Source organism: Aureimonas pseudogalii, from assembly GCF_014196835.1.
In the GTDB taxonomy this organism is placed as follows: Bacteria; Pseudomonadota; Alphaproteobacteria; order Rhizobiales; family Rhizobiaceae; genus Aureimonas; species Aureimonas pseudogalii.
Genome location: NZ_JACIEK010000001.1, coordinates 219,759 through 275,030 on the forward strand (window position 1 = coordinate 219,759; position 55,272 = coordinate 275,030).

General features: G+C 68.7%; 57 protein-coding genes (1 of these 57 cut by a window edge). 15 read left to right on the forward strand and 42 right to left on the reverse strand.

Going from position 1 to position 55,272, the window contains the following annotated elements:
* The 21 genes from GGR04_RS01100 to motA all read right to left on the reverse strand — a co-directional run.
* On the reverse strand, window positions 1-417 hold the 5' end (the start) of the coding sequence (locus GGR04_RS01100; RefSeq protein WP_183197013.1) for a hypothetical protein. The gene continues 474 nt to the left of window position 1, outside the view; 417 of the gene's 891 nt are visible here — the first part of the coding sequence; its start codon is at window positions 415-417; the stop codon falls past the left edge of the window.
* 3 nt (window positions 418-420) lie between these two features.
* Window positions 421-2,124 (reverse strand): flagellar basal-body MS-ring/collar protein FliF, encoded by a 1,704-nt coding sequence (gene fliF / locus GGR04_RS01105; protein WP_183197015.1) that lies wholly within the window; start codon window positions 2,122-2,124, stop codon window positions 421-423.
* Between the two features lie 250 nt (window positions 2,125-2,374).
* Window positions 2,375-4,903, reverse strand: a complete 2,529-nt coding sequence (locus GGR04_RS24515; protein WP_376769812.1) for a flagellin N-terminal helical domain-containing protein — start codon at window positions 4,901-4,903, stop codon at window positions 2,375-2,377.
* Between the two features lie 285 nt (window positions 4,904-5,188).
* The gene (locus GGR04_RS01120) at window positions 5,189-7,000 is read right to left on the reverse strand and encodes a flagellin N-terminal helical domain-containing protein (protein ID WP_183197017.1); all 1,812 of its coding nucleotides are present in this window, start codon (window positions 6,998-7,000) and stop codon (window positions 5,189-5,191) included.
* A gap of 247 nt (window positions 7,001-7,247) precedes the next feature.
* The gene (fliP, locus tag GGR04_RS01125) at window positions 7,248-8,039 is read right to left on the reverse strand and encodes a flagellar type III secretion system pore protein FliP (protein ID WP_376769817.1); all 792 of its coding nucleotides are present in this window, start codon (window positions 8,037-8,039) and stop codon (window positions 7,248-7,250) included.
* A gap of 11 nt (window positions 8,040-8,050) precedes the next feature.
* Window positions 8,051-8,584, reverse strand: coding sequence for a flagellar basal body-associated FliL family protein (locus tag GGR04_RS01130; RefSeq protein ID WP_183197019.1), 534 nt, complete (start codon window positions 8,582-8,584; stop codon window positions 8,051-8,053).
* A 239-nt stretch (window positions 8,585-8,823) separates the two neighbouring features.
* Window positions 8,824-9,528 (reverse strand): flagellar basal body L-ring protein FlgH, encoded by a 705-nt coding sequence (gene flgH, locus GGR04_RS01135; protein WP_183197021.1) that lies wholly within the window; start codon window positions 9,526-9,528, stop codon window positions 8,824-8,826.
* The gene (locus GGR04_RS01140) at window positions 9,525-10,124 is read right to left on the reverse strand and encodes a MotE family protein (RefSeq protein WP_183197022.1); all 600 of its coding nucleotides are present in this window, start codon (window positions 10,122-10,124) and stop codon (window positions 9,525-9,527) included. The genes flgH and GGR04_RS01140 overlap by 4 nt, the downstream gene beginning before the upstream one ends.
* Window positions 10,125-10,132: 8 nt before the next feature.
* A complete protein-coding gene (flgI, locus tag GGR04_RS01145) occupies window positions 10,133-11,338 on the reverse strand; it encodes a flagellar basal body P-ring protein FlgI (RefSeq protein WP_210291597.1) in 1,206 nt (401 codons plus the stop codon).
* Window positions 11,335-11,829 carry a flagellar basal body P-ring formation chaperone FlgA gene (flgA, locus tag GGR04_RS01150; protein ID WP_183197024.1) on the reverse strand — a complete coding sequence of 165 codons (495 nt, stop codon included), beginning with the start codon at window positions 11,827-11,829 and terminating at the stop codon, window positions 11,335-11,337. The genes flgI and flgA overlap by 4 nt, the downstream gene beginning before the upstream one ends.
* Before the next feature lie 3 nt (window positions 11,830-11,832).
* Window positions 11,833-12,615: a flagellar basal-body rod protein FlgG gene (gene flgG / locus GGR04_RS01155; protein WP_183197026.1), complete on the reverse strand. Its 783-nt coding sequence runs from the start codon at window positions 12,613-12,615 to the stop codon at window positions 11,833-11,835.
* A gap of 13 nt (window positions 12,616-12,628) precedes the next feature.
* Entirely contained in the window at window positions 12,629-12,958 is a 330-nt protein-coding gene (gene fliE / locus GGR04_RS01160; protein WP_183197028.1) for a flagellar hook-basal body complex protein FliE, read from the reverse strand.
* Window positions 12,959-12,963: 5 nt separating this feature from the next.
* Window positions 12,964-13,380, reverse strand: a complete 417-nt coding sequence (gene flgC, locus GGR04_RS01165; protein ID WP_183197030.1) for a flagellar basal body rod protein FlgC — start codon at window positions 13,378-13,380, stop codon at window positions 12,964-12,966.
* Between the two features lie 4 nt (window positions 13,381-13,384).
* On the reverse strand, window positions 13,385-13,765 hold the full coding sequence (gene flgB / locus GGR04_RS01170) for a flagellar basal body rod protein FlgB (RefSeq protein WP_183197031.1): 381 nt from the start codon (window positions 13,763-13,765) through the stop codon (window positions 13,385-13,387).
* A 199-nt stretch (window positions 13,766-13,964) separates the two neighbouring features.
* Complete coding sequence (locus GGR04_RS01175) at window positions 13,965-14,414, reverse strand: BspJ family T4SS effector nucleomodulin (protein ID WP_183197033.1); 450 nt, start codon at window positions 14,412-14,414, stop codon at window positions 13,965-13,967.
* A gap of 75 nt (window positions 14,415-14,489) precedes the next feature.
* The gene (flhB, locus tag GGR04_RS01180; protein ID WP_183197035.1) at window positions 14,490-15,578 is read right to left on the reverse strand and encodes a flagellar biosynthesis protein FlhB; all 1,089 of its coding nucleotides are present in this window, start codon (window positions 15,576-15,578) and stop codon (window positions 14,490-14,492) included.
* A 131-nt stretch (window positions 15,579-15,709) separates the two neighbouring features.
* Window positions 15,710-16,738, reverse strand: a complete 1,029-nt coding sequence (locus GGR04_RS01185) for a FliG C-terminal domain-containing protein (RefSeq protein ID WP_183197037.1) — start codon at window positions 16,736-16,738, stop codon at window positions 15,710-15,712.
* 7 nt (window positions 16,739-16,745) lie between these two features.
* Window positions 16,746-17,072, reverse strand: a complete 327-nt coding sequence (gene fliN, locus GGR04_RS01190) for a flagellar motor switch protein FliN (RefSeq protein ID WP_246392703.1) — start codon at window positions 17,070-17,072, stop codon at window positions 16,746-16,748.
* A 162-nt stretch (window positions 17,073-17,234) separates the two neighbouring features.
* Window positions 17,235-17,585: a hypothetical protein gene (locus tag GGR04_RS01195; protein WP_183197039.1), complete on the reverse strand. Its 351-nt coding sequence runs from the start codon at window positions 17,583-17,585 to the stop codon at window positions 17,235-17,237.
* Entirely contained in the window at window positions 17,566-18,501 is a 936-nt protein-coding gene (locus GGR04_RS01200) for a FliM/FliN family flagellar motor switch protein (RefSeq protein ID WP_210291598.1), read from the reverse strand. Before GGR04_RS01200 ends, GGR04_RS01195 begins: the two co-directional genes overlap by 20 nt.
* A 19-nt stretch (window positions 18,502-18,520) precedes the next feature.
* Window positions 18,521-19,390 (reverse strand): flagellar motor stator protein MotA, encoded by an 870-nt coding sequence (gene motA, locus GGR04_RS01205; RefSeq protein WP_183197044.1) that lies wholly within the window; start codon window positions 19,388-19,390, stop codon window positions 18,521-18,523.
* Between the two features lie 276 nt (window positions 19,391-19,666).
* Between motA and flgF the strand changes: the two genes are divergently transcribed.
* Both flgF and fliI read left to right on the forward strand, forming a co-directional pair.
* Complete coding sequence (flgF, locus tag GGR04_RS01210; RefSeq protein ID WP_183197046.1) at window positions 19,667-20,392, forward strand: flagellar basal-body rod protein FlgF; 726 nt, start codon at window positions 19,667-19,669, stop codon at window positions 20,390-20,392.
* On the forward strand, window positions 20,389-21,720 hold the full coding sequence (gene fliI, locus GGR04_RS01215; protein ID WP_183197048.1) for a flagellar protein export ATPase FliI: 1,332 nt from the start codon (window positions 20,389-20,391) through the stop codon (window positions 21,718-21,720). The genes flgF and fliI overlap by 4 nt, the downstream gene beginning before the upstream one ends.
* A gap of 143 nt (window positions 21,721-21,863) precedes the next feature.
* Here fliI and GGR04_RS01220 read toward each other — a convergent pair whose 3' ends face one another.
* The 10 genes from GGR04_RS01220 to aptA form a co-directional block, all read right to left on the reverse strand.
* Window positions 21,864-22,859 carry an ABC transporter substrate-binding protein gene (locus GGR04_RS01220; RefSeq protein WP_183197050.1) on the reverse strand — a complete coding sequence of 332 codons (996 nt, stop codon included), beginning with the start codon at window positions 22,857-22,859 and terminating at the stop codon, window positions 21,864-21,866.
* A 36-nt stretch (window positions 22,860-22,895) separates the two neighbouring features.
* Window positions 22,896-23,873 (reverse strand): ABC transporter permease, encoded by a 978-nt coding sequence (locus GGR04_RS01225; RefSeq protein ID WP_183197052.1) that lies wholly within the window; start codon window positions 23,871-23,873, stop codon window positions 22,896-22,898.
* Window positions 23,870-24,775: an ABC transporter permease gene (locus tag GGR04_RS01230; protein WP_312857408.1), complete on the reverse strand. Its 906-nt coding sequence runs from the start codon at window positions 24,773-24,775 to the stop codon at window positions 23,870-23,872. The genes GGR04_RS01225 and GGR04_RS01230 overlap by 4 nt, the downstream gene beginning before the upstream one ends.
* Window positions 24,776-24,988: 213 nt before the next feature.
* A complete protein-coding gene (locus tag GGR04_RS01235) occupies window positions 24,989-25,771 on the reverse strand; it encodes an ABC transporter ATP-binding protein (protein WP_183197054.1) in 783 nt (260 codons plus the stop codon).
* On the reverse strand, window positions 25,768-26,130 hold the full coding sequence (locus GGR04_RS01240) for a hypothetical protein (RefSeq protein ID WP_183197057.1): 363 nt from the start codon (window positions 26,128-26,130) through the stop codon (window positions 25,768-25,770). Before GGR04_RS01240 ends, GGR04_RS01235 begins: the two co-directional genes overlap by 4 nt.
* Before the next feature lie 5 nt (window positions 26,131-26,135).
* Complete coding sequence (gene hydA / locus GGR04_RS01245; protein ID WP_183197058.1) at window positions 26,136-27,584, reverse strand: dihydropyrimidinase; 1,449 nt, start codon at window positions 27,582-27,584, stop codon at window positions 26,136-26,138.
* A gap of 13 nt (window positions 27,585-27,597) precedes the next feature.
* Window positions 27,598-27,990 carry a type II toxin-antitoxin system PemK/MazF family toxin gene (locus tag GGR04_RS01250; RefSeq protein WP_281383017.1) on the reverse strand — a complete coding sequence of 131 codons (393 nt, stop codon included), beginning with the start codon at window positions 27,988-27,990 and terminating at the stop codon, window positions 27,598-27,600.
* Window positions 27,942-28,163 (reverse strand): antitoxin MazE-like protein, encoded by a 222-nt coding sequence (locus GGR04_RS01255; protein WP_183197062.1) that lies wholly within the window; start codon window positions 28,161-28,163, stop codon window positions 27,942-27,944. The genes GGR04_RS01250 and GGR04_RS01255 overlap by 49 nt, the downstream gene beginning before the upstream one ends.
* A 31-nt stretch (window positions 28,164-28,194) precedes the next feature.
* Window positions 28,195-29,442 carry a Zn-dependent hydrolase gene (locus GGR04_RS01260; protein ID WP_183197064.1) on the reverse strand — a complete coding sequence of 416 codons (1,248 nt, stop codon included), beginning with the start codon at window positions 29,440-29,442 and terminating at the stop codon, window positions 28,195-28,197.
* Window positions 29,443-29,491: 49 nt separating this feature from the next.
* Window positions 29,492-30,820 (reverse strand): omega-aminotransferase AptA, encoded by a 1,329-nt coding sequence (gene aptA / locus GGR04_RS01265; protein WP_183197066.1) that lies wholly within the window; start codon window positions 30,818-30,820, stop codon window positions 29,492-29,494.
* A 171-nt stretch (window positions 30,821-30,991) separates the two neighbouring features.
* On the opposite strand from aptA, the gene GGR04_RS01270 reads away from it, so the two are divergent.
* Window positions 30,992-31,642 (forward strand): TetR family transcriptional regulator C-terminal domain-containing protein, encoded by a 651-nt coding sequence (locus GGR04_RS01270; protein WP_183197069.1) that lies wholly within the window; start codon window positions 30,992-30,994, stop codon window positions 31,640-31,642.
* A gap of 30 nt (window positions 31,643-31,672) precedes the next feature.
* On the opposite strand, the gene GGR04_RS01275 is transcribed toward GGR04_RS01270, so the two are convergent.
* The 3 genes from GGR04_RS01275 to GGR04_RS01285 form a co-directional block, all read right to left on the reverse strand.
* A complete protein-coding gene (locus tag GGR04_RS01275; protein WP_183197071.1) occupies window positions 31,673-34,141 on the reverse strand; it encodes a putative bifunctional diguanylate cyclase/phosphodiesterase in 2,469 nt (822 codons plus the stop codon).
* 141 nt (window positions 34,142-34,282) lie between these two features.
* Window positions 34,283-35,626 (reverse strand): NAD-dependent dihydropyrimidine dehydrogenase subunit PreA, encoded by a 1,344-nt coding sequence (preA, locus tag GGR04_RS01280; protein WP_183197073.1) that lies wholly within the window; start codon window positions 35,624-35,626, stop codon window positions 34,283-34,285.
* A gap of 14 nt (window positions 35,627-35,640) precedes the next feature.
* On the reverse strand, window positions 35,641-37,068 hold the full coding sequence (locus GGR04_RS01285; RefSeq protein ID WP_183197075.1) for an NAD(P)-dependent oxidoreductase: 1,428 nt from the start codon (window positions 37,066-37,068) through the stop codon (window positions 35,641-35,643).
* 327 nt (window positions 37,069-37,395) lie between these two features.
* Between GGR04_RS01285 and GGR04_RS01290 the strand changes: the two genes are divergently transcribed.
* The 5 genes from GGR04_RS01290 (at window position 37,396) to GGR04_RS01310 (ending at window position 41,610) form a co-directional block, all read left to right on the forward strand.
* Entirely contained in the window at window positions 37,396-37,989 is a 594-nt protein-coding gene (locus GGR04_RS01290) for a hypothetical protein (RefSeq protein ID WP_183197077.1), read from the forward strand.
* Complete coding sequence (locus GGR04_RS01295) at window positions 37,989-38,357, forward strand: winged helix-turn-helix domain-containing protein (RefSeq protein WP_183197079.1); 369 nt, start codon at window positions 37,989-37,991, stop codon at window positions 38,355-38,357. Before GGR04_RS01290 ends, GGR04_RS01295 begins: the two co-directional genes overlap by 1 nt.
* 28 nt (window positions 38,358-38,385) lie before the next feature.
* The gene (locus tag GGR04_RS01300; RefSeq protein WP_183197081.1) at window positions 38,386-39,087 is read left to right on the forward strand and encodes a di-trans,poly-cis-decaprenylcistransferase; all 702 of its coding nucleotides are present in this window, start codon (window positions 38,386-38,388) and stop codon (window positions 39,085-39,087) included.
* A 47-nt stretch (window positions 39,088-39,134) separates the two neighbouring features.
* Window positions 39,135-41,087 carry a linalool dehydratase/isomerase domain-containing protein gene (locus tag GGR04_RS01305; RefSeq protein ID WP_183197083.1) on the forward strand — a complete coding sequence of 651 codons (1,953 nt, stop codon included), beginning with the start codon at window positions 39,135-39,137 and terminating at the stop codon, window positions 41,085-41,087.
* A gap of 124 nt (window positions 41,088-41,211) precedes the next feature.
* Window positions 41,212-41,610 (forward strand): diacylglycerol kinase family protein, encoded by a 399-nt coding sequence (locus GGR04_RS01310; protein WP_183197085.1) that lies wholly within the window; start codon window positions 41,212-41,214, stop codon window positions 41,608-41,610.
* Window positions 41,611-41,680: 70 nt separating this feature from the next.
* Here GGR04_RS01310 and GGR04_RS01315 read toward each other — a convergent pair whose 3' ends face one another.
* From GGR04_RS01315 to GGR04_RS01335, 5 genes are all read right to left on the reverse strand, one after another.
* Window positions 41,681-42,631: a glycine--tRNA ligase subunit alpha gene (locus GGR04_RS01315; RefSeq protein ID WP_183197087.1), complete on the reverse strand. Its 951-nt coding sequence runs from the start codon at window positions 42,629-42,631 to the stop codon at window positions 41,681-41,683.
* 117 nt (window positions 42,632-42,748) lie between these two features.
* A complete protein-coding gene (locus tag GGR04_RS01320) occupies window positions 42,749-42,940 on the reverse strand; it encodes a hypothetical protein (protein WP_183197089.1) in 192 nt (63 codons plus the stop codon).
* Window positions 42,941-43,012: 72 nt separating this feature from the next.
* A complete protein-coding gene (locus GGR04_RS01325; protein WP_183197091.1) occupies window positions 43,013-43,879 on the reverse strand; it encodes a S49 family peptidase in 867 nt (288 codons plus the stop codon).
* Between the two features lie 91 nt (window positions 43,880-43,970).
* Window positions 43,971-44,774, reverse strand: a complete 804-nt coding sequence (locus GGR04_RS01330) for a tRNA1(Val) (adenine(37)-N6)-methyltransferase (protein WP_183197093.1) — start codon at window positions 44,772-44,774, stop codon at window positions 43,971-43,973.
* Complete coding sequence (locus tag GGR04_RS01335) at window positions 44,752-44,979, reverse strand: putative signal transducing protein (RefSeq protein ID WP_183197095.1); 228 nt, start codon at window positions 44,977-44,979, stop codon at window positions 44,752-44,754. The genes GGR04_RS01330 and GGR04_RS01335 overlap by 23 nt, the downstream gene beginning before the upstream one ends.
* Window positions 44,980-45,132: 153 nt before the next feature.
* Between GGR04_RS01335 and GGR04_RS01340 the strand changes: the two genes are divergently transcribed.
* From GGR04_RS01340 to moaB, 4 genes are all read left to right on the forward strand, one after another.
* The gene (locus GGR04_RS01340; protein ID WP_312857378.1) at window positions 45,133-46,146 is read left to right on the forward strand and encodes a polyprenyl synthetase family protein; all 1,014 of its coding nucleotides are present in this window, start codon (window positions 45,133-45,135) and stop codon (window positions 46,144-46,146) included.
* Window positions 46,147-46,309: 163 nt separating this feature from the next.
* Window positions 46,310-48,169, forward strand: a complete 1,860-nt coding sequence (locus tag GGR04_RS01345) for a tetratricopeptide repeat protein (protein ID WP_183197097.1) — start codon at window positions 46,310-46,312, stop codon at window positions 48,167-48,169.
* Window positions 48,170-48,174: 5 nt separating this feature from the next.
* A complete protein-coding gene (locus GGR04_RS01350) occupies window positions 48,175-49,095 on the forward strand; it encodes a 4-(cytidine 5'-diphospho)-2-C-methyl-D-erythritol kinase (RefSeq protein WP_183197099.1) in 921 nt (306 codons plus the stop codon).
* Complete coding sequence (gene moaB / locus GGR04_RS01355; protein ID WP_183197101.1) at window positions 49,092-49,634, forward strand: molybdenum cofactor biosynthesis protein B; 543 nt, start codon at window positions 49,092-49,094, stop codon at window positions 49,632-49,634. The genes GGR04_RS01350 and moaB overlap by 4 nt, the downstream gene beginning before the upstream one ends.
* Before the next feature lie 4 nt (window positions 49,635-49,638).
* Here the strand turns inward: moaB and GGR04_RS01360 are convergent, their stop codons facing one another.
* A complete protein-coding gene (locus GGR04_RS01360; RefSeq protein ID WP_183197103.1) occupies window positions 49,639-50,166 on the reverse strand; it encodes a hypothetical protein in 528 nt (175 codons plus the stop codon).
* 76 nt (window positions 50,167-50,242) lie between these two features.
* Between GGR04_RS01360 and GGR04_RS01365 the strand changes: the two genes are divergently transcribed.
* Entirely contained in the window at window positions 50,243-51,400 is a 1,158-nt protein-coding gene (locus tag GGR04_RS01365) for a PA0069 family radical SAM protein (protein WP_183197105.1), read from the forward strand.
* 93 nt (window positions 51,401-51,493) lie between these two features.
* On the forward strand, window positions 51,494-52,231 hold the full coding sequence (gene rnhB, locus GGR04_RS01370; RefSeq protein ID WP_246392594.1) for a ribonuclease HII: 738 nt from the start codon (window positions 51,494-51,496) through the stop codon (window positions 52,229-52,231).
* Between the two features lie 38 nt (window positions 52,232-52,269).
* Here the strand turns inward: rnhB and GGR04_RS01375 are convergent, their stop codons facing one another.
* Window positions 52,270-53,160 (reverse strand): alpha/beta fold hydrolase, encoded by an 891-nt coding sequence (locus GGR04_RS01375; RefSeq protein WP_312857379.1) that lies wholly within the window; start codon window positions 53,158-53,160, stop codon window positions 52,270-52,272.
* Between the two features lie 220 nt (window positions 53,161-53,380).
* Between GGR04_RS01375 and GGR04_RS01380 the strand changes: the two genes are divergently transcribed.
* A complete protein-coding gene (locus GGR04_RS01380) occupies window positions 53,381-54,556 on the forward strand; it encodes a fumarylacetoacetate hydrolase family protein (protein WP_183197109.1) in 1,176 nt (391 codons plus the stop codon).
* Window positions 54,557-54,559: 3 nt separating this feature from the next.
* Here the strand turns inward: GGR04_RS01380 and GGR04_RS01385 are convergent, their stop codons facing one another.
* Window positions 54,560-55,132 carry a TetR/AcrR family transcriptional regulator gene (locus GGR04_RS01385; protein WP_183198968.1) on the reverse strand — a complete coding sequence of 191 codons (573 nt, stop codon included), beginning with the start codon at window positions 55,130-55,132 and terminating at the stop codon, window positions 54,560-54,562.
* Window positions 55,133-55,272 lie beyond the last annotated feature (140 nt).

Below are 55,272 nucleotides of genomic sequence, written 5' to 3' on the forward strand. Positions count from 1 at the left end.
GGCCTCGACCTCGGCCTCGGCCTCGCGGCGGGCTTCGCCGACGGCGGCGTCGAGCTGTTCCTGGAAGGCTTCACGGTCTTCTGCCCGCGCCTGACGCTCGGCCTCGAGTTCGCGCAAGGGCACGCGGGGCTCGGTGACGGGCCGCAGCGGTGCAGGGGCCGCGCGCACCGGCAAGGCGGCCGACGCCAGCGGCCGGGACGGAACGGTAAGCGGAGCGGCGGGTCGGGGCTGGCCGGAGAAGGCGGAGGCCGGCGAGGTGATCGCCTTGCGCGGCATCGCGGTTTCCGCGGGAACGCGCGGCAGCCCGGTCTCGAAGGCGCGGATGGGGGCGCTCGCGGGCCGGCGCGCGCCTTGCGGGCGCAGCGGCACGAATTCGTCGTCGGAGGGGTCGGCGAGAAGCTGGGACAGGGGGATCATGGCTTAGGCCGCCTCTTTCTGGTGAATCCACTGCTTGAGGATGGCCGCCGCTTGGGCTTCGTCGAAATCGACGAGCTTTTCGAGGCGGACCTTCGGCGAGTTGGCTCGGTTGCGGGTCAGTTCGTCGAGGAGGTCGTCGGAATTGGCGGGATCGCCGTATCCGAGCGAGGCTGCGAGATCCTCGGAGAAGTTCATGGCGCCGGGGATGCCGGTGAACTCCGGCGTATCGAGCATCGGGTTGCGCAGCTCGATCGGGTCGCCGCCGGCCAGCTCCATCTGGCTGTCTCCACCGGCGGGGCCGGCGATGGCGCGGATGGCGGGCTTCAGGCCGAACCAGATGACGAGCACGGCGACGACGAGGATCGTCAGCGCGTTCACCATCGTGCCGGACTGCTTCATGACCATTTCCATGTAGCTCGGCGCGGGCACCGGCTCGAGCTGCTGGCCGTTCGAGACGAAGTCGACGGCGGTGACCTCGAGCTGGTCGCCGCGGGTCTCGCTGATGCCGGCGGCCGACGAGACGAGCGTCTTCACCTCGGCCAGCGCCGTGGCGATCTGCTCGGGCGTCGGGTTCTCGCCGAGCGTCGCGGCGAGGCGCGTGCGGTTCACCACCACGGCCACCGAGAGCTTCTTGACGTCGTAGCCGTCGGAGACGGTCTGCGTCGTCGTCTCGTTGATCTCGTAGTTCGTCAGCTCCTCGCGCCGGTCCTTGGCCTCGGAGGAGGAGTTGCCCGGCGTCTGCGTGGCGGGCTGGGCCTGCGGTACGTTCTGGGCGGCGGTGGTGGCGTCGGCGTTGTTGGCGCTGTCGTTGGACTGGCCGGTCTCGCGGATCGTGCGGGTGGAGCGCTCGACGCGGCCTTCGGGGTCGAAGGTGCGCGCGCTCGTCTGCTTGCGGTCGGTGTCGAGCCGGGCGATGACGCTAGACTGGAAGTTGCCGACGCCGAGATAGGGCGAGAGCGTGCGGCGGATCGAATCCTCGATCGAGTTGGAGACGATGCCCTCCATGCCGAGTTGCTTGGTGGTGGCGCCGGAGGCCGCGTCGTCGCCGGAGGCGAGCAGCGTGCCGTCGGTGTTGAGCACCGTCACCTGATCCACCTTCATGCCGGGAATGGCGGCGGCGACGAGATGGCGAATGGCCTGCGCGTTGGCGAAGTCCTCGGTGCGCTCGGTGCGGATGACCACCGAGGCGGAGGGCGGCTGCTGCTCGCGGCGGAACGAGCCCTGCTCGGGCAGCACGATGTGGACGCGGGCGGCGCGCACGTCCTTCAGGGTCTGGATGGTGCGGGCGAGCTCGCCTTCGAGGGCGCGCACCCGCGTCACCTCCTGCATGAAGGTGGTGAGGCCCATCGAGCCCATCGTGTCGAAGAGCTCGTAGCCGGCATTGTCGGAGCGCGGCAGGCCCTTCTCGGCGAGCAGCATGCGCGCGGGCGCGGTCTGCGAGAAGGCGGTGGAGACGGTGTCGCCGGCGGCGTTCACGTCGAAGGGAATGCCGGCCTCGGTCAGCGCCGCGCCGATGCGCGTCACGTCCTGCCGGTCGAGCCCGGAATAGAGCACGTCCATCGTGGGCTTCGACAGCGTGTAGGCGGCGAGGCCGATCAGCGCGGCGACGACGACGCCGACCAGCGCCAGCGCGCCGAGCTTGCGACCGCCGAGCGCCTGGAGGTTGGAGAAGAGTTTTTGGGCCTCGGCCCTTGCGACCATCGCCATGCTTAAAGCTGCCTTCATGGAGCGGGATGAGCGCACCATGGGGGCACAAGCTTGTGCGGACGTGATGGGGTTACCAAAGCATGAAGGTTGGAGGAGCGGCGGGCCGCCGATGCGCCACGCGTGCCGCCTCCCCCGGTCCGGAGGGTCTCCCCGAACGACGACACCCTCCGGACCGCGAGGTCCGAAGGGTGCCGATCGAAGTGGGGGTTCCGCCGGCCGGAGCCGGCAGAGTGTCGCCTCGCCGGTCCGATTAACGGAAGAGCGACAGGATGTTCTGCGACGACTGGTTGGCGATCGAGAGCGCCTGCACGCCGAGCTGCTGCTTCGTCTGCAGAGCCTGAAGGCGGGTCGACTCTTCCGACATGTCGGCGTCGATGAGGTTGCCGACGCCCTTGTCGATCGTGTCCATCAGCGTGTTCACGAAGGACTTCTGCATGTCGATACGCGAGGCAACGGCACCGAGGTTCGACGCGGCCGTGGTGACGGAGTTGATCGCGTTGTTGACGACCGTAATGTAGGCCGACAGCACCTTCGAGATGTCGGCGCCCGACGTCGCGCGCGCTGCCGTCAGGCCGGCGTCGGAGATATCAATCTTATCGACCGAGATCTGGTTCGCACCCTGCGACGCCTGCACGCTAGTGATCGCGACGGAGGAACCCGCTCCGATCTTCGTGCTGGTCAGCACCAGCTTGTTGAGATCGACGCCCGTACCGACCTTCGCCGTAACGCCCGTCACCTTGGCTGCAGTCAGCGCTTCCGACATCACGCTCGCGAACTGCGTCGCATTCGTGATCTTGCCGTCCGTCACAGGCACGGTCGGCGTGGAAAGCACCTTATTCACGAGCGCCTGATCGATCGTCACGAGCTTCGAAGTCGTGGCACCATCCACCGCGATGTTGAAGTAAAGGTTGTCGTTGGCGTCAAGGGTGATGCCGGCAACCGGGAACACGGCTCCGGTGGTTGCCGTGCCGACCGTCGCCACGTTCCGGAAGTTCGTCCCGGTCTTGTTGAGAACGGCACCCGTCGAGTCTTTGAACAGAACTGAGTCGACGGTAACGGCGGAGGTAGCACCGCTGGTCTTGGACGTGATGAGCAGGTTGTTCGATGAGTCGACCGAGGCGAAAGCCTTCGCAGTGAAGGCGACATCGCCATTAAGGACGCCCACGAACGCCGAAAGCGAACCGCCTGCTGCAAGGGCACCGGTCTTGATGACCGTGCCGTCCACCGTCAGACCCATCGTGATCGTGTCGGTGGCGGTGAAGTTCGTCGTCCAGGCCGTCTGCACGTCACCCGTCAACGCCGTTCCGGCGTGAGACTCAGTAAACCCACTGACGATATCGGAGTTCTTGATGCGACCCGCTGCATCGTTGACGACGACATCCGAGAGCTCGAAGCTACCACCAGTGGCAGAAGATGCGAACGAGAGCTTAGTTCCGCCTGTGCCACCAACCTGTGTAACCGTTCCGCTCGTAAGGGTGGCCGTCGCGAGCTTTTCTGCAAGCTTGGCATCGCTGACGAGGTCGGCACCGCTCAAGGTCAGAGTCACTGGGGTACGGATCGTGCCGGCCGTCTTGTAGGAGAACGTCACCGTATCGCCCGCGACGAGACCCGTGCGAGATACGGCACCGGTCACGACGCGGCCTTCAGTGGCGATGGTACCGGTCAAGGCCGAACCGTTAACGATGTCACCGGTGCGTGCGACTGCAGTCGAGTTCGTCCAAGCGCTCAGAGCGATACTAGACGTCGCGCCCGTGTTGCCGGTGGTCGACAGGAACTTGATGGTCGTGCCGGACGAAACATCGACCTTCACCTTGCCGGCCAGAGCACTTGCGTCGATCGTGGTCTGGAGCAGCGCTCCCATGTCCGCGAGCGAGGCGCTGGCCAAGCCGGCCGGAACGACCGCGTTCGTGTCGAGAGCAACGCCAACGCCATCGACCGTGAGGGTGAACGTGAAGTCGTTACCCGTCTGAACCTGCGTAGCGCCGGACGTCGCGAAGGTCGCCGTCTCGAACTGGGCACGGTTACCACCGGTGTTCGCAGCCGCGACAGCGGCATTGGCTGCGCCGACCGAGCCCGCAGTCGTCTCGATGGTATTGCCGTCGAGCTTGCCCGTGGTGCCCGCCGCGGTTAGACCAGCATCGAGATTGTTGCCCGAGGCGCTCGGAGTGCCGCCGATCGTCAGATCCTTGCCAGTGACCGATTCCTTGAGGTTCTGCAAGTTGTCGAGGATGCCGTTCTTGCCGACGACCGTCGAACTGTCGAACAGCGCGACGCCGCCGATGGCGACGTCCACCGTGCCGATGGCGACGGAGTTGTTGGCGTCACGGGCGAAGGAGGCGACGATCTTCTTCGTGGCGTCGTAGTCGACCGCTTCGGAATTGACCGAGAGCCAGTTTTCGCCGGAGAACACCGACGAGCCGGCGATCGAGAGGAGCTGCTTCTGGAGTTCGCCGATCTCAGACTGGATGACGTTCTTATCGACGCCCGGCTGCGTGGCGGCGGTGAGCTTGGCCTTGATCTCGTCGAGAACGTCCTTGGCCTTGTTGAGGCCCTGGTAGGCGACGTCGACGGTGGCCGAGCCGAGGCCCAGCGCGTCCTTGACGGTGCCGAGCGACTTGTTGTCGGACTTCAGGGTCGTGGAGATCGCCCAGTAGGCCGCGTTGTCCTTGGCTTCGCCGATCTTGAGACCGGTCGAGATGCGGCCCTGCGTCGCGTCGAGCTGGTTGTTGGTCTGCTGGAGAGTGCGGAGCGCCGTGATGGCTGCGACGTTGGTGTTCACGCTAGTCATTGGATGGGTGTCCCATAAACTGTCCGAAAAGGGACATTCTGGATCGAGCCAGCATAACGGCGCGGCATCATGCCTTCGATCGGCTCCGTCTCTTGGAAGAGGATCGATCCGCTATGACCTCAATCTAGAGGACACCCTTTAACGGGCCGTGAAAGCGTCAGTCTCGGAACAGATTTCGTCGCGTTCGGCTTAGCATTTCGTCGCGAGGCCCGGACATGCGAAAGCCCCGGCGCCTGTCGGCACCGGGGCTTGGGATGTCTCCGACAGCCTGTCGTCTTACTGCTGGAAGAGCTGCAGGATGTTCTGCGAGGACTGGTTGGCGATGGAGAGCGCCTGCACGCCGAGCTGCTGCTTGACCTGCAGGGCCTGGAGCTTGGTCGATTCCTCCGACATGTCGGCGTCGATCAGGCCGCCGACACCCTTCTCGATCGTGTCCATCAGCGTGTTGACGAAGGACTTCTGCATGTCGATGCGGGCCGCCACGGCGCCGAGGTTGGAGGCCGCCGTCGTCACCTTGTTGATCGCGGCGTTGACGATCGCCGTGTAGGCCTTGAGCACCGTCAGGATCTTGTCGCCGGTGTCGGCGCCCGAGGCGGTCATCGCGCTCGTCGAGATGTCGATGTCGATCACGGAGACCTGCCGCCCGCCACCGCTGGCGCTCATGTTGGAGATCGCCAGCGCCGCTTTGGCGCCTGCGACGTTGGAGGTGGAGATGACGAGGTTGGGGCCGACCATCTTGACGTCGGCATTCGTGATGTTCGCCGCCTTCACCGCGGCGGCCAGCACCTTCTGGTAGTCGTTGATCGTTGCGATCGAACCGTTGGTGACGGGCGTCGTCGGGGTCGACAGCGTCTTGTTGACGAGCGCCTGATCGATGCGGACGGTCTTGGCGCCGGTCTCGTCGTTGATCTGGAGGTCGAAGACGATCGTGTCGTCCTTGTCGAGGACGAGCGGCTGGAAGGCGCCCGACGCGACGGTGATCTCGGCGGGTTCGCTGGTCACGAAGTCCGCGCCCGCAGCCGCGGTGCCCGACCCGGCGAACAGACCGACCGTCGTCTTGGCGGCGCCGGAGGACGTGGCGAGCGAAACGGCCATGATGCGCACGGTCGAAGGCGTCGTCGAACTGCCTGTCACGGCACTTGTGAAGATCAGCGTTGCGCCGCTATCGCTTACGGCGACGGCCGGGTTGGCGTTGTCGAGCGCCGCGGCCAGCGTCGGCATATCCTTGAACTCGTTGACGGAGGGGGTGCCGCCTGCGACGCGCGTCATCGTTCGCGTGTAGCTCGTTCCCTGAACCTCGTAGCGGATCGTCAGCTTGTCGCCATCGGCGATCTTCGAAAGATCCACGTTGGTGGTCGTCACCGCGGCCTGCGCAGCATTGCTGGACACGAGCGTTCCCGCGCTGCCCGCCACCGTCGCAGCCGTCGCCGGCAAACCACCCGTCAGCGTGTTGCCGGACGCCGTGGACGTACCGCCATAGGCGATGTCGCGGCCCGTGGCGTCCTTGAGGCTGGCGTGGGAGTCGAGAATGGCGTCCTTGCCCGCGACCGTGGAACTGTCGAACAGCGCGAGATTGCCGATCGAGACGTCCACGGTGCCGATGGCGACCGCATTGTTGCCGTCGCGCGAGAACGAGGCGACGATCTTCTTCGTGCCGTTGTAATCCGTGGCGTTGCTGTCGACGGAGAGCCAGTTTTCGCCGGAGAACACCGAGGAGCCGGCGATCGAGACGAGCTGCTTCTGAAGTTCGGCGATTTCCGACTGGATCACGTCGCGATCGACGCCGGGCTGCGTCGCCGCGGTGAGCTTGGCCTTGATCTCGTCGAGCACGTCCTTGGTCTTGTTCAGACCCTGGTAGGCGACGTCGACGGTGGCGGTGCCGAGGCCGAGCGCGTCCTTCACGGTGGCGAGCGACTTGTTGTCGGACTTCAAGGTCACCGAGATCGCCCAATAGGCGGCGTTGTCCTTGGCCTCGCCGATCCTCAGGCCCGTCGAGATGCGGGCCTGGGTCTGGTCGAGGGCGGTGTTCGTCTGCTGCAGGGTGCGCAGAGCGGTGATCGCGGCTGCATTGGTGTTGACGCTTGCCATAGGGGCTGTCCCGGAAAGAAACGAATGGGGACATTCTGGGTCGAACCAGCACAGCGGCGCGGCGTCATGCCTTTGATCACCATTCAGATGATCAACCCGCTATGCACACATATTTACTTGATCGTCTTTAAGAGAAAGTAAATGCCGCTGCCGTCGCCGGATCAGTCCTTAATCTCTGCTTACCGTCCGTGGTTTTTCCCCGCTCCTGTGCGGTCGGCCCCATGCAAATCGTCGAGCCTGGGCATCGCTAGAGGAACGAGCGCACCAGGCTCCCGGTCAGCATGTTCCAGCCATCGATCAGCACGAAGAAGAGGATCTTGAACGGCAGCGAGATGATCGTCGGGGGCAGCATCATCATGCCCATCGACATGGTCAGCGTCGCCACGATGAGGTCGATCACGAGGAAGGGCAGAACGATGAGGAAGCCGATCTCGAAGCCACGGCGCAGTTCCGAGATCATGAAGGCCGGCACGAGGATGCGGAAGTCGACGACCTGCCCCTCGCCCGATCCCTGCTCGACCTCCGGCAGGCGGTCGCGGATCGAGGCTTCGTTGATGTTGTTGAACAGCGCCAGATCCTGCTCGCGCACCTGATCGAGCATGAAGCCGCGGAACGGCTCGGCGATGCGCGGCAGCGCCTCGGCCTCGGTGATCTCGGCCCGCATCAGCGGCTGCAGCCCGTCGCGCCAGGCCTGGTCGAAGGTCGGCATCATCACGAAGAAGGTGATGAAGAGCGAGAGCGAGATGAGGATGAGGTTGGCCGGCGTCGACTGGAGACCGAGGCCGGTGCGCAGGATCGAGAGCGCGATGACGACGCGGGTGAAGGCGGTGACCATCACCAGAAGTCCCGGCGCGATCGAGAGCACGGTGACGATGCCGAAGAGCTGGACGATGCGGCCCGACACGGCGCCGTCGCCGGCCGGAATGAGCGAGGCGAGATCGCCCGCCGCGCTCGACAGCGCGTCGGGGGCGCCGGGCGCCTGCGCGAAGGCCGGCAGCGCGAGCGACACCAGCGCCAGCGCGCCGGCCGCGAAAGCCAAGGCGGAGCGCTTCACTTGACGACCAGCGAACGGACCATCAGGTCGATCACTGCCGGCGAGCGCAGCCTGGCGCGCTCGAGGAGATCCTCCTTCAGGTGGAGAAGGCCCCGCGCGCCCTCGATCTGGGCGAGTTCCAAGGTGCGCACGAAGACGATCATGTCGGCCTGGACCTGCGCGGCGAGAACGGCCTGGTCGGCGACGCCTTCGGGCGAGACGATGAGGCTGGCTTGCATGCGCAGCTGCGTTCCCGGCGGCGACGCGATGTCGGTGAGCACCGGCTCGAGAGCGAGCACGACGTCGGCGGGGGCCGCCGGATCGGCCTTGGCGGCGAGCGGCGCATCCGCGGCCGGCGTCGAGGACTCGGGCGCGGCGGCGACGGGCGCCGGCTGCGGCTTGCCGAGGAGGAAGCCGAGCGCCGTGCCGCCGCCGGCGGCGACGAGCGTCAGGCCGAGCACGATCGCGATGGTCTGCAGCTTGCCGCCCTTCTTCGGACCGGCGTCGCCGCCGGCCAGGATGGCAAGGGCCTCGGGGGTGAGCTCGGTCATGGGGCGGCGCTCCGGGCGGCTTTCGGGACAGCGGACGGTCCCAGTGCACGGCGCGACGAAGGCGCCGGATGGGGCCGGACGCCGAAGTGTTAAGAAATCGTGCTGTCGCGAGCCTTGCGCTGCGGCAGACCCATGCCCCGGAGGGCCCCAGCCCTCCCCCTATCAGCCAGGACGGCCGACCACCGCGGCGCCCGTCGTCCCGGGCTCTGCGGCGGTCCGCCGTCCTCGCGCCGTCGCCTCTAGTAAGGCAGCGCGCTGTCGAGCACCTGCTGGCCCCAGCCGGGCTGCTGCACCTCCGAGAGCCGGCCGCGTCCGCCGTAGGAGATGCGCGCCTCGGCGATCTTCTCGTAGGAGATCGTGTTGTTGGGCAGGATGTCGCCGGGCCGGATGATGCCGGCGATGGAGAGGACGCGAACCTCGAAGTTGACGCGGATCTCCTGCTGTCCGGCGATGTAGAGATTGCCGTTCGGCAGCACCTGCGTCACCACGCCGGCGACCGAAACGTCGATCTCCTCCTGGCGATCGACCGTGCCCTTCCCGCTGGTCTTCGAGCCGTTCTTCAGGCCGAGCGTCACGCCGAGCGTTCCCAGCGAGAAGTCGCTGACGGCACCCTTGAAGTCCGCGCCGACATCGACGCCGGCATCGCGCGAGCGCTTGGTGTTGTTGTCGAGCTTGGCCTTGTCGTCGATCTTGATCTTGACGGTGACGATGTCGCCGACGTTCAGAGCGCGCGTGTCGCGGAAGAAGTCGGCGTTGCGCCCGGTCCACAGCGAGTTGACGTGGCGCACCGGCTCCTCGGCGTAGGTCGCCGGCTGCACGATCGGCGCGTTCTGCGTCAGGCCGGTGCCGACCGGGCTGAGGATCGGCTCCTTCATGAGCTCCTGGCGCGTGGTGGAGCAGCCCGCCAGAAGGGCCACCGAGAGCAGCGAGACGGCGATCTTCACAACGATTGTCCCTTCGGGGCGGCGCCCGCGAGCGACGCGCGGTCCGTCTTCTCGATGATGACGCGGCTGATCTCGGCGGCGATGGGCGCCGGCATCTCGGCGAGGATGGCGCTGGCCTGGCGCGACTTCAGCCGGGCGAGGAGCGCCGCGGCCACCGGCCGGTCGAGACCGGCGAGCTGCGAGGCGGCCGCATCGGGCTTCATGCCGGAATAGATGGCGATCATGATGTCGGAGGTCGAATCCATGAAGGCCTTGCGGTCGGCGAGCCAGGATTGCACCTCCTGCCGCTTGGCCTCGAGCTCGTCGATCTTGGCGGAGACCTGGCCCTCGGCGTCCTTCAGCTTGGCGAGCTGCAGCGCGTTGCGCTGGTCGAGCGCGGGGTCGGCGATGTTCGAGCAGTAGTTCTGCACGTCGCTGCGCGGCGCGACCTCGGCGGAGGATTGCTTGCCGTCCGGCCCGACGACGCGCAGCTTGGCGGGTCCGGCCGGCACGCCCGCGGCGATCTCGGCCGAGCTCTCCTCGGCCTGCGAGGGAGAGGCGCCGAGCATCAGCGCGAGCGCGGCACCGGCGAGGATGAGGGAACGCTTCGTCGTCATGATCGGTCTCACTGCACCACGAGGTCGGCCTGGAGGGCGCCGGCGGTCTTGATGGCCTGAAGGATGGCGATGATGCCGGTGGGCTTGAGGCCGAGGCGGTTGAGGCCGCGCACCACCGAGTCGAGATTGGCGCCCTGCACGATGGCGAGATTGCCGCCGCCCTGCTCGGCGCTGACCGTCGTGTCCTTCGTCACCACGGTCTGGCCCTCGCTGAACGGGGCGGGCTGCGAGACGTTCGGAATGTCGGTGATGCGCACCGTCAGCGAGCCGTGCGTCACCGCCACCGTCGAGATCTGCACGTCCTGGCCGATCACCACCGTGCCGGTGCGCTCGTCGATCACCACCTTCGCCGCCTGGTCGGGCGTGATCTGGAGGTCGCCGACATCGGCGAGGAAGCGGGTGGAGGAGATCTTCGTCGGTCGCGTCAGCGTGATGTTGCGGAAGTCCTGCTCGCGGGCCACGGGCTTGCCCCAGGTCTGCACCGCGAAGGAGTTGATGGCGTCGACGACGCGGATCGCCGTGCGGTAGTCGGGATTGCGCAGCTCCATCGTGATCGTCGGCGTGTCCACGGTGGCGCGCGGCACCTCGCGCTCGATCAGTGCGCCGCTGGCGATGCGGCCGGTGGTGGGGGTGCCCTGCGTCAGGCTTTCGTTCGTGCCCTCGGAGGAGAAGCCGGAGACCGCGAGAGCCCCCTGCCCCACCGCGTAGATCTCGCCGTCCGGCCCGTAGAGCGGCGTCATCACCAGCGTGCCGCCCATCAGCGAGGAGGCGTCGCCGAGCGAGGAGACCGAGATGTCGATGCGCGAGCCGATGCCGGCGAAGGCCGGCAGGTCGGCGGTGACGACGACCGCCGCGACGTTGCGGGTGCGCGGGTTGGCCGAGCGCACGTTGACGCCCATGCGGTCGAGCATCGACTGCAGCGACTGCTCGGTGAAGGGCGAGTTGCGCAAAGAGTCGCCCGTGCCCTGCAGGCCGATCACCAGACCGTAGCCGACGAGTTGGTTGTCGCGCACGCCCTTCACGGTGGTGACGTCCTTGATGCGCACTCCGCCGGAGGGCCGCACGCGCGGCACCACGGTGTTGAAGCTCTCGCGGGCGCCGATGCCGGCCTGCCCGTAGGAGGCACCGCCATAGCCGAGGTCGGCGGCGCCGGCGGGCACGAGCGAGCCGGTGAGGACGGCGGCGGAGAGAACGAGGGCAAGGAGGCGGTTCATCGCGACGAGACCTCGATCGTTCCGTCCTCGGAGGCGACGCCGCTGATGGTGACGCCGCTATCGACGTTGCGCACGCGCACCGCCTCGCCCGCGCCCGCGGACTGAAGCGGCGTACCGAGACCGGTGATGAGCAGCCCGTCCTCGCGATAGATAAGCGTCGTCGGCACGCCGACGGTGACCGCGTTCGGCGACTTCAGGTCGGACAGGAGGATCGGCTGGTTGGGCAGGAGCGTGCGGCGGGCGAGCCGGTCCTTCAGCATGCCCTCCTCCACGACATAGGCCGAGAGGCGGTCGCCCGGCACGGTGAAGCGCATGGGCATGACGCCGCGGTCGAGAACGACCTGGCCGGGATAGACGACCGAGGTCGGCACCGGCAGATCGAGATCGGCCGCCGCGGCGGCGACCGGGAGAAGACCGCCGGCAAGCGCCAGGGCGAGACCCGCCGCGCGCGATGACACGCGGGTCGTGGAGCGACGGGAAAGGCGGTTCATGGCTTAGCGGATGCCCTTGGAGACGACGCCCGACATCTCGTCGGCGGCCTGGATGACCTTCGAGTTCATCTCGTAGGCGCGCTGCGCGGAGATGAGCTCCGAGATTTCCTTCACCGGATCGACGTTGGAATTCTCGAGATAGGCCTGCTTGATGACGCCGTAGCCGGCATCGCCCGGAACGCCGGCGATCGGCGCGCCGGAGGCGAGCGTCTCGCGGAAGAGGTTGTTGCCCTCGGCGTGGAGGCCGGGCTCGTTGGCGAAGTTGACGAGCGTCAGCTGGCCGACGAGCTGGTCGGCGCCGTCCACGGTGGCGTAGACCTCGCCGGTCTCGTTCACGGTCACCTGCGTGGCGTTCTGCGGGATGGTGAGGCCGGGATCGACGGTGAACCCGTCGAGCGTCACGATCTGCCCGGTGTCGTTCTTGTTGAAGGCGCCGTCGCGGGTATAGAGCGTCTCGCCGCCGGGACCGGTGATCTGGAAGTAGCCCTGGCCGTTCACGGCGAGGTCGAGATCGTTGCCGGTCTGCTCGAGCGCGCCCTGCAGGTGCACCGAGCGGATCGCGGCGGTGCGCACGCCGAGGCCGATCTGCGCGCCTTCGGGAACCACGTTCTCGCCGCCGCGCGCCGGCACGCCGCCGGCCCGCTCGACCTGGTAGAGAAGGTCGGTGAACTCGGCGCGCGAGCGCTTGAAGCCGGTGGTGTTGATGTTGGCGATGTTGTTGGCGATGACCTCGACGTTGGTCTGCTGGGCGTTCATGCCGGTCGCGGCGATCGCAAGGGCGCGCATGGGTTCAGTTCCTTCAGATCGACATGCGGGAAAGTTCGAGATAGGCGGAGACGACCTTGTCGCGCACGGCGATGGCGGTCTGCAGCGTGCGCTCGGCGCCCATCACGGCGTCGACCACGGTCTGCGTCGAGGCCTGGCCGTTGATGCCCTGGATCGAGGCGGTCTCGGCGCCCTTCAGGGACTGCGCGGCGTCGCGGGCCACGTCCGCCATGGCGGCGGCGAAGCTCTGGCCACCGCCGGCCGCGGCCGAGGACGAGGTGGCGAGCGAGCCGCCGAGAGGAGAGGCGCCGTCGAGGCGGAGCGTGTCGAGGCGCGGGAGGGCGCTGCCGAGAGCGGGGATCATGGGCGTCAGCCTCTCATGAGATCGATGGTGAGATTGATCAGTTCGCGCGCCTGCTTGATGACCTGCAGGTTGGCCTCGTAGGAGCGGTTGGCCTCGCGCATGTCGGCCATCTCGACGAGCGAGTTGACGTTCGGCATCTTCACGTAGCCGTCGGCGTCGGCCGCCGGATTGCCGGGATCGTGCTCGATCTTGAAGGCGGCGCGATCGACGCCGACATTCTTCACGCTCACCATCTCGGCGCCGGTCAGCCGGTCGATCTCGCTGGTGAAGGACACCGTCTTGCGTCGGTAGGGATCGGCGCCCGGCGTGTCGCCCGTGGAGCGCGCGTTGGCGACGTTCTCGGAGACGACCCGCAGGCGCGTGGACTGCGCTTCGAGGCCGCTGGCGGCGATCTTGAGGGCGGAGGAGATCGGATCGAGCAACGGATCAGCCCTTCAGCGTCGAGAGATACATGCGGTGGAAGGCCTTGGCGATCGAGGTGTCGAGGGAGAAGTCGCGCGACACCTCGCCGGCCTTCAGCATTTCCTGCTCGAGGCTGACCGAGTTGCCGGAATGGGTGACGTCCCAGGGCGTCTGGCGCCCCTCCTCGACCCCGAAATCGCGGCCGGCGGAGGCGACGAGATGCTGGGCGCTGGTGCCGCTCATCTGCAGGCTGGTGGTGTCGAGAACGCTTTCGAAGGGCGAGACGTCCTTGGCGAGGTAGCCGGGGGTGTTGGCGTTGGCGACGTTCTCGGCGACGATCGCCTGACGCTGCGACAGCCATTCGGCGCGCTGGGAGCTGAGACCGAAGAGATAGAGCTGGCTCACGGGTGGGGGTCCTCGAGAGGTATTCCTCGTTGACCAACTCTTAAGGGGAGGCACTTGTCCGAAACTGACTGAAAGATGAATATCAAAGTATTAACAGGTCGTTAATACTGATTAACGAAGTGTTAATCGATGCGAGCAAACGAAAAAGGGCCCCGCCATGCGGAGCCCTTGGTCGATCGTCGGAGTGTGCGAACCGCGCTCAGGCGCGGGGTGCGTGCCGCAGCCGGGCGCCTTCGATCGCGGCGAGGAGGCGCGCCGTGTTCACGTCGGGGTCGGTGTCGGGTTCGGCGAAGGCGATGTAGTTGATGTGGACGGCCGCCGTGGTGGCCGAGAGGCCGAGGCGGAAATGCACGGTGACCTCGGGAACGCGGAACTCCATGTCGAGATCGATCGTCGGCGTGGTGCCCCAGCCCAGATGCACGTCGCCCCCGTCGGCAAAGCGCAGCGTGCCGGCGCGCAGGTAGAGCTGCGCCGAGGATTCCACGAGATCGGCGATGTTGCCGAGCGCATCCATGCGCAGGAACGCCACGTAGTCGGCGACCTCGACGAGGCGCAGTTCCGCGACGACCTCCTTGATGCCGTTCGCCAGGGCCTTCTCCCGGTCTGCTGCGTGGCCGTTGCGAACGTTGAGCATGACGTGGGAGCCCATGGAGAACCTTTACGCAGGAATGAGCCGAGCGAACCCGGACATGGAATGCACGACGCCGAGCCCGAGGCGTCGGGATCAGGCCGCCCCGATCTCCGCCCGCGAACCGTTGCGGGAGTGGAGATAGTAGATGAGTTCCGCCACGGCCTTGAAGAATTGCGGCGGGATCATCTGGTCGACGTCGACATGATCGTACATCGACCTTGCCAAGAGCTTGTCTTCCACGATGGGGATGTCGTGGGCCTCTCCAATTTCGCGAATCTTGAGCGCGATGAGATCGACGCCCTTGGCGACCACGAGCGGCGCGCCGCCCTCCTCGCGCACGTAACGCAGCGCGATGGCGTAGTGGGTGGGGTTGGCGATGATGACGGTGGCTTTCGGCACGGCGGCCATCATGCGCTTGCGGTTGCGCTCGCGCGCGATCTGGCGCTGGCGCGCCTTGATCGCGGGATCGCCCTCGCTCTGCTTCATCTCGTCCTTGATCTCCTGCTTCGACATGCGCAGATCCCGGCGCCACAGAATGCGCGAGAACAGCAGGTCGGCCGCCACGAGCACGATCGTCGCGATCGAGACCGCCGCGAGCAGTCGCATCGACAGGTCGAGAATGGTTTCCGGCAGGAGCAGCGGATCGGAGAACATCGTCTTCAACAAAAGAGGCAGGTCGCTGGAAAGGATCCAGCCGACGATGATCGTAACAGCAGAGAACTTGAACAAGGATTTACCGAACTCGGTCCAGCCTCGTTTGCCGAACATTCGGCCCCACCCCTGCGTCGGCGAGACGTTCGAGAATTTCGGGCGGATGCGCTCGAGATTGATCTGCGGCGGGTTCTGCAGCAGCGAGGCCAGAACGCCGGCGATGAGGAAGAGGCCGGTGGCGGGCAGCACGAACCGGGCGCTCTGCACCGTGACGACGTGGAGAAACTGGAGGGCGTCGATCGAATTGCCGATCGACCACTGGGTCGGATTCTCGAAGGTGACCTTGAGATTGCCCGCGAGTTCGGCGGCGTTCTCTCGCGCCTGGAAGGCGACGACGCCCATCGCGGCGAGAAGCGAGGCGAGGATCGGCGCTTCACGAGAGGTGGGGAGATTTCCCTTCTCGATCGTGTCGGCGATCTTCTTCTCTGTCGGTTCCTCGGTTTGGGACTCCTTGTCCGCACCTTCCGACATCCACCCGTTCCCCGCTGATTCCGCACCCGCTCCGCGGGCGAGCTCCGATCCGGGCCACGAAGGCGGCCGGGCCGGCGTCCATCATGGACCTTTCGCACGCCGGCGCCGCAGGGACGCCGACGCTTCGTGCCTCAGGCCTCGTCGCGCTCGCTGAGATCGAGCCGGCCCTCGGCCGAGAGGCGGAGCGCGGCGGCCGCGATCGACCGGCGGGCCGTCGTCACCGCGTCGGCGGCGATGGCGTCGCCCCGTGCCAGCTCGGCTTCGACCATGCGCCGCGAGCGGGCGCCGAGTGCGGCCAGGACCGCTTCCTTCAGCTCGTCCGATGCCCCGGACAGCGACTGCGTCACCGTCTCCGTCGGGATCGCGTCGAAGAGCAGCAGGCGCGACTTGCGCGGCAGCGCGGTGATGTCGTCGAAGGCGAAGAGCAACTTGCGAAGCGCCTCGGCCTCCTCGGGCTCGCTCTGCTCGATCGACTGGAGGAGGTCGTCCGTCTGGCGCTTCTCCATCCGGTTGACGATCTCGGCGAGCGTGGCGTGGCGCGCCTTGCGCTCGGCCCCGTTGGAGCCGGCCACGAAGGTCTCGCGCAGGCGCCCCTCGATCATCCGCGCCATCTGGTCGCTCGGCGGCTTGGCCGAGAGCATGCGGCGCACGACGTCGTTGCGCAGCGGCCCCTCGAAGCTGGCGACCACGGCGGCCGCGACCTCGGCCTTCAGCCGCTGCAGCGTGTAGGCGATGACCTGTGGATGCTCCTTGAGGAGGAGCGCCGTCAGCGGCTGGGCGCCGAGCTGCTCGATCTCGTACCACACCGGCAGGGCGTCGGCGTCTTCGGGCGCGTCCTCGCCCTCGAAAACCCTCGCGATCTCTTCCGACGACAGCGAGATGCGCAGGAGCTTGTTGAGTTCGCCGTCGAGGCCCGCGAGCCCCGGACCGGCCCGGAACGCCTCCTGAAACTCGGCGACGATCTCGTCGAGTTCGAGCGCGGTGACCGGCTGCTGGAGCGCCGCCCCCTGGCGGAGCGTCTTGATCTCCTCGGCGCTGAAATGTTTGAGGAGCTTGGCCGCTCCGTCCCCGCCCATGGCGAGGAGCAGGATCGCCGCGCGGGCAGCGCCCGACTTCGGCGGCCCTTCGAGCTCCAGCGTCGTGTAGGATCCCAGCATCATCGGGGGATCAGTTGGCCGAGGTCTTCGAACGAGGCTGGCGGGCCGTCGGCGAGACGATCTCGGTGAGCGTGATGCCGAAGCGCTGCTCCTCGTTCTCGAGCACGACCACTTCGCCGCGCGCCACGATACGGCCGTTGACGATGAGATCGACGGGGTCGGTGATGTTGGTGTCGAGCTTCACCACGGCGCCGCGTCCGAGCTTCATCAGGTTGGCCACCGGCATCACCGTCGAGCCCAGCACGACCTGCATGGTCACGGGGATGTTCATGATGACGTCGAGATTGGGCGTTACTTCGGCGGCGGGCACCATCGGCTCGTCGGCGAAGGTGGGCATCGCCTCCTCGGCGAAATCGGTTTCCATCGTGCCGAAGTCGGTCGCGAAGGTCTCCGTCTCGAGTTCCATCGTTTCGTTTTCCATGCGAGCAGTCCTCAAGAAGTCCGTGAGATCCGGGGAGAGCCGGCCGCTCCGGGGAGCGAGGGCGGCCGATCCTGTTCGTTAACGAATAGCGACCGAGACTGACGCGAGGCGGGAGTTCTCGTTGTCGACGGCGATCGGCAGGGTGCGCCGGCGCTCGTAGCTGTCGAGCAGGATCTCCAGCCGCTCGCCGAGCTCGCGTGCCTCGCCGGTGCGCTCTTCGAGAGCCTGCAGCGTGCGCACGCCCTCGCTCTTCAGAAGGATCACCGCATGGGCGGCACGGTTGATCGAGGCGTCGGCCTCCTGCAACACCGCACGAAGCGAGGATTCGTCGGAGCGCAGCTTGCGAAGCTCGCGGTACATCGCTCCGGTGCGCCAGCTGGTGAAGGCGAGCGCGCCGACGAGAACGGCGTCAATCAGCCAGGATGTCATCGATGAACTCCTCGGTCGGGTCGACGTTTTCTTCGATGCGGATCATGTAGCTGTCGCGCGAGCGGCCCATGTGGCCGCGGAACAGGCGCTGGCCCTCGCACTCGATGAGGACGAGGCTTTCCATCGTCGCGTCGAGCGCGATGGTCTGCCCGATCTGCAGCGTCGCCAGGGCGCCGAGCGTCATCGGTTGTTCGGCGAGGATCGCGCTCACCCTCATGTCGGCCTTCTGGAAGCCGGCCTCGAGGTCGCGCGCCCAGCCCTCGTCGACGATCGAGGGCGCCTCGTCCGGCACGACGCTGAACACGCGCTTGTGTGGCGCCAGCACCGCCTCGGGAATGGCGATCCGCAAGGCGGCCTCGCAACGCCCGATCGCGACGCGGAAGCGGAACTCAACGAAGTTGCGCGCCTCGTCGGGCAGCATCGCATCGAGCACCGCGCCGACGTTCTCGGCCACCAGCCGGTCGGTCGTCATCATTAGCGGCAGGATGTCGGCGAAGGCGGCGTTGCCGGTCTCGACGAAGGCACGCATGGCGTTGTCGGCGAAGAACTTGGAGACGCTGGTCAGCGCCCGGTTCGCCTCGATCCGGTCGCGCCCGTCGCCGCCGAAGGCCGCTTCGGACACGGTGTCGGCGAAGCGCGCGTCGGTGGTCACGAGAACGGTCTCGCGGAACTTCGGCGAGCGCACCGTCAGCGCGAGCTGGGTCTCGGAGGCCTCCAACGCGGCGACCGAGAAAGCGAAGGACGACAAGGCGGTGAATTCGACGCGCACCGGCGAGGCGTAGGTCGCGTTCAGCTTGGCGGTGGCCGCCTCCGCCCAGCGCGCGGCGATGAGGCCGAGGCGGGGGAACCGGTGCGGGTCCATCCGGGCGACGGCGCGAAGGCGCTCGCCGACATTGCCGAGTTTGGGATCGCTCAACGTATCCATCCCGTCCTCCTTATGCCGCTGCCGGGGCCGGGCCGCCGATGGTCTCGGCCTCGACCTGGTCGATCGTCGGGCGGTCGTAGGCGGAGATCGCCTTGCGGCCGTATTCGAGCGCCACCTGCGGCAGGGCGCCGTTCATGTAGGCGATGAGCGTCTGCTTCATGATGATGTACATGCGCATCTTCTTCTCGCGCACCGTCTTCACCTTGGCTGCCAGCGGCGCGAAGATGCCGTAGGAGAAGAAGATGCCGGCGAAGGTGCCCACGAGCGCGGCGCCGATGAGATGGCCCAGCACTTCCGGCGACTGGTCGAGCGCGCCCATGGCGTGGACGATGCCGAGCACCGCCGCGATGATGCCGAGAGCGGGCAGGCCGTCGGCGACCTCCTGGAGCGCGTGCTTGGGCTTCAACTGGTCGCGAGCCACCGTTTGGATCTCTTCTTCCATCAGCGCCTCGATCTCGTGCGGACGGGCGTTGCCGATGATGATGAGGCGGCAGTAGTCGCAGATGAAGTTGGTCATCGGCTGGTTCTTCAGGATGCTCGGGAAGGCGCTGAAGATCGGCGATTCGGCGGGGTTGTCGACATGCGCCTCGACCTCGGAGCGCGACTTGGAACGCATCTCGCGCATCAGCGAATGCAGGAGGCTGAGCAGGTCGAGATAGTCGCGCTGCTTGGGAACGGCGTTGGTGAAGGCCTCCTTGAGCGCCTTTCCGGTGTCCTTCACGACCTTCATGTTGTTGGCCATGAGGAAGGCGCCGAGCGCGGCACCGAGAATGATCACCAGCTCGTAGGGCTGCCACAGCACGTACATGTGGCCGCCCGAGGCGACGTAGCCGCCGAGCACGCAGCCGATGGTCACCACGAGGCCGAGAAGAATACCCATCGGAAGTCCCTATCAGTTCGGAAGTCGGGTCGATGATTAGGAGGGCCGACTTGCGCGAGACTGTGCGCTGCACGAAGGCTCGGGAACCATTCCGCCTCGTCAGCTTCGGTCCATTTGCGTCCGGCAGAATGGCCGGGAACGAAGCCCCTTCGCGGGCGGCTCGTCCTTGGTGGGGCGCTCCCGCCGGGCGTCGCCCGCCTGCCCCCCTCCGCCCCCGCTTCCCTGCCCCGCCCATCCCTGCCCCCGCCCCTCTGCGACGACCGAGAGCCGCATCCCATGCAGACATCCCTTCCCGTCGCCCTCTCCGCGCAGCTCGCGATGGAGAAGCGGCTCGACACGATCGCCAACAATCTCGCCAACACGCGCACCGCCGGCTTTCGCTCCGAGGAGGTGAAGTTCGACACCTATCTCTCGAAAGCCGCGGCGCGCCCGGTCGCCTTCGTGTCGGAAGGGCAGTCCTACATCTCGACCCGTGCCGGCGAGCTCACGCAGACCGGCAACGGCATGGACATCGCGGTGGCCGGCGAGGCCTTCTTCGCCATCCAGGGCAAGGGCGGCACCGTCTACACCCGCGACGGGCGCCTGCAGATGCGCGACACCGGCGAGTTGCAGACCCTCAACGGCGAGGCCGTGCTCGACGTCGGCGGCGCGCCCATCCAGCTCGATCCCAACGGCGGACCGATCTCGGTCGCCCATGACGGCATGATCACCCAGAACGGCGGTCAGCTCGGCGCCATCGGCCTCTTCGCCATGGCGCCCGGCAGCAACCTGACGCGGGCGGGCACCTCGGGCGTGGTGCCCGACAAACCGGCGGTGCCCGTGGTCGAGTTCGGCAGCACCCATATCGCGCAGGGCTACGTCGAGGGCTCCAACGTCAACCCGATCCTCGAGATGACGCGGCTCATCTCGGTGCAGCGCGCCTTCGAACAGGCCGCCAACCTGACGCAGACCACAGAATCCTCGCTCTCCTCCGCCATCAGCATGCTGGGTGGCCAGAAATGATCGCACCGGCCCGGAAGGCCGTCGATCTCGCAGCCCTGTCGCAGCCGCGCATCCGCGTCAGCGGCCATGTCGTCGACGTCTCGCCGCAGTCCTTCCGCGTGGCGGGCCTCAGTCCCTTCGTGCGCCTCGGCGACTGCATCGTCTGCGACGGGCCCGACGGCGAGGAGCTCGGCGAGGTCGTGCGCGTCGAGGAGCAGGCCGCGACCGTGAAGCCGTTCGCCGTACGCTTCCAGAGTGGCGTTCGCACGCTCGCCTGGAAGACCGGGCCGATCACCGTCTCGCCGGCGCAGAGTTGGAAGGGCCGCACGATCGACGCGTTCGGGCGCCCCTGCGACGATCTCGGCCCGGTCGAGCCCGGCCCCGTCGCCTACCTCACCGACACGCTTCCCGATGCCGCGATGCGCCGCGGGCGCATCAAGGACGCGGTCGCCACGCAGGTGAAGGCGATCGACATCTTCACCCCCCTCGTGCGCGGCCAGCGCATGGGCATCTTCGCGGGATCGGGCGTCGGCAAGTCGACGCTGATGGGCATGCTGGCGCGCGCGCCCGGCTTCGACACCGTGGTGGTGGCGCTCGTCGGCGAGCGCGGACGCGAGGTGCGCGAGTTCCTCGAAGAGACGATGCGCGGCGAGCTCGGCCGCGTCGTCACGGTGGTCGCCACCGGCGACGAGAGCGCCATGATGCGGCGCCTCGCGCCCAAGACCGCGATGACCGTCGCCGAATATTTCCGCGACCAGGGCGAGCACGTGCTGCTCATCGTCGATTCCGTCACGCGCCTCGCCCATGCCGCGCGCGACGTGGCGCTCGCCGCCGGCGAGCCGCCGGTGGCCCGCGGCTATCCGCCGTCGGTCTTTTCCGAACTGCCGCGCCTTCTGGAACGCGCCGGCCCCGGCGCGGAGGGATCGGGCACGATCACCGGGCTCTTCGCGGTGCTCGTCGACGGCGACGACCACAACGAGCCGATCGCCGACGCCATCCGCGGCACGCTCGACGGGCATATCGTGCTCGACCGCGCGATCGCCGAGGAGGGCCGCTTCCCCGCGATCGACGTGTTGAAGTCGATCTCTCGTCTCGCCGACCTCGCCTGGTCGGGCGAGGAGCGCGAGCTCGTCTCGCGCCTGCGCGCGATGATCGCGCGCTACGAGGACACGCGGGACCTCCGCCTTCTCGGCGGCTACCAGCGCGGCGCCGACGCCACGCTCGACCAGGCCATCGACCTCGTGCCGCATGTCTACGGCAACCTGATGCAACATCCCGGCGACGCGACGGTGACGAAACCCTTCGAGGAGCTGTCGATGCGTCTGAAGGCCGGGATGACCGGGGGCTGACCGGCGAGAGGACCGCGGGCACCGGGCGAAGACCGCCGGCTCTCCCATCGCCTCCTCGGCGTCGTCGTCCCGGCGCGAGCCGGGACGATCACAGGCCGGCAGAGCAAGCGTGCGACGCGCCGCCGCCCCGCCTCTCGCCTGCCTTACGGCAGCGTCTTCATCTTGTCGGTCACCACGCTCGTCCAGGCACCGGCCGGCTGCTTCGTGATCACGGGATCGGAGCCGCCGCCCATCAGCACCGCCACGGTGCTCTCGGCCGCCTTCGTGTCGAGCGTCCCGTCCGAGTCGCCGACCAGCTTCACGACCTCGCCCACCATGCGCTTCTGGTGCTCCTCGGTCTGGGCACCCGTCGTGTCGTTGTCGAGGACGATGGTCGCCGCCTCGTCCGGGTTGGCGGCGGCGTACTGCCAGCCCTTCATCGAAGCCTTCACGAAGCGGGCGAGCTTGTCCACGGTCGCGGGGTCGGCGAGTTTCGCCTCGGTCGTGTAGAGCCCGTCCTCCAGCGTCGCGACGCCCTGGTCCTCGTATTTGAAGACCGTCAGCTGGTCGGCGGGGAGCCCCGCGTCGATCACCTGCCAATATTCGTTGTATGTCATGGTCGAGATGCAGTCGGCCTGCTTCTGGATCAGCGGATCGACGTTGAAGCCCTGCTTGATGACGGTGACGCCGTCCGCCCCGCCCTGCGTGGAAAGCTTCAGCTTCGACATCCACGAGAGGAACGGATACTCGTTGCCCGAGAACCAGACGCCGAGCGTCTTGCCCTTGAAGTCCGCGGGCGCGGCGATGCCCGTCTCCTTGCGGCAGGTCAGTTCCATGCCCGAGGCCTTGAACGGCTGGGCGATGTTGACGAGCGGCAGCCCCTTCTCGCGCGCCGCGAGCGCGGCGGGCATCCAGTCGACGATGACATCGGCCCCGCCGCCCGCGATCACCTGTTCGGGCGCGACGTCCGGGCCGCCCGGCTTGATGGTCACGTCGAGGTTCGCCTCGTCGTAATAGCCCTTTTCCTTGGCCACGTAGTAGCCGGCGAACTGGCCCTGGGTCACCCATTTCAGCTGCAGCGTCAGCGCATCCGCGGCGCCGGAGATGCCGGTCGAGGCGCCGAGCGCGATGAGGGCGCCGGCGAGGATGGAGGTCTTCATGCGCTTCGGTCTCCTGCTGCGGTGGGTGATGAGGGTTCAGGCGCCCCGCATCGAGGGGTGCCAGAAGGTGACGAGCCGCTCGATCGCGCTCACGCCGGCATAGAACAGCGAACCGGCGATCGCGGCGACCACGATCTCGGCCCAGACCATGTCGGTGTTCAGCCGGCCGATCTCGGCCGAGATGCGAAAGCCCATGCCGACGATCGGCGTGCCGAAGAACTCCGCCACGATGGCCCCGATCAGCGCCAGCGTCGAGTTGATCTTGAGCGCATTGAAGACGAAGGGCATGGCGGCGGGCAGCCGCAGCTTCAGCAGCGTCGCGCGCGGCGAGGCGCCGTAGGTGCGCATGAGGTCGCGCTCCATCGCGCCGGCCGCCGCAAGTCCTGCCACGGTGTTCACCAGCATCGGGAAGAAGGTCATGACCACGACCACGGCCGCCTTGGACGGCCAGTCGAAGCCGAACCACATCACCATGATCGGCGCGACGCCGATGATCGGCAGCGCCGAGACGAGATTGCCGATCGGCAACAGACCGCGCCGGAGGAAGGGCGATCGGTCGATGAGGATGGCCGCGAGGAAGCCCGCGCCGCAGCCCATCGCGTAGCCGGCGATCACGGCTTTCAAAAAGGTCTGGCGAAAGTCGGCCCAGAGGATCGGCAGCGAGGCGGCGAACCGCTCGGCGATCATCGAGGGCGCCGGCAGCAGCACGACGGGCACGTTCAGCCCGCGCACGGCGAGTTCCCAGAGCGCCAGCAGCGTCAGTCCGAACAGCGCGGGAACGACGATCCCAAGCGCGCGGCGGGCCACCACCCCGGCGGGATCGAGCGCGGCGAGCGTGGCGGTGAGCCGCCATGCGGCCAGCCAGAAGAGGAACGCTGCGAGCGCGACGAGAAGACCGGACGCTCCTGCACCGATCAGGGCGAAGGCGGTGGCCAGGGCGACCAGAGCCACGCCGGTGGTGACCACGATCCTCGATCCGGCCGGCTGGTTCAGGAGCGATGCGACGCGGCTCATGGCCGCTCTCCCATGCGACGGCGCGCCGCGGTTTCGGCGAGGCCGATCAGCGCCACGAGGATCGCCGCCAGCGCCGAAGCCGTGACCAGCGCCGACCAGATCTGGATCGTCTGTCCGTAATAGGAGCCGGCGAGAAGGCGCGCGCCGAGGCCGGCCACCGCGCCGGTCGGCAGCTCGCCGACGATGGCGCCGACGAGCGCCGCGGCGACCGCGATCTTCATCGAGGCGAAGAGGAAGGGCAGCGACGCCGGAAACCGCAGCTTGGCGAGCACTTGGCTCCGCGTCGCGCCGTAGGTGCGCATGAGGTCGAGATGCATCCGGTCGGGCGAGCGCAGGCCCTTCACCATGCCGACCGCGACGGGGAAGAACGAGAGATAGGTCGCGATGATCGCCTTCGGCACCAGCCCGGCGACGCCGACCGCGTTGAGGACGACGATGATCATCGGCGCGACCGCGAGGATCGGGATGGTCTGCGAGGCGATGATCCAGGGCATCAGCGAGCGGTCGAGCGTGCGCGAATGCAGGATGCCGACCGCCAGCGCGACCCCGAGCAGCGATCCCATCGCGAAGCCGAGCAGCGTCGAGGCGAGCGTCACCTGCGCGTGGAAGATCAGCGAGCGCGGCGAGGTCGGCCTCACCCCGACCGTCGTCTTCCAGATCTCGGCCACGATCTGGTGCGGCGCCGGCAGGATCGGCCGCTCCGCGCTCCAGGTCGCGGCGACGTGCTGCGCGGCGTCGAAGGGCTGGCCGGCGCGGGCCAGCCTGTCGCCCTCGGTCTGCCAGTTCATGACGACGGCGCCGGCATACCAGAGCGCGAGGATGGCGAGGACGACGGCGAGGACCGGCACGCCGCGGGCCTGCAGGACGCGCGCCCGAAGACCAACGGGCGTAGAAAGGCCGATGCCGGCGCCGGGCTCGGCCAGCGGCGCGGCGCTCACGGATGCCCCCTCGGCCGCCCGTTCAGGGCATCGTCTCCCTTGATGGACGAAGTGCGGCGTGGGCTCGGCGATCGAAAGCCCGTCTCCCTGGCAGGCACCGACGCTCCCCCGCGCCCCTCCGGGGAACGAGGGAGCGCGAGCATGAGCTCGCGGACGGGCGAGGGTTTCGCAGCCATTTCAATCATACGAATGCCCCGCCTTCAGCCCCTCACGCACCCGGTGAGCGATCTCGAGGAAGCGCGGCGTCTCGCGGATCTCCAGCGGGCGGTCGGGGCCGAGATCGCAGTCGACGATGTCGTGGATGCGGCCGGGACGCGGGCTCATCACCACGATGCGCGTCGACAGGAACACCGCTTCGGGAATGGAATGGGTGACGAAGACCACGGTCTTGCGGGTCTTCGCCCAGAGCTTCAGAAGCTCCTCGTTCAACCGGTCGCGCACGATCTCGTCGAGCGCTCCGAAGGGCTCGTCCATCAGCAAGAGGTCGGGATCGAAGGACAGCGCCCGCGCGATCGAGGCGCGCTGCTGCATGCCGCCCGAGAGCTGCCAAGGAAACTTGCGCCCGAACCCGGTGAGCCCGACGAGGTCGAGATTGCGGGCGACCCGCTCCCCCCGTTCGGCCTTGGGCACGTCCATCACCTCGAGCGGCAGCGCGACGTTCTTCTCGATCGTGCGCCAGGGATAGAGCGCGGCGGCCTGGAACACGTAGCCATAGGAGCGGGCGAGACGCGCCGCCTCCGGCGTCAGCCCGTTGACGGTGATCGACCCCGCCGTCGGCCGTTCGAGATCGGCAATGACGCGCAGCAGCGTCGTCTTCCCGCAGCCGGACGGCCCGATGAACGAGACGAACTCGCCGCGCGCGATCGTCAGGTCGATGCCCTTCAACGCATGGACAGGCCCGTCGCCGGTCTCGAAGGTCAGCGAGAGATCGCGCGCGGCGACCACTTGATCGACGCTCATGGGCATCGCTTCGCCGGTCCGAAACTCGTTCCGTCCGAGAGGCGCACCGTCCAGGCACCGTTCTTCAGGGTGGCCGACGCAGCTTCTTCGCCGCCGGTTTCATCACCGCTCTCGCAGGCGAGCGTCAGCGTGGCGGCACGGGCACTGGTCATCACGACCTTCCTGATGTGGCAGACGGCGGTCGACGTCGTGATCGCCTCGCGATCGATCAGGAGGAAATCGTCGGCGCCGCTCGATTCGCCCGTCTTGGCATAGCGGCAACCGTCGCGCTGTCCGAACGTGCCGCCGGGAAACCCGTCCGCGGCTCCCGCGCCGGAACTTGGCATCGCAAGGATCGCCAGCAGGATGGGCCAACGCATTCCCGTCAGACCCCCGCCGGAATGCCGGTGCGCTCGACGCGGCGCGGCGCCGTCAGTTCCTTCCATTCCGACAGGGCGCGCGCGACCGGCGGGTTCGCGGGGCGCTCGACGAAGCGGCCCTCGCCCGTGCCGGCGATCACTTCGCCGTCGCGATAGGCGACCACTCCGCGCGAAAGCGTGACGGCGGGAAGGCCCGTCACCTCGAAGCCTTCGAAGACGTTGTAGTCGATCGCCGACTTCTGGCCCCTCGCCGAGATCGTCTTGGTGGCAGCGGGATCCCAGACCACGAGATCGGCGTCGGCGCCGGGCAGGATCGCGCCCTTGCGCGGATAGACGTTGAGGATCTTGGCGATGTTGGTCGAGGTCGCCGCCACGAACTCGTTCATCGTCAGGCGCCCGGTGCGAACGCCCTTCGTCCAGAGGACGGCGAGCCGGTCTTCGAGCCCCCCGGTGCCGTTGGGGATCTTGGTGAAGTCGCCGATCCCGGTGCGCTTCTGCTCCGTGGTGAAGGCGCAATGATCGGTCGCCACCACCTGCAGCGAGCCCGACTGAAGGCCGGCCCAGAGCGAGTCCTGATGCAGCCTGTTGCGGAAGGGCGGGCTCATGACGCGGCGCGCCGCATAGTCCCAGTCGGGGTTGAGATACTCGCCCTCGTCCAGCGTCAGGTGCTGGATCAGCGGCTCGCCGAAGACCCGCATCCCCTTGGCACGCGCCCGTCGGATGGCCTCGTGGCTCTGCTCGCACGAGACGTGCACGACATAGAGCGGCACGCCGGCCTGGTCGGCGATCATGATGGCGCGGTTCGTCGCTTCGCCCTCGACCTCCGGCGGGCGCGAATAGCCGTGCGCCTCCGGCCCGTTGTTGCCCTCGCCCATGAGCTTGGCTTGCAGAAACGCCACGACGTCGCCGTTCTCGGCGTGGACCAGCGGCATCGCGCCGATCTCGGCGCAGCGCGAGAACGAGGCGAACATCTCGTCGTCGTTCACCATCAGGGCCCCCTTGTAGGCCATGAAGTGCTTGAACGTGTTGATGCCCTCCGCCACCACCTTCGGCATTTCGGCGAAGACCCGCTCGCCCCACCAGGTGATCGCCATGTGGAAGGAATAGTCGCAACGCGCCTTACCGGCCTTCTGGTGCCATTCCTGCAGCGCCTCGACCAGCCCCTGGTTCGGCGCCGGCAGGCAGAAATCCACGACCATGGTCGTGCCGCCGGCGAGCGCCGCGGCGGTGCCGGTGTCGAAATCGTCGGCCGAATGGGTGCCCATGAACGGCATTTCGAGATGAGTGTGCGGGTCGATGCCGCCAGGCATGACGAAGGCGCCGGTGGCGTCGATCGTCTCGTCGCCGGACAAATTCGGCCCGATCTCTGCGATCCGGCCGCCGTCGATCAGGATGTCGGCCTTGTAGGTGAGATCGGCGGTGACGATCGTGCCGCCCTTGATCGCGATGGTCATGCTCGTGCCTCCGTCATGTCTGTCCCGCCAGTCGATGCGCCAATCCCAGGAGGATCATCATCGCCAGATCGATCTTGGTCATGTCCTCGTCGGAGAGAGTGCCGACGATCGTGCCCAGTTGCCCCGCCTCGGCGCTCGTCATTCGGTTCACCATCACCTGCGAGACCATCCGCAATCCATTCGTTTGAGTCGGCTCGATGGTCGGACGCGTCACCGCGTCGTCGAGGAGGACGCTCGTCAGAGGACAGACGAGGATGGGCTGACCGGGACGAAGCAATTCGCTGGCATGGACGATGACGCCCGGTCGCGGCTTGCCGGCGTTGCCGCGGAGCGACAACGAGAAGACATCTCCTCGTTTCACGCCCCGTCGCCGTCCCAGACATCGCCTCGAACCTGAACGACCCATTCGTCGATTCCGGGATCGCGAGCATCCGCCTCCGCGATGCGCCGGGCCTCGTCCTGCATCCGGGCCCGGAAGTCCGGATTGTTCCAGTCGGGAACCCAGACCTCGACGGGCACGAAGCCCTGCCGCAACAGGTCCTCGCGCTCGGCGTCACTCAGTTCCTTCGGCCGTCCCATCGCTTGCCTCCCGCCTCCCGTCCGGCCGATCCTACGCCACCACTCCCGCCGTCTCCACCACCGCCTGCAGTAGCACGTCGGCGCCGGCCTTGGCCCAGTCCTTGGTGATCGCCTCGGCCTCGTTGTGCGAGAGGCCGCCCTCGCAGGGGCAGAAGATCATGGCGGTGGGCGCGACGCGGTTGATCCAGCAGGCGTCGTGGCCGGCGCCCGAGACGATGTCACGGTGCGAATAGCCCAAGCGCTCGGCGGCGCCCCGCACGGCCGAGACGCAGGTCTCGTCGAACGCGACGGGATCGAAATGGCCGACGACCTCGATCGCCGCCTCCAGCCCCGTGGCATGGGCGATCTCGGTGACGCCGGTCTCGATGCGCGCCTTCATCCGGTCGAGCACCGCCTTGTCGGGCGAGCGGATGTCGATCGTGAAGACCACGCGGCCCGCGATGATGTTGCGCGAGTTCGGGGAGACCTCGACATGGCCGATCGTGCCGACCGCGTTCGGCTGGTAGCCCATCGCGACCGTATGCACGAGCTCGGCGATGCGCCCGAGGCCGAGCACGCCGTCGCGGCGGCCCGGCATCGGCGTCGAGCCGGTGTGGCTCTCGCGGCCGGTCAGCGTCACCTCAAGCCAGTAGAGCCCTTGCCCGTGCGTGACGACACCGATCGTGGCCCCCTCGTTCTCGAGGATCGGCCCCTGCTCGATATGGAGCTCGAAAAAGGCCTTCATCGGCCGTCCGCCGACCGGCTCCTCGCCCTCCCAGCCGATGCGCTTCAGCTCGTCGCCGAACCGAAGCCCCTTCATGTCGAGCCGATCCTTCGCCCAGGCCTCGTCGAGGATGCCGGCGAAGACGCCGGAGGCGAGCATCGCCGGGGCGAAGCGGGCGCCCTCCTCGTTGGTCCAGTTGACGACGACGATCGGATGCTTCGTGTGAATCGCGAGATCGTTTAGCGTGCGCACCACCTCCAGCGCGCCGAGGACGCCGAGGACGCCGTCGTACTTGCCGCCCGTCGGCTGCGTGTCGAGATGCGAACCCATGTAGACCGGCGGCAAGTCCGGCTCGGTGCCCTCGCGCCGGAAGAACATCGTGCCCATCGTGTCGACCGACATCGTTGTGCCCGCTTCCTCCGCCCAGCGACGGAAGAGGTGACGTCCCTCCCCGTCGGCGTCGGTCAGGGTCTGCCGGTTGTTGCCGCCCGCGATGCCGGGGCCGATCTTCGCCATCTCCTCCAGCGCCTCCCAGAGCCGGTCGCCGTCGATCTGGAGATTGGACGAGAGGCTCATGCGATGCGGACCTTCGGCAGGAAGCGGTGAGTGGAGGCGGGAACGAACCTCAGGCGAGCCGGCGGATCACCGCCCGAAGCCCGTCGACGATCTCGCCGATCTGGCTTTCGGAGACGATGAGCGGCGGCGACAGGGCGATGATGTCGCCGGTGGTGCGGATGAGCAGGTTGTGGTCGAAGGCGTCGAGGAAGGCGGCGAAGGCGCGCGCCGCCGGCTTGCCCGCGATCGGCTCCAGTTCCACCGCGCCGATCAGGCCGATGGTGCGGATGTCGATGACGTGCGGCTCGCCCTTCAGCGAATGGAGCGCATCGGCGAAGACCGGCTCCAACGCCTTGGCGCGCTCGAACAGGCCCTCCTCCTTGTAGGTCTCCAGCGTCGCGAGGCCGGCGGCCGCGGCGATCGGATTTCCCGAATAGGTGTAGCCGTGGGCGAACTCGATGAGGTTCTCGCCGCCGCCCATGAAGGCCTCGTAGATGGTGTCGCGCACGTAGACCGCGCCCATCGGGATGACGCCGTTGGTCAGGCCCTTGGCGGTCACCATGATGTCGGGCGTCACGCCGAAATAGTCGGCGCCGAAGGCGGTGCCCATGCGCCCGTATCCGGTGATCACCTCGTCGAAGATGAGGAGGATGCCGTGCTGGTCGCAGATCTCGCGCAGCCGCTGCAGATAGCCCACCGGCGGCGGCAGCACGCCCGTCGAGCCCGACACCGGCTCGACGATCACGGCGGCGATCGTGGAAGGATCGTGCAGCGTGGCGATGCGCAGGAGATCGTCGGCGAGATCCGCGCCGTGCTCGATCGGCCCGCGTGTGTAGCTGTTCTTCGCGAGATCGTGCGTGTGGCGCATGTGGTCGACGCCGGTGAGCAGCGTTCCGAACATCTTGCGGTTGCCGACGATGCCGCCGACCGAGATGCCGCCGAAGTTGACGCCGTGATAGCCGCGCTCGCGGCCGATCAGCCGGAAGCGCGAGCCCTCGCCCTTGGCGCGGTGATAGGCGAGCGCGATCTTCAGCGCGGTGTCGACCGATTCCGACCCGGAATTGGTGAAGAACACGTGGTCGAGCCCGGTCGGCGCGATCGCCGCGAGCTTGGCTGCCAGTTCGAACGCCTTCGGGTGGCCCATCTGGAAGGCCGGCGCATAGTCGAGTTCGCCGGCCTGGGTGGCGATCGCCTCGGTGATCTTCGGCCGGCAGTGCCCGGCGTTCACGCACCACAGCCCGGCAGTGGCGTCGAGCACCTGCCGGCCGTCGTCGGTGGTGTAGTGCATGTCCTTCGCCCGCACGAACATGCGCGGCGCCTTCTTGAACTGCCGGTTGGCCGTGAAGGGCATCCAGAAGGCTTCGAGGTTGTTGGTCTGGATCGGGGCGTGCTCGTTCATCTCGGGTATCCCTGGTGCGGCCCGGTTTCACTGGGGCGGCGCACGCCCTGCAATTCTTGACTGTGCGGTCAAAAGCGACGCTAAAAGGTCGCCGTGAACCGGTCAAGCCGCATTGCACGGTTCCAAAGCAGCATGCTGCAACGCAAGAAAATCGGGCAGGAGCCGCCGCCGATGGATGCGAAGGTCCGCGCAGATCACCCGCCGTCGCGTCCGCCGACGCGGATCCAGACCGCGAACCGGGAGATCATCCTGGAAGCCGCCCTGCCGGTGTTTTCCGCGTTCGGCTTTCGCGGCTCGACGATCGACCAGATCGCGCGCGGAGCCGGCATGTCGAAGCCGAACCTCCTCTATTACTTCCGGCGCAAGGAGGACATCTACGCCGCCGTGCTCGAGCGCACGCTCGCCGAATGGCTGGCGCCGCTGGAAGCACTGGATGCAGCCGGCGACCCGGTGGAGGAACTGCGCCGCTACATCACGCTCAAGCTGCAGATGTCCCGCGACCATCCCGACGCGTCGCGTCTCTTCGCCAACGAGATCCTGAACGGGGCGCCGGTGGTGCGGCCCTTCCTCGAGACGCGGCTGCGCACGCTGGTGCTCGAAAAAGCGGCGGTGATCCGCGACTGGGTCACCGAGGGGAAGCTGGCGCCGGTCGATCCCGTGCACCTCGTCTTCGTGATCTGGGCGACCACGCAGCACTACGCCGACTTCGCCCTCCAGATCCGCGCCATTCTCGGCGATCAGGTCGATCGACCGGGCTTCGGCGAGCAGACGGCCCAGGCCGTGCTGACGATCGTCCTCAACGGCATCCGCCCGCGCGACTGAGCGGGGTCGGATGTAAAGCACCGACGTCGATCAGGCCGGCTCGCCGGCCGCGACCGCGACCTGCGGCGAAGAGACCGCGTAGGCGCCGGAGGCGAAGCCGTTGCGCACCTCCACGAGCATCTTGGCGAGATCGCTGGCCGGGCGCGGGCGCGAGAACAGGAAGCCCTGCATGTCGGTGCAGCCTTCGGCTTCGAGCATTGCCAGCTGCTCGGCGGTCTCGACGCCCTCGGCCACCACGGTCATGCCCATCGCGGCGCCGAGCCCCTGCACCGCGCGCACGATGGCGATGTTCTCGGAGCGGCTCATGTCGCGCACGAAGGACTGGTCGATCTTGATCCGGTCGAACGGGAAGCGGCTGAGATAGCCGAGCGAGGAGTAGCCGGTGCCGAAATCGTCCATCGACACGAGAAGGCCGAGGCGACGAAGCTGAACGAGCGTTTCGAGGATCGCGTCGGCCTCGTCGAGGAACAGCGATTCCGTCACCTCCAGCTGCAGGCGGCGGGGGTCGATGCCCGACGTTTCGATCGACTTGCGAATGTCGCCGACGAGATCGGCGCTCTTGAACTGGGCCGGTGACAGGTTGATCGACAGCGACAGGTTGGAGGGCCAGCGGGCGGCCTGCCGGCAAGCGTCGCGCATCACGAAGCGACCGAGACGCACGATCAGCCCGTTCGCCTCCATCACCGGGATGAACAGGCCCGGACTGACCTGCCCGCGCGTCGGGGAGTTCCAGCGCACGAGCGCCTCGAACCCGGAGATCGCGCGCTGCGGCAGGTTCACGATCGGCTGGAAATAGAGCTCGAACTCGTCGCGATCGAGCGCATCGCGAAGATCGGAGACCAGGCGCTGGCTCTCCTCCATCTCCTCGCGGATGCCGGGGGCGTAGAGCCGCAACTTCGAGCCGGTGTCGGCCTTGGCCTGATACAGCGCCAGTTCGCAGTCCTGCATCACCGCATGGGCGTCGCGGCCGGCCGCGCGGTCGGCCTTCGCCAGCGGCACCATGCCGATCGCCACGCGCACGCCGAGCGGACGGCCCGCCACCGTCACCGGGCGCTTCTGCAGGTCCTCGGCGATCATCCGGCACAGGTGATGCCCGGCATCCGGCTGCCCCTTCAGCCGCTGCACGATGCCGAACTCGTCACCGTCTAGGCGGGCCACGAGGTCTCCGGGCCGCACCAGCGCGGCCAGCCGCTCGCCGACCTGGCGCAGCAGGTCGTCGCCCGCCATGTGGCCGAGCGTCGTGTTGACGCTGTTGAAGTCGGCGATGTCGATGGCGATCACGGCGATCTCGTCGTCGACGAGATCCTGGGCCATCATGCCGTTCAGGTGCTCGTAGAACATGCTGCGGTTCGAGAGGCCGGTGAGCGGATCCTGGCGTGAGAGACGCTCCAGCTCGCCCCGCGCCGCGACCTGTTCGGTGATGTCGTCGAAGATCAGGATGGTGCCGCGCTCGCCGCCGCTGTCGTGCCGCCGCACCTGGAGATGGCGGCCCGATCGCAGCTGGTGGACCTGCATCTCGGGATCGTCGCTCGCGAGAATCGCGGCGAGATCGGCGTGGCGACGCACCGTTTCCGCCCGGCTGCCCGCCGCGATGCCCGGGAACATGCGAACGAAGGCATCGTTCGCGGCGAGCACGGTGAGATCGTCGCCGACGAGGCAGAAGGCCTGGGTCATGTTGTCGAGCGCGTTCTCGAAGCGCTGCCGCTGACTGTGCAGTTCGGATTCGAGCCGGCGATGGGTTTCCTTGCGCAGCCGCGCCGCCACGTTGTCGCGGTCGCTGATCGAGGCTTCCACGAAGCGGATCGCATTGGCGAGATCGTCCATCGGATCGACGTTCGGGCGCACCGGCGGATCGGCGCTGGGGTCGCCGACGCGCGTCAGGGCGGCGGCGGCATTGCGAATGGAGCGGCCGATGCTGCGCCCCAGCGCCATGAAGACGAGGAGGCCGACGAGGCTGCCGATGCCCAGACCCGTCCACACGAGCTGGTCGACCGATTGACCGTGATCGACCGAGCGCTGGCGCAGCGCCATGATGTCGGCGCGAAGCGCGTTGGCCGCCGTGTCGAACTCGTCGACGATCGTGGAAAGCTCGCGTCGCACGAGCCGGTGCGTCACGTCGCCCTCGGCGACGCGCAGACGGTTGAGCGCGTAGGCGAGTTCCGAGAGGCGACGCGAGGACGGACCTTCGGGCACCTCCAGCGCGCTCTGGCGAAGCTCGCCGAGGATCTCGGACAGTCCGGCCAGGAGCTCCGCGCCGTCGCTCGCGCCGATCGGTCCGACCACCCCGGCCGGAGTGCTCTTGGCGAGGAACCGGTTCTCCAGATCGGTCGCCTTCGCCGAGGCGACAGTCAGCCGGTCGAGCGGATCGACCCCGTTCTGGAACACGGCCTCGACGGCCGAACGAACGTCCTCGTTGCGCACATGCACCATCACGGCGAAGGTCGTCGCCACGATGGCCAGCAGCACGGCGCTGCAGAGCAGCTTCAGTTTTATCGACATCGCAGCGACCATGCCCAGACTGGAGAACGAAAGCTGCGTGATCGCAGTTTCGGATCGTCTGGCGGCAACGATGACATCACGCCGTTATGGAAGGGTTACCTGAACAAGACGATCCGAACGCCGTTTCGTATGGGCGTTGTATTATTCCGCGGCGTCAGGCAGCAGCATCGGCTCCGGCGCGAACTGCATGGTTTCGCGGCGTTGCGGATTGTTCGGATGCACAGTCCAGTTGGAATAGTCGGCCGGGATCGACTTGCCGGTTCGCGCATCGACACCCTGGACTCGTTCCATGGTGATGCAACTCTCGACGGGACAGACGTTGACGCAAAGGTTGCAGCCGACGCACTCCTCGTCGATCACCTCGAACTTGCGGCGCCCGTCGACCATCGCGGTGATCGCCTGGTGCGAGGTGTCCTCGCAGGCGATGTGGCACCGCCCGCAGGAAATGCAGAGATCCTGGTCGATCCGCGCCTTCGTGACGTAGGACAGGTTGAGATACTGCCAGTCGGTGACGTTCGGCACGGCTCGGCCGCGAAAATCCTCGATCGTCGCGTAGCCCTTCTCGTCCATCCAGTCCGAGAGGCCGGACGCCATTTCCTTCACCACCTTGAAGCCATAGGTCATCGCCGCCGTGCAGACCTGCACCGTGCCGCAGCCGAGCGCGATGAACTCGGCGGCGTCGCGCCAGGTCGTGATGCCGCCGATGCCCGACATCGGCAGCCCCCGGGTTTCCCGGTCCCGCGCGATGTCGGCCACCATGTTGAGCGCGATCGGCTTCACCGCCGGGCCGCAATAGCCGCCATGGCTGCCCTTGCCGTCGATGGTCGGGGTCGGCGCGAAATTGTCGAGGTCGATCGAGACGATCGAGGAGATCGTGTTGATGAGCGACACGGCATCCGCCCCGCCGCGGCGCGCGGCACGCGCGGGAAAGCGGATGTCGGTGATGTTGGGCGTCAGCTTGACGATGACCGGCAGGCGCGAGTGCTGCTTGCACCAGCGCGCCACCATCTCGATATACTCGGGCACCTGCCCCACCGCCGAGCCCATGCCGCGCTCGCTCATGCCGTGCGGGCAGCCGAAGTTCAGCTCGACGCCGTCGGCGCCGGTCTGTTCCACGACCTTCAGGATGTCCTGCCAGCTCTTCTCTTCGCAGGGCACCATCAGCGAGACGATCATCGCCCGGTCCGGCCAGTTGCGCTTGACCCGCGCGATCTCCTCCAGATTGACGTCGAGCGAGCGGTCGGTGATCAGCTCGATGTTGTTGAGGCCGAGGAGGCGCCGGTCCGGCCCGTGGATGGCGCCGTAGCGCGGGCCGTTGACGTTGACCACGGGGTCGCCCTCGCCGAGCGTCTTCCAGACGACGCCGCCCCAGCCCTGCTCGAAGGCACGCTGGACGTTGTACTCCTTGTCGGTCGGCGGCGCGGAAGCCAGCCAGAACGGGTTGGGCGAGGAGATCCCGAGAAAGTTCGTCGTGAGGTCGGCCATGTCCGTCGTCTCCCCTATCGAACCCAGGCCGAGGCGGTCTGAGCCGCGTCCGTCGCCGCTTCGCCGATGCGAGCGAGAAGGCCGGGCCGGGCGCTCAGCGCCTCGTGAATGCTCGTCGCGGCGATCTTGCCGTCCTCCACCGCCACCACCGTGAGGTCGGATCCGTCGGCGATGCAGTCGCCGCCGGCCCAGACGCCTCCTAGGCTCGTGCGGCGCTCGGCATCGACGCGGATGCGGCCCTTTTCCATCGCGATGTCGGCGCCCTCCCTCGTCATGCCGTCTGGGAGGAAGGTCTGGCCGATCGCCTTGAACACCTGATCGGCCTCGATCGTCACGGTCTCGCCGGTCAGTTCGAGCCGCCCGTCGCGCGATCGCGTGCGCTCCAGCTCGATGCCGCTGACATGGCCGTTCTCGGCGAGAATGCGCTTCGGCGTGAGGTTGCAGCGGATGTGGACGCCGCGGGTCTGCGCGATCTCCTGCTCGTAGCGCGAGGCGTTCATCGCCTCGCGGCCGCGCCGGTAGACGAGCGTCACCTCCTCGGCGCCGAGCGCCTTGGCCTGCACCGCCGCATCCACCGCCGTCATGCCGCCGCCGACGACGACGACGCGCCGCCCGACCGGCAGGTCCGAGAGATCGCGGGTCTGGCGCAGGTCCGCGATCCAGGCGACCGCATCGTGCGAGCCGCCGCTGGCTTCCCCGTCCGCGCCCAGCGCGTTGACGCCGGAGAGGCCGAGACCGAGAAACACCGCGTCGTAGTCGGCCCGCAGGTCTTCGAGATGAATGTCGCGGCCGAGCGCCTTACCGGTCTCGACTGTGATGCCGCCGATCGACAGCACGAAATCCACCTCGGCCTGCGCGAAGCCGTTCGTCGCCTTGTAGGCGGCGATGCCGTATTCGTTGAGGCCGCCCGCCTTCGGCCGCGCATCGAAGAGCGTCACGTCGTGGCCGAGCATCGCAAGGCGATGAGCACAGGAGAGGCCCGCCGGTCCTGCGCCGACCACGGCGACCGTCTTGCCGGTGGACGCGGCGCGCTCGAACGGATGGTCGCCGCGCTCGATCAGCCGGTCGGTCGCGAAACGCTGCAGCAGCCCGATCTTGACCGGCTTGCCCTCGGCGGTCTCGCGCACGCAGACCTCCTCGCACAAGGTCTCGGTGGGGCAGACGCGGGCGCACATGCCGCCGAGAATGTTGGCCGAAAGGATGGTCTTGGCGGCGCCGATCGGGTTGCCGGCCTGGATCTCGCGAATGAACAGCGGAATGTCGATCGAGGTCGGGCAGGCCTGCATGCAGGGCGCGTCGTAGCAGAAGTAGCAGCGGTCGGACTCGACCAGCGCCTCGTGCACCTTGAGCGGGGGATGGATGTCCGAGAAGCCCCTTGCCAGCGCCTCCGGCTCCAGCCGTGCCGGCGCGACGTCGCCGCGAATGGGTCGAAACTCGTTCATCGCAAGGCCCCCGGATCGTTCGGGCCGCGTGCCTGCCGACATCTGCCGGACACGCCTCGCCTACCCCTTTGTTGCAGCCGTCCGGCCCGGCTGCGCCGGCGCGTCGCGCCCGCAGTTTTGAACCGTTCCAGACGAGAATGATCCGAGATTTTCGGGCCGTCAAATATTTTTATCGTTTGGTCAAAAACGGTCGCGTTGCCTGAAATCGAGGCGGTGATTGCACTTCTTATGCGCGCAACTCAGCGGTTTCAATCTCACACCACCCGCCCAGTCTTGCAATTGGTTTCCGATGCAGTATGCTTTGTGATGCAAAGTCGGGATGGTGTGATGAGAGACGTTCAAAAGGCGCTGGCCGAGATCGAGGCGATTCGCAGCGGCATGGCGGCGGGCACGGTGTTCCGCGGGTTCGGCCCGACGACGCTGGCCGCGACCGGCGGCCTGGCGCTCGTCGCCGCCGGCCTTCAGACCCTTTATCCGCCGACCGTTCTCGTCTTCTTCGTCCAGTGGATCGCTGTCGCCCTCGTCTCGGTGGCTGCCGTCGGGGTCGAGGTGGTGCTGCGCTCGCGCCGCCAGCATGGCGGCCTCGCCGACGCGATGATTCATCAGGCGATCCAGCAGTTCCTGCCTGCCGGCATGGCCGGTGCGGGGTTCGCCGCCGTGGTCGCCCGCTGCGCGCCGGACACGGCCTGGATGCTGCCGGGCACCTGGGCAGTCCTCGTCGGGCTCGGCCTGTTCGCGGCCCAGCGCTCGTTGCCGCGCGCCGCCGTGCTTGTCGCCGCCTGGTACTTCGTCGCCGGCTTCGCCGCGTTGCTTCTCTCGGCCGGCGTCTCGACGCCCTCGCCCTTCGCGATGGGCGTGCCCTTCGCGGTGGGCCAGGGACTGCTCGCCATCGTGTTCCTCCGATCGCCGGAGGTTCGCTGATGGTGGGCGCGGGTTCCACCTCCCCCTTCGCCTACGAGGGGCTCGACCGCGTCATCCATGAAAAGGCGCGTCTCGGCGTCATGACCTCGCTCGCCGGCCAGCCGCGCGGCCTCGGCTTCGCCGACCTCAAGCGCCTCTGCGGCCTCACGGACGGCAATCTCAGCCGGCACCTGCAGGTTCTCGAAGAGGCCGGGTTCGTGCGCATCGAAAAGGCCTTCGCCGGCAAGCGCCCGGTCACGACCTGCTTTCTCACCGAGGCCGGGCGCGAGAGCTTCCTCGACTATCTCGCCACCCTCGAACAGGTGCTCAAGGACGCCGTGGCGGCGTCGAAGGCACCCTTGCGCGATCCCAAGCCCTCCCCCGCCTGACACCCTTTTTTTGACAGGAAACTTTGCAATGCAAAGCACTCTGCGTCCAAAGACTCACCTCGCCGTCATCATGGACGGAAACGGCCGTTGGGCGACGAACCGCGGCCTGCCGCGCAGCCGCGGGCACGAGGCCGGCGCCCGCGCCGTCCGTCCCGTGGTCGAAGCCGCAACGGAGGCCGGCATCGGCACGCTGACGCTCTACGCCTTCTCCTCCGACAACTGGCGGCGTCCGGGCCCTGAGGTCGCCGTGCTCATGGGCCTGCTGCACCGCTTCCTGGCGAAGGAGATCGAGGCCCTCGCCGACTCCGGCGTGCGCCTCAACGTGATCGGTCGGCGCGATCGCCTGCCGTCCGGGCTGGCCGCGCGCATCGCGGCGGCCGAAGCTATGAGCGCCGGCGCCGCGCGACTGCATCTGCGCATCGCCGTCGACTATTCCTCGCGCGACGCGCTCCTCGAGGCGGCCCGCCGCGCCGAAGCCTCGGTGACGCGCGAAACCTTCGGCGCCCTCGTCGCGGGGGCCGGCGTGCCCGACGTCGATCTCCTCGTGCGCACCGGCGGCGAGCGCCGCCTCAGCGATTTCCTGCTCTGGGAATGCGCCTACGCGGAACTGCGCTTCGTCGATCGCCTGTGGCCCGATTTCGGACGCGACGACCTGACGGAGGCGCTCGCCGACCTTCGAAGCCGCCAGCGCCGCTTCGGCGGCCTGCCCGCCGCCGCCGAAGCGGCGTGAATTCGCCGATGCCCGCGCGAACGTCTCTTCCGACGAACGAGCCCCCGATGACGGAACCGAGCCTGCTCCCGGCCGCCAAGCGCGGCAGCGTCGGCCGAAGCCGCTTCGGCCCGCCCGGTCCGGTCGCGCAGCGACAGGTCGGCCGCAGCTTGCTAGGTCTCGCCGCCCTCGTCGCCATCGGGGCGGCACTGACGCTCGTCGCCGAGCCTGCGCCGCTGCGCGCGCTGGGGTTCAGCCTCGCGCTGCCCGGATCGGGGTTCGTCCTCTGCCATGGATCGGCGGGGGCGCCGGAGGTCGCGCCTTGGCTCGGCTTCGCCGCGACGTGGCTGATGCTGCCGGGTGCCGTCTTCCTGTGGTTCGCGACGGGCAACGCCGCGGCGCCCCCGGCCGTCTGGCTTCTCGCGGCGCTGGGGTCGGCCGTCCACGCCGCCGGTCGCGGCTGTCTCGGGTCCGCTCCCGAGGTCGCCGGCTTTGCGCTGCTGCCGCTTGCGGGCCTCCTCGCCGGAGCGGGACTTGTGCTTCTGCGGCGGTCCAGCCCGTCGCTCGACGCCGCACCGGCGCGGCCGGCACCCGAGACGAGCATCGCGACGCCTCCCACGCCCCGAGCGGAAGATCCCGGCGAACTCGGCCCGCAGGATCTCGCCCGCCTGCGCTTCCTGCTCGACCGGGCGCTGCAGCCGCTCGACGCGTTCGAGGGGTTCGAGCGGCTCGATCCGTTCCAGTCGGGCGCGCTGCGCTACCAGCTCCAGTTCCCCGGCTTCGCGCTGGCGATGGTGCAGCGCTCCAAGCTTCCGGCGCTCCAGGCCTATCTCACGCAGGCGCAGGTCAACCTCGTGGAGAAGACGCGCCGGCACGAGGTCTGGCGATACTGGGCGCTGGAGAACCTCTGGGGCCGTGGGCGTCTCGATCCCGACCCGCTCGCCGTCGACAACGTCATGTATTCCGGCTTCTGCGCCGCGCAGATCGCGCTGTTCCAGGCCGCCTCCGGCGATTACCGCTTCTCACGTCCCGGCGCCTTCACGCTGCACCATCCCTCCGGCCGATGCTTCGAGGCGGACTTTTCCTCGCTGGTCGCCGGCATTTCGGAGCAGCATCGGCGCTCGCGGTTCGGGCTCGTCGCCTGCGAGCCCAACTGGCTCTTCCCCGTGTGCAACAGCATCTCCTATCTCGCCATCGCCGCCCACGAGGCTCAGTTCGGCGGCACCAGCTGGCAGGACATGGCCGAGCGCCAGCGCGCCCTCCTCGAAACCGAGTTCACCGACCGGCACGGGCGTTTCGTCACCTGCCGCTCCAGCCGCACCGGGCTCGCGATGCCGCCGATCGGCGGCGCGCTGACGCGGCTGCTGCCGTGCTTCTTCCTCGATGCGGCGCTGCCCGATCTGGCGCAGGCGCATTGGCAGCGCCTCCGCCCCGCCCTGCTGACGTCGGTGGAGGGATCGTCGCGGGCGAAGGTGCGGGCGTTCTGGCCGATCGACGTCGGCAACTATCGCCTCACGCGCATCGCCGGTCTCGCGGGCGCGGCGGCGGCGGCCACCGAGATGGGCGACCGCGAGGTCGCGAGCGCCATGATCGAGGCGCTCGACCGGCTGCATCCGCTCGTCACGACCGGGGGAATCGGGCACCGGCCGAACGCCTCGATCTGGGCGCACGCCTTCGAACTGATCGCGCAGAGCGGACGCGCGGGCAGCCTGCGCGATCTCGTCCGCCACCCCTCGCCGCCGCTCGGCGAGGCGCCGACCCCGCACGTGAGCGACTGCCCCTATCCTCAAGCTCTGGTCACCCGCGCGGTCTGGCGGGACGGGCGGCTCGAACTCGTGCTGGTTCCCGGCTCCGGCGGCGGCCGGATCACCCTCGGCCTCGCCGGCCTGAAACCGAACAGTCGATACCGCAGGATCGAGGACGGAGCGCCCGTCGCCAGCGGCCGGGATGGAACCGCCGCGCTGTCGCTCGACCTGCGCGGCCGCACCGTCGTGACGATGATCGAAACGGAGACTAACTGATGGCCTGCTGCATTCTCGCCGGACTGGCGTTCGGACTGATCCTCGCGGCTGCACGAAAACTCGCCGCGCTGACCGGACGCGGAACCGATCCACTGGAATGGCGCACCGGTGCGGGAGACGCGCCATGACCGCCTCGGCCCATTCCGCCGCGGCGGGGCGCGGGCTTCGCGCAATTCTGCGGCGTCGGATCGCCAGCTTCGGTCATGCGGGCGTGGGGATCGCCCATATGGTGACGACGCAGCCCCATGCCCGCATCCATCTCGCGGCCGTGGCCGTGGTCGTCGGCGCCGGATGCTGGCTCGCCATCCCGATCGAGGACTGGATCGCCGTGACGCTCGCCTGCGCCCTCGTGCTGGCCGCCGAAGCGATCAACACCGCCTTCGAACATCTTTGCGACGTGGTCAGCCCGCAATGGAGCGAGGACGTGCGCCGCGCCAAGGACGTGGCAGCCGGCGCCGTGCTGCTCGCCGCCGTCGCTGCGGCGATCGTCGGAGGTCTGATCGTCGCGAAGGCGCTGAGCTGACGCCGGACACGAAAAGACCGAACGTTTCCGCCCGGCCCTCTCGCAGGATCGTTCGCTTGGGCCCGTCCGCTCAGGCCGCGCGGGCCTGCATGCCGGCGCCGCCGGCCTCCGTCTGGAGAAAGGCCTCGCCGCAGGCCTTGGCGAGCGTACGCACCCGCAGGATGTAGCTCTGGCGCTCGGTGACGGAGATCACGCCGCGCGCATCGAGAAGATTGAACGCGTGGCTGGCCTTGATCGCCTGGTCGTAGGCCGGCAGCACGCAGCGATGCAGCGCCTGCGCCTCGGTCGGCGCGCCCGCCGCGAGGATCGCCGCGCATTCCCGCTCGGCATCGTCGAAATGCTGCAGCAACATCTTCGTATCGGCGATCTCGAAGTTGAAGCGCGAATATTCCCGCTCGGCCTGCAGGAAGACGTCGCCATAGGTGACCTTCTCCTCGCCCTCGCGGCCGTTGAAGTTGAGGTCGTAGACGTTGTCGACGTTCTGGACGTACATGGCCAGCCGCTCGAGCCCGTAGGTGAGTTCCCCCGCCACCGGCGCGCATTCGATGCCGCAGACCTGCTGGAAATAGGTGAACTGCGAGACTTCCATGCCGTCGCACCAGCACTCCCAGCCGAGGCCCCAGGCGCCGAGCGTCGGCGATTCCCAGTCGTCCTCGACGAAGCGGATGTCGTGTAGCGCCATGTCGATGCCGATCGCCTTCAGCGAGCCGAGATAGAGCTCCTGCAGGTTGGGCGGGTTGGGCTTCAGGATCACCTGATACTGGTAGTAGTGCTGCAGCCGGTTGGGGTTCTCGCCGTAGCGCCCGTCCTTGGGCCGACGCGAGGGCTGCACGTAGGCGGCGTTCCAGGGTTTGGGGCCGAGCGCGCGCAGCGTCGTCGCGGGGTGGAACGTGCCGGCGCCCACCTCCATGTCGTAGGGCTGCAGCACCACGCAGCCATAATCGGCCCAGTAGCGGTGCAGCGCGAGGATGAGGCCCTGGAACGAGCGTTCGGGCCGCATGTGCGGGGCGAGATCGGACATGGGTCGGGAGCCTTCGTCAGCAGCGGCGGCACCGGCGGGGCCGGTCGAGGCCCGGGAGTTGCCATGCGCGCTGCGCCGGGGTCAAGCCGAGGCGAGAGCGCGACGGCCGCGCGACGGTCAGTCCTTCGGCAGGCGATAGACCCCGTCGTCGCCGCGCACGAGCGTGCCCTGCGCGCCCGAGCGCATCTCCTGCTCGGAGCGGCGGTTTCGCTCCACGACGCGCGCGGTCTCGCGGCGCATCTGCTGGTAGCCGAAATAGGCGGCGGCGCCGACGAGTCCGAAAAGCACGAGAGGCATGAGATCGACCATGGGTTCAGATCCCCGAGGGATCGCGGCGAAGCACGGCGATCCTATGGCAGAGACCGCCGCGCGCCAAGCCGCTCACAGCCCGTAGCGCGCCCAGAGCGCGCGCTCCTGCACCGCGTCCAGAAGCCCCCCGCCCAGCGCCGAGGCGAGGCTCGCGGCATCGAGCCCGGCCGCCGCCCCCGCCGCCCGCCGGCCGAACAGCCCGCGCCGGCCCTGCACCACGGCGAGCTTCGCGCCAGGGCCGTAGCGCTCGCGCACGACGCCGCGCAGGTCGCCCAGCCGATCCACCAGCCCGAGGTCGAGGCCCCGCACGCCCGACCAGAAGAGGCCGGTGAAGAGATCGGGATGATCGGCGAGCTTCGCGCCGCGGCGCGACTGGACGAGGTCGATGAAGGTCTTGTGGACGTCGAGCTGCAGCGCCTTCAGGTGCTCGACGTCCTCAGGCCGCTCGGGGCGGAACGGGTCGAGCGTCGCCTTGTTCTGGCCGGCCGTGTGGACGCGGCGCTCGACGCCGAGCTTGGCGATGAGATCGACGAAGCCGAAGCCGCCCGACACGACGCCGATCGAGCCGACGACGGTGGAGGGATCGGCGATGATCTCGTCGCCGGCGCAGGCGATCATGTAGCCGCCCGACGCCGCGAGATCCTCGCAGGCGACGATGACGTGCTTGCCCTTCTCCTCGGCGAGATCGCGGATGCGCTGGAAGACGAGGCGCGACTGCACCGGCGAGCCGCCGGGCGAGTTGATCGAGATCGCCACGGCCGGCGCGTCCTTCATCGCGAAGGCCTTGTCCAGGAGCGGCGCCGCAGAGGCGAGCGAGATCGAGGAGCGGAACGGCCCGCCGCCGCCTGCCATGATCACGCCGCTCAACCGCACCACGGGCACGACGACCTCTGTCTTGCGGAAGCGCTTGGGCAGGAACTGGCGGAGGGGACGGACCACGGGGCGGCACTTTCTGGCGGGGACGGATGGGCTGCCTCGATGTAGGCAGCCGCAGCCCCCGCGCCAATGCGCCGACGCGACGCGGACCCGATCAATCGCCGAGGATGCCGCCGGTGTGATGGAGCCCGTCCGAAACGGCGGCGCGCAGCATGGCATCGAGCACCAGCGGCGGCAGCAGACGCAGCGGCTGGCGCGAGCCGCGGATCGCGCCGAGGAGGATGCGGTTCGCCGGAGCTTCCGGTGAAGGGTGCACGGCGCGAACGCGCAGGGCCCCGAGGCGCCCCTCGGCGGCGGCGAGGAGATCGCCGAGATTGTCGGGCCGGGCGATGAGCGCCAGACGCCCCCCATGGCGCAGCAGCGCGGCGGCCACCGCCAGCCAGCGGCCGAGAAAGGCCGCGTCGGGAATGGCGCGCGCCTCGTCGCGCAGCGCGTCCGGCGAGCCGCGCTGCCCGGCGGGATGAAAGGGCGGGTTCGTCAGCACGAGATCGTAGGCGCCGTCCAGGAGGCCAGCCGCCTCGCGCGTGCCGCGCGGCGCCAGACAGTCGAGCCGGAGAACCCGCAGGCGCGGCGCGAACCCACGATTGGCCGGGAGCATGAGGGCGCCTTCGGCGAGCGCCGCGATCTCGCCGTTGCGCTCGGCGAGGTCGATGCGAAGGTCAGGCGACCGCATGGCCGCCGCGAAGGCGACCGCGCCGTTCCCGGCGCCCATGTCGAGCACCCGGCCCGTTGCCCCGAGCCCGACGCAGGAGGCCAGCAGCAGCGCGTCGTGCCCGGCGCGAAAACCCCGCCCGGCCGGCTGCAGCAGCTCGAAGGCGCCGCGCTGGAAGGCATCGCGCGAGACGGCGGGCGTGCCTTCCAGGCTCGCAGCCGGCTCAGAGCGGGTCGGAGAGTTCATGGCCGAGCTCGGCGTCGCGCAGGAGGCGGCGGGCCTCGTCGGCGCGTTCGGCCTCCACCAGCATGCGGCGCGGAATGGCGCCGATCGAGCCGTCGAGAATGCTCATGTAACCGTCCGCCAGAAAATGCTCGATGCCGCTGTCCTTGAGGAGCGCGGCCACGAAGGACAGGAGCACGGGGTCGTTGGAGCGGACGAGTTCGATCATGGCTCGTGACTTGGCGCGAAACGCTCCCACATCGCAAGGAGGAACGCCGAAACCGCCGCCGTCCCGGCCGGCCGAGGAACGGCGCGGCGCTTTTCCGCCCTTGCCGCTGCGCACGCGCCCGGCTATGCCGCGCGCAACCAACGGAGAAGTTTCGTGAGCCTAGCCAATGCCGTGGGTCAGAACCGACCGGTCGCCTCGATCGATCCGATCCTCGGATTGACCCGGGCCGACATGGACCGCGTCAACGCGCTGATCCTGTCGATGGCCGGCTCCAACGTCGAGCTGATCCCCGAGATCGCCGACCACCTGATCTCGTCGGGCGGCAAGCGGCTGCGGCCAATGCTGACGCTCGCCTCGGCGCAGGCCTTCGGCTACCGGGGCGAGGGCCACGTGAAGCTCGCCGCCAGCGTCGAGTTCCTCCACACCGCCACGCTCCTGCACGACGACGTGGTGGACGAGAGCGATCTGCGGCGCGGGCGCCAGACCGCGCGCACCATCTGGGGCAACCAGGCGAGCGTCCTCGTCGGCGACTACCTGCTCGGCCAAGCCTTCAAGATGATGGTCGAGGTCGGCTCGATGCGGGCGCTGGCGATTCTCTCCAACGCGTCCGCGGTGATCGCCGAGGGCGAGGTCTGGCAGCTTTCGGCGGCCAAGCAGATGAGCACCACCGAGGCCGACTACCTCGCCGTGATCGAGGCCAAGACCGCCGCGCTCTTCGCGGCCGCGGCCGAGGTCGGCCCGGTGATCGCCGAAGCCGGCGACGAGGCGGCGCGCGCGATGGCGGCCTACGGCCTGAACCTCGGCCTCGCCTTCCAGCTCGTCGACGACGTGCTCGACTACGACGGATCGGCCGCCGCGCTCGGCAAGAACGTCGGCGACGACTTCCGCGAGGGCAAGATCACGCTGCCGGTGATCCTCGCCTATGCCGCCGGCGCCGAGAACGAGCGCGCCTTCTGGCGCGGCGCGCTGGAAGACGGCGGCAACGACGACGCCGCTCTCGTACGGGCGCGCCAACTCTTGGAGCAACACGGCGCCTTGGACGCGACGAAGGCGCGCGCGCGACATTATGGCCATGCCGCCGCCGAGGCGCTGCGCGCGATCCCGCCGAGCGAGAGCCGCGAGGCGCTTCATGCCGTGGTGGAATTCTGCATCGAGCGGATCAACTGACGATCGCGCCCTTGCGGGCCTCGCTCGTCGGCGCCTGCGTCGCAAAATAAACATCGTGCGACGGAAAGGATGCGGCGCATGGCTTTGCACCCTCGCGCGAAGCTCCTACAGGACGTCCGTGGGACGGCTCGCGGCCGGTTTGCCTGGCGAAAGGGAATTCGACGTGGATAGAACGCTGACCTCGCGGATCGCACTGGCCGCCGCCTTCGCCGCCGCTCTCCTGGCCGGCGAGACGGCCCGCGCGCAGACGACCGAGGCGCAGACCACCGGAGAGAAGACGGAAGCGTCGGCCCTCGCCTCGCCGCCCCCGGTCGACGTCGAGTCCCTGTCGGGCGCCTATCTCGCCGCCAAGCAGGCGCGCGAGAACCGGCAGCCCGGCATTGCAGCCGACTATTACGACAAGGCGCTCTCGCTCGACGCGACCTCCGAAACGCTGCAGCAGGAGGCGATGTTCGCCTATCTCGCAGACGGCCGGTTCGAGGCGGGCGTCGATCTCGCGGGCAAGCTCGCCGACAACGAGGACGTCGGCAAGGTCGCCCATATCGCGCTGGCGCTCGACGCGCTGCGGAGCGGCCGGTTCGACGCGGCGATCGGGCAGCTGAAGCTCGAGGACACGAGCGATCTCGACACGCTGCTCGTCGGCCATCTCTCGGCCTGGGCGGATGCCGGCGCCGACCGCACGAAGGACGCGCTGGCGCGCATCGACGCACTGAACGGCGCGCCGTGGTTCACCGTCTTCAACCAGTACCAGTCCGGGCTCGTCGCGGCGCTCGGCGGCGATCTCGATCGTGCGCGCCTGTCGCTCGGCGCGCTCGTCGCCGACGACACGGCGGCGCAGACCTCGATCGACGCCTATCTCGCGGGGTGCGAGGCGCTCGCCCGAACCGAGGCGCGCGCCGGGCGCAAGAGCGAGGCGCTCGCCGCCGCGCAGAAGGGGCTGGATCTCGCGCCCGCCTTCGAGCCGCTGACCCAGTTGAAGACCGAGATCGAGGCAGGCCGCGACATCGCGCCCGCCGTCGCATCGGCACAGGCCGGCGCCGCCGAAACGCTCTACATTCTCGGTCAGGCGATCAATCGCGGCGACGGGCAGGACGTGGCGCTCCTCTACTTCCAGTTCGCGCGCGCCGTCTCCCAGCCGGCCGACGACAAGCTGCTGACGGCGCTGGCGGGCCTTGCCGATCGCGGCGAGCAGATCGACCTCGCTCTCTCCTACTATCGCGAGATCCCCGAGACCTCGCCCTACCGGCGCACGGCCGAGCTGCAGATGGGCCTCGACCTCTGGCAGGCCGAACGCAAGGCCGAGGCCAAGGAGCACCTGCGCAAGGCCGTCGCCAACTATCCCGACGACCTGCAGGCGCATCTGGCCTTCGCCGACGTGCTGTCGGCCGACAAGGAATATGGCGAGGCGGTGGGCCTTCTCGACCGCGCGATTACTCTGGCGCCCGAGAAGGGCCCGAACAACTGGAACATCCACTACCAGCGCGGCATCGCCTTCGAGCGGCTGAAGCAGTGGGACAAGGCCGAGCCGGATTTCCTGAAGGCGCTGGAGCTCTCGCCCAACCAGCCGCAGGTGTTGAACTATCTCGGCTATTCCTGGGTCGACATGAACCGCAATCTCGACCGGGGGCTGGAGATGATCCGCACCGCCGTCGATCTCAGGCCGAACGACGGCTATATCATCGACTCGCTCGGCTGGGCCTACTACCGGCTCGGCAAGTACGACGACGCGGTGACGCAGTTGGAGCGCGCCGTGCTCATCACCCCGGCCGATCCGACGATCAACGACCATCTCGGCGACGCCTACTGGCGCGTCGGGCGCGAGCGCGAGGCCCGTTTCCAGTGGAACCGGGCGCTGGTGGGCGAGCCCAAGCCCGAGGCGGCCGACGTCGAGCGCATCAAGGGCAAGCTGGCGAACGGTCTCGAAGCGGCGACGCCGGTTCGCGGCGAGGCACCGGGCGCGCCGCCTTCGGCGGACCGTGCGGCGAACGAGACGCAGTCGCAGGCGCCCAGCCAGTCGAACTGACCCCTGTGGATTCGCTCGCGGCGCCCGGCGCCGACCTTCGGGCCGGCCTCGACGAACCCGCCCCGGCCAAGATCAACCTCGCGCTGCACGTCGTCGGGCGCCGGCCCGACGGCTACCACGCGCTCGAAAGCCTCGTGGTCTTCGCCGCGCATGGCGACCGGCTGCGCATCGCCGCGTCCACCGAAGATCGCCTCGTGCTGTCCGGCCCCTTCGCGCGGCAGATCCCCGGCGGGCCGGACAATCTGGTGATGCAGGCGCTCGATCTCGCGCGCACGGTCGCGACAGATTTCGGCTCGCACGTCCCCCCGCTTCGCATCGAACTGGAGAAGAGCCTGCCACCGGCGTCCGGCATCGGCGGCGGCTCGGCCGACGCCGCGGCGCTGCTGCGCGCGCTCTCGCGGCGCTGGCCGGCCGAGCGACGCGCGGGTCTGCGGGCGGCGTCGCTGCGCCTCGGAGCAGACGTGCCCATGTGCTTCGACGGCTGCGCGGCGCGCGTCTCGGGCATCGGCGAGATCGCCGAGCCGGCGGCGTGCATGCCGGCCCTGCCGATGCTGCTCGTCAATCCCGGCGTGCCCGTCTCGACGCCGGCGGTGTTCGGCGCGCTGGGGCGGCGCGACAACCCGCCGCTCGGCCGACTGCCGGCCGACGGGTTCGCCAATGCCGGCACGCTTCTCGCCGCGCTCGCCGCCAGCCGCAACGATCTCGAAGTGCCGGCGATGGCGCTCGCGCCCGCGATCGGCGAGGCGCTCGCGCAACTCCGCGAGCGGGGCGCCCTCTTCGCCCGCATGTCGGGATCGGGCGCCACCGCCTTCGCCATCTTTTCCGACGATGCCGCCTGCCGTGCCGCCGCGGCGTCGCTCGCCGCCGATCGCCCTAGCTGGTGGGTGCTTCCCACCGTCGTTCCCGCCACCGGAGAACCCGCATGAGCGCAGCCGAGCGCAGCTTCATCCCGCTGGGCATCGCGGTGCTCACCGTCTCCGACACGCGCCGGCGGGAGGACGACCGCTCGGGCGACACTTTGGTGGAGCGGCTGGAGGCGGCGGGCCATCGCCTCGCGGAGCGCCGGATCGTGCCGGACGAGATCGAGGCCATCCGCGAGATCGTGCTCGCCTGGTCGCGCGATCCGGCGGTGGACGTGGTCATCACCACGGGCGGCACCGGCTTCACCGGCCGCGACGTGACGCCGGAGGCGCTGGAGCCGCTGTTCGAGAAGCGGATGGACGGGTTCTCGGCGGTCTTTCACCGCATCTCGTTCGATAAGATCGGCGTCTCCACGATCCAGTCGCGCGCTACGGGCGGCGTCGTCAACGCCACCTTCGTCTTCGCGCTGCCGGGCTCGCCGGGCGCCTGCCGCGACGGCTGGGACCACATCCTCGCCGCGCAGCTCGACTACCGGCACAAGCCCTGCAACTTCGTGGAGATCATGCCGCGGCTGGACGAGCACCTGCGCCGCGGCGGCGCCTGACTCTTTAGCGCTCGCGAAGGGCGCGGGTGCGAAGGCCCCGCCCGAGCCCGTCGAGCGACCTGCGCGCGCGAAGATGCGCCGCGAGATGGGCCTTCGGAACGAGAAGCGCCCCCTCGGCCCGGCCGAACCAGCGACGCCACCCGGCGCGGGGCTGCGTTCCCGGAAAGCGCCCGGCCTCGGTCGGCGCCAGCGCGACATGCCCGGCCGCGAGATCGACCCAGCCGGCGCCAAGTCGCTCGCCCGCCGGCACCACCAGCACCCAGTCGCCCTTGAGCGCCGCGGCCGAGTCCGCGAGCGCAATGAGAGTCTCTACCCGGCATCCCGCGTGATCGGCGACGCGGCGCACCTCCGCCGAGATCTCGCCGGCCACCACGACCTCGCGCAGCGCACCCTCCACCGCCCCGGCGACGAGCGTCGCGAGGGTGGCGGCCAGCGGCATGGGCTCCTCGGCCCGGATGACGATCGCGCTCAACATGATGGTCCGCTTTATCGCGAACAGACGGCCCAGCGCCAGCGCCGTCGCGCTTTGCATTTTTGTTCTTGTATTGTTCTCGCCATCTCGTTAGGACTTTGGTCACAGACGCCTTTGTCCGCAGGGAAGTTGTCTCATGCAGGAGATCCAGACCGCCGATCGCGCCGCCTTCGCCCATCCGGGCGGCGTCGACATGGCCGACCACGTGATCGCCCAGTCCGGCCTTCGCATCGGCTTCGACCGGCGGCGTGGGCGCGGGGCCGGGCTCAACCCGTCCGGCCGCTTCGAGCCCTTCGCGCGCAGCGCCTTCGACGACGGCTGGGCGACGCTCGACGACCTGCCGCCGTTCCGCACCGAGGTGCAGAACGAGACGGCGAAGACGATCATCACCGCCAACAATTCGCCCGACATCTCCTTCGACCGCTCGATCAACCCCTATCGCGGCTGCGAGCATGGCTGTGTCTACTGCTTCGCCCGGCCGACCCATGCCTATATGGGCCTGTCGCCGGGCCTCGACTTCGAGTCGCGGCTCTTCGCCAAGCCCAATGCCGCCGAGCTGCTGGAAACCGAGATCTCGAAGCGCGGCTACGAGCCGAAGTCGATCGCGATCGGTACCAACACCGACCCCTACCAGCCGATCGAGAAGACCCGGCGCATCATGCGCGAGATCCTCGAAGTGCTGGAGGCCGCCAACCATCCCGTCGGCATCGTCACCAAGTCGGCGCTGGTGACGCGCGACATCGACATTCTCTCGCGCATGGCGGCCAAGGGTCTGGCGAAGGTGGCGCTGTCGGTGACGACGCTCGACGGGCGGCTCGCCCGCACGATGGAGCCTCGCGCGGCGACGCCCGCCAAGCGGCTGGACGCAGTGCGCCAGCTCTCGGAGGCCGGCATCCCCACCATGGTGATGACGGCGCCGATCATTCCCGGCCTCACCGACAGCGAGATCGAGCGCCTGCTGGCGGCGGCGAAGGAGGCCGGCGCGCGCGAGGTCGGCTACGTGCTGCTGCGCCTGCCGCTGGAGGTCTCGCCGCTCTTCAAGGACTGGCTGCTGCAGCACTATCCCGACCGCTACCGCCACGTCCTGGCGCTCCTGCGCTCGATGCGCGACGGCAAGGACTACGACGCCGAGTGGGGCAAGCGGATGTCCGGCAAGGGCCCCTACGCCCAGCAGATCCGCCGCCGGTTCGAACTGGCCGCCAAGCGGCTGGAGCTCAATCTGGAGCGCACGAAGCTGCGCACCGACCTGTTCCGCGCGCCCCGCGGCGCGGGCGTCCAGCTCTCGCTTCTCTAGGAACGCACTGAATTCGCCGGTCGTTCCCCGCGGCCGGCGATGGGGCTCGCCGCTCCGCCCATACAAGCGGCGAGCCTTGTGGAGGATCGGAGAATGCGCGAGTCTCGCCGCAACATGGCTCGCCGTTCCTCCGATTCTCCCGCCCCTTCCCGGCCGCCGGCTCGCCCGGCCGCCGCCGGCCCCGTCGCCCGCGCCAAGACCCCGGCGAAGCCGGGGCCGGACTTCGCGTTGGAGACGGCGCTGCTCGGGACCGGGCTGCACTTCGTCGTCGGCATCGACGAAGCCGGCCGCGGACCGCTGGCCGGGCCGGTGGTGGCCAGCGCCGTGCTGCTCGATCCCGCCGCCATTCCCGATGGTCTCGACGACTCCAAGGCGTTGAGCGCGGCGGATCGCGAGCGGCTCTTCGCGGAGATCCTGCGCACCGCCACCGTCTCGATCGCTTCGGCGAGCGCCGGCGAAATCGATCGCATCAACATCCGCCAGGCGACGCTTGCCGCCATGCGCCGGGCGCTCGCAGGGCTGCCCGACCGTCCCTGCCATGCCCTGATCGACGGGCGCGACGTGCCCTCGCTTCTGGGCTGCGCGGCCACGGCCGTGATCGGCGGCGACGCCCGCTCGCTCTCGGTGGCGGCCGCTTCGATCGTCGCCAAGGTCACGCGCGACCGGATGATGAAGCGTCTCTGCCAGGCCTTCCCCGTCTACGGCTTCGGGCAGCACATGGGCTATGGCACGCCCTTCCATCTGGAAGCGCTGGCGCGCCACGGCCCCTGCCGGCATCACCGCACCAGCTTTTCGCCCGTCCGCCAGCACCCGCTGCCCTTCGCGTCCTGAGCTGCGAGCCCTCGTCGACGGCCTGTCCGCGCGAGGCGTCAGGACGACGGAAGCGAATCCAGAAACCGCGTCAGCACGGCGTCGAACCGAACGGGATCATCGAGCGGAGCAACGTGGCCGGCGCGCATTCTCACCCGCCAGGCTCGCGGCGCTTGGCTTGCGAACTCCGCCGATTGATCGTGGATGAGATCGACGTCGTCGGTTCCTTCCACCACGAGGCAGGTGCAACGCACGCGCCGGGGATCCACCGGCTCGCTTTCCACGATCGCGCGATAGGTGGCGACGATCGCGCGCGTCGGCATACGCGCGAACCCGTCGAGGAAGTGGGCGCGTGCCGTCCGGCCGACCCAATGCGGACCGACCGCCCAGCGGGCAATGGCCAGCCCGAGCCGCCCCGTGCGCCGCCGGCCTGCCAGCGCAAAGAGGGGAACCAGCAGGCGCTGCGGCCGCAGGCTCGCCACCCCGCGCCGCAGCCAACGGTTGACGACGAGCGCCCGCGGCGTGTTCGACAGAACGATCGCCTCGACGCGCGCGGGATGGCGCCGGGCGAGTTCCAGCGCCACCATGCCGCCGAGCGAGACGCCGACCACGACGACCCGGCGGATGCCGAGCGCGTCGAGAAGCGCGGCGCAATCGTCGGCCATCGAGCCGACCGACAGTTGCCCGCTCCCCAGCGGCGTCGCCCCGTGGCCCCGCAGGTCCGGCACCACCAGACGGCGGCGCCCGGACAGGCGCTCGACCTGCGCATCCCAGATCGCGCGCGACTGCACGGCGCCGTGAACGAGCAGCAGCGGCACGGCGCCCGAATCGACGCCCAAGCGATGGTCGTCATGGCAGAGGATCGTCCTCGGCACGGGCGGGCGGGCGCCCGCGTCGATCGCCTGTCGCAGCAGCGAGGGTCGAGGGTCTGACGGCCGAGGCGCGATCACGGCGATCTCCGGTTCGGGGAGTGCCGGGCATCGGACATGGGGCATCGGCAGGCGCTTATGGAGGCGAGCGCGCCCGCGACGCAAGGGGCGGCGCAGCCCTGCGCTGCGGCGCAGCAAGCGGGAGACTTGCAGTCGGCGACGATCCGCGGTTTGGCTGGGCTCGATCCCGCCCGAGGCCGATGCCGGCACGGGCCTTGCCGCCGACGAACGGATTTGCCGCATGACCGACTTCTCCCCCCTGCCCCAGGATGCCACGGACGCGACGCTGGTCGGGCGCCTGTTCGACCCCGAGGTCGGCGGCCCCTGCGTGGTGCATCTGCGCGGCGACCGGCTCGTCTGCGTCACCGCCGCCGCGCCCACCGTCTCGACGCTCCTGGAGGCGGCCGATCCCGTGGCGCTCCTACACGGCGCGCCGGAGGGTCGCTCCTGGCCGCTCGCCGAGGTGCTGGCCAACGGCGCGACCGCCGGGCCGGCGCGCGAGGGCAAGCCGGTGCTGCTGGCGCCCTGCGATCTGCAGGCGGTGAAGGCCTGCGGCGTCACCTTCGCGCGCTCTATGATCGAGCGGGTGATCGAGGAGCGCGCCAAGGGCGACCTCGCCAAGGCCGCCGAGATCCGCGACGAGATCGGGCAGGTGATCGGCGGCGCGCTGACCGACGTCGTGGCGGGCTCGCAGAAGGCCGCCGAGGTCAAGAGGATCCTGCAGGACAAGGGCTACTGGTCGCAATATCTCGAAGTCGGCATCGGGCCGGACGCCGAGGTCTTCACCAAGGCACCGGTGCTGGCGAGCGTCGGCCATGGCGCGCAGATCGGCATCCTGCCCTCCTCGGAGTGGAACAACCCGGAGCCCGAGGTGGTCCTCGCCGTCAACTCGCGCGGCGAGATCGTCGGCGCGACGCTCGGCAACGACGTCAACCTTCGCGACGTCGAGGGCCGCTCGGCGCTGCTTCTCGGCAAGGCCAAGGACAACAACGCCTCCTCGGCGATCGGGCCATTCATCCGCCTGTTCGACGCCGGCTTCACGCTCGACGACGTCCGGAAGGCCGAGCTGACGCTGACGGTCGAGGGCACCGACGGCTACAGGCTGGAGGGCCATTCCTCGATGAAGGAGATCAGCCGCGACCCCGCCGAGCTGGTGCGCCAGGCCGCCAATCGCAGCCACCAGTATCCCGACGGGTTCGTGCTCTTCCTCGGCACGCTCTTCGCCCCGGTGGAGGATCGCGACGCGCCGGGCAAGGGCTTCACCCACAAGCTCGGCGACGTCGTCACCGTCGCCTCGCCGCAACTCGGCGCCTTGCAGAACGTCGTGACGCATACCGACAAGGCCGAGCCCTGGACCTTCGGCATCGCGGCGCTGATGAGGAACCTCGCGGGCCGCGATCTCCTCCGGGCGATCTGACCCTCAGGCGGTGGGAGCGGACGGGCCCGGCGCGCCGTAGCGCAGCCCGTCCATCAGAAGCTGCACCAGACGGCGCGAGCGATCGCGCCAGTCCGGCCCGGACGATGCCGCGTAGATGCTCGACAGGGCGTGCAACACGTCGCCGCTGTCGGCATCGGGCCGGATCGCCCCCGCCTCGGCCGCCCGCTCGACGAGGCTTTTCAGCGCCGAGGGAATCAGGCCGCCGACCTCGGCGAAGAGCGGCGACTTCGATTCGAACAGGATCTTCAGGCTGTCGCCCATGCCGCGCTTGGCGGCGATGTAGTCGACGAAGCGCTGCATCCACTGCGCCAGCGCCTCGTCCGCGGGCAGGTCTCGCGCCAGCTCCTGCGCCGCCACGACGAGCGTCTCGACCTCGCGGCGGTAGACGATCTCGATCAGCGCCTCGCGCGTCGGAAAATGGCGATAGAGCGTGCCGATCCCGACGCCGGCCGCGCGCGCGATGGCCTCGAGCGAAGTATCGACGCCCTCGCTCTGGAATGCCAGAGCGGCCGCCGCGACGAGGCGCTCGCGGTTGCGGCGCGCGTCGGCGCGCATCCGCTTGGCTGCTCCCTGTGCCGACCCGGCGGGGTTCGGCGTGTCGCTCTTCGCCTCGGTCACTTCGCCCTCTCGCTCGCTCACACTGGAATCATTGCAAACCGGACTTGATCGCCGAGCGGCGAAGGCCTAGCTTACTA

Excerpts from the sequence above, each read along its gene's own strand:
- fliF (WP_183197015.1), bottom strand. The coding sequence starts at position 2,124 with ATGGCGATGGTCGCAAGGGCCGAGGCCCAAAAACTCTTCTCCAACCTC.
- GGR04_RS01120 (WP_183197017.1), bottom strand. The coding sequence starts at position 7,000 with ATGGCAAGCGTCAACACCAATGCAGCCGCGATCACCGCTCTGCGCACC.
- GGR04_RS01130 (WP_183197019.1), bottom strand. The coding sequence starts at position 8,584 with ATGACCGAGCTCACCCCCGAGGCCCTTGCCATCCTGGCCGGCGGCGAC.
- GGR04_RS01140 (WP_183197022.1), bottom strand. The coding sequence starts at position 10,124 with ATGACGACGAAGCGTTCCCTCATCCTCGCCGGTGCCGCGCTCGCGCTG.
- flgI (WP_210291597.1), bottom strand. The coding sequence starts at position 11,338 with ATGAACCGCCTCCTTGCCCTCGTTCTCTCCGCCGCCGTCCTCACCGGC.
- flgA (WP_183197024.1), bottom strand. The coding sequence starts at position 11,829 with ATGAACCGCCTTTCCCGTCGCTCCACGACCCGCGTGTCATCGCGCGCG.
- flgG (WP_183197026.1), bottom strand. The coding sequence starts at position 12,615 with ATGCGCGCCCTTGCGATCGCCGCGACCGGCATGAACGCCCAGCAGACC.
- fliE (WP_183197028.1), bottom strand. The coding sequence starts at position 12,958 with ATGATCCCCGCTCTCGGCAGCGCCCTCCCGCGCCTCGACACGCTCCGC.
- GGR04_RS01175 (WP_183197033.1), bottom strand. The coding sequence starts at position 14,414 with ATGGGCTCCCACGTCATGCTCAACGTTCGCAACGGCCACGCAGCAGAC.
- flhB (WP_183197035.1), bottom strand. The coding sequence starts at position 15,578 with ATGTCGGAAGGTGCGGACAAGGAGTCCCAAACCGAGGAACCGACAGAG.
- GGR04_RS01185 (WP_183197037.1), bottom strand. The coding sequence starts at position 16,738 with ATGATGCTGGGATCCTACACGACGCTGGAGCTCGAAGGGCCGCCGAAG.
- fliN (WP_246392703.1), bottom strand. The coding sequence starts at position 17,072 with ATGCCCACCTTCGCCGACGAGCCGATGGTGCCCGCCGCCGAAGTAACG.
- GGR04_RS01195 (WP_183197039.1), bottom strand. The coding sequence starts at position 17,585 with ATGACATCCTGGCTGATTGACGCCGTTCTCGTCGGCGCGCTCGCCTTC.
- motA (WP_183197044.1), bottom strand. The coding sequence starts at position 19,390 with ATGGGTATTCTTCTCGGCCTCGTGGTGACCATCGGCTGCGTGCTCGGC.
- flgF (WP_183197046.1), top strand. The coding sequence starts at position 19,667 with ATGCAGACATCCCTTCCCGTCGCCCTCTCCGCGCAGCTCGCGATGGAG.
- fliI (WP_183197048.1), top strand. The coding sequence starts at position 20,389 with ATGATCGCACCGGCCCGGAAGGCCGTCGATCTCGCAGCCCTGTCGCAG.
- GGR04_RS01220 (WP_183197050.1), bottom strand. The coding sequence starts at position 22,859 with ATGAAGACCTCCATCCTCGCCGGCGCCCTCATCGCGCTCGGCGCCTCG.
- GGR04_RS01225 (WP_183197052.1), bottom strand. The coding sequence starts at position 23,873 with ATGAGCCGCGTCGCATCGCTCCTGAACCAGCCGGCCGGATCGAGGATC.
- GGR04_RS01235 (WP_183197054.1), bottom strand. The coding sequence starts at position 25,771 with ATGAGCGTCGATCAAGTGGTCGCCGCGCGCGATCTCTCGCTGACCTTC.
- GGR04_RS01240 (WP_183197057.1), bottom strand. The coding sequence starts at position 26,130 with ATGCGTTGGCCCATCCTGCTGGCGATCCTTGCGATGCCAAGTTCCGGC.
- hydA (WP_183197058.1), bottom strand. The coding sequence starts at position 27,584 with ATGACCATCGCGATCAAGGGCGGCACGATCGTCACCGCCGATCTCACC.
- GGR04_RS01250 (WP_281383017.1), bottom strand. The coding sequence starts at position 27,990 with ATGGGTCGTTCAGGTTCGAGGCGATGTCTGGGACGGCGACGGGGCGTG.
- GGR04_RS01255 (WP_183197062.1), bottom strand. The coding sequence starts at position 28,163 with ATGGGACGGCCGAAGGAACTGAGTGACGCCGAGCGCGAGGACCTGTTG.
- GGR04_RS01260 (WP_183197064.1), bottom strand. The coding sequence starts at position 29,442 with ATGAGCCTCTCGTCCAATCTCCAGATCGACGGCGACCGGCTCTGGGAG.
- aptA (WP_183197066.1), bottom strand. The coding sequence starts at position 30,820 with ATGAACGAGCACGCCCCGATCCAGACCAACAACCTCGAAGCCTTCTGG.
- GGR04_RS01270 (WP_183197069.1), top strand. The coding sequence starts at position 30,992 with ATGGATGCGAAGGTCCGCGCAGATCACCCGCCGTCGCGTCCGCCGACG.
- GGR04_RS01275 (WP_183197071.1), bottom strand. The coding sequence starts at position 34,141 with ATGTCGATAAAACTGAAGCTGCTCTGCAGCGCCGTGCTGCTGGCCATC.
- preA (WP_183197073.1), bottom strand. The coding sequence starts at position 35,626 with ATGGCCGACCTCACGACGAACTTTCTCGGGATCTCCTCGCCCAACCCG.
- GGR04_RS01285 (WP_183197075.1), bottom strand. The coding sequence starts at position 37,068 with ATGAACGAGTTTCGACCCATTCGCGGCGACGTCGCGCCGGCACGGCTG.
- GGR04_RS01290 (WP_183197077.1), top strand. The coding sequence starts at position 37,396 with ATGAGAGACGTTCAAAAGGCGCTGGCCGAGATCGAGGCGATTCGCAGC.
- GGR04_RS01295 (WP_183197079.1), top strand. The coding sequence starts at position 37,989 with ATGGTGGGCGCGGGTTCCACCTCCCCCTTCGCCTACGAGGGGCTCGAC.
- GGR04_RS01300 (WP_183197081.1), top strand. The coding sequence starts at position 38,386 with ATGCAAAGCACTCTGCGTCCAAAGACTCACCTCGCCGTCATCATGGAC.
- GGR04_RS01305 (WP_183197083.1), top strand. The coding sequence starts at position 39,135 with ATGACGGAACCGAGCCTGCTCCCGGCCGCCAAGCGCGGCAGCGTCGGC.
- GGR04_RS01310 (WP_183197085.1), top strand. The coding sequence starts at position 41,212 with ATGACCGCCTCGGCCCATTCCGCCGCGGCGGGGCGCGGGCTTCGCGCA.
- GGR04_RS01315 (WP_183197087.1), bottom strand. The coding sequence starts at position 42,631 with ATGTCCGATCTCGCCCCGCACATGCGGCCCGAACGCTCGTTCCAGGGC.
- GGR04_RS01320 (WP_183197089.1), bottom strand. The coding sequence starts at position 42,940 with ATGGTCGATCTCATGCCTCTCGTGCTTTTCGGACTCGTCGGCGCCGCC.
- GGR04_RS01330 (WP_183197093.1), bottom strand. The coding sequence starts at position 44,774 with ATGAACTCTCCGACCCGCTCTGAGCCGGCTGCGAGCCTGGAAGGCACG.
- GGR04_RS01335 (WP_183197095.1), bottom strand. The coding sequence starts at position 44,979 with ATGATCGAACTCGTCCGCTCCAACGACCCCGTGCTCCTGTCCTTCGTG.
- moaB (WP_183197101.1), top strand. The coding sequence starts at position 49,092 with ATGAGCGCAGCCGAGCGCAGCTTCATCCCGCTGGGCATCGCGGTGCTC.
- GGR04_RS01360 (WP_183197103.1), bottom strand. The coding sequence starts at position 50,166 with ATGCAAAGCGCGACGGCGCTGGCGCTGGGCCGTCTGTTCGCGATAAAG.
- GGR04_RS01365 (WP_183197105.1), top strand. The coding sequence starts at position 50,243 with ATGCAGGAGATCCAGACCGCCGATCGCGCCGCCTTCGCCCATCCGGGC.
- rnhB (WP_246392594.1), top strand. The coding sequence starts at position 51,494 with ATGCGCGAGTCTCGCCGCAACATGGCTCGCCGTTCCTCCGATTCTCCC.
- GGR04_RS01380 (WP_183197109.1), top strand. The coding sequence starts at position 53,381 with ATGACCGACTTCTCCCCCCTGCCCCAGGATGCCACGGACGCGACGCTG.
- GGR04_RS01385 (WP_183198968.1), bottom strand. The coding sequence starts at position 55,132 with ATGCGCGCCGACGCGCGCCGCAACCGCGAGCGCCTCGTCGCGGCGGCC.